This window comes from Telluria sp. GW821-FHT07G12, assembly GCF_059418525.1.
Genome location: NZ_JBWKQA010000007.1, coordinates 1 through 56,864, shown reverse-complemented (window position 1 = coordinate 56,864; position 56,864 = coordinate 1). Strand labels below are relative to the sequence as shown.

General features: G+C 66.0%; 46 protein-coding genes and 2 tRNA genes (1 of these 48 running past the window's edge). 26 read left to right on the top strand and 22 right to left on the bottom strand.

What is annotated here, in order from left to right:
• The 3 genes from AC07PE_RS22580 to AC07PE_RS22570 form a co-directional block, all read right to left on the bottom strand.
• A protein-coding gene (locus AC07PE_RS22580) for a methionine ABC transporter ATP-binding protein (protein ID WP_498768693.1) crosses the window boundary here: on the bottom strand, positions 1–587 show its 5' portion. Its footprint begins 193 nt before the window's first position; the window shows 587 of its 780 coding nt (coding positions 1–587); its start codon is at positions 585–587; its stop codon lies beyond the left edge, outside the window.
• Between the two features lie 2 nt (positions 588–589).
• The gene (locus tag AC07PE_RS22575) at positions 590–1,795 is read right to left on the bottom strand and encodes an acyl-CoA dehydrogenase family protein (protein ID WP_498768691.1); all 1,206 of its coding nucleotides are present in this window, start codon (positions 1,793–1,795) and stop codon (positions 590–592) included.
• Between the two features lie 129 nt (positions 1,796–1,924).
• Positions 1,925–2,551, bottom strand: coding sequence for a LysE family translocator (locus AC07PE_RS22570; RefSeq protein ID WP_498768689.1), 627 nt, complete (start codon positions 2,549–2,551; stop codon positions 1,925–1,927).
• A gap of 139 nt (positions 2,552–2,690) precedes the next feature.
• Between AC07PE_RS22570 and AC07PE_RS22565 the strand changes: the two genes are divergently transcribed.
• The 4 genes from AC07PE_RS22565 to cphA (AC07PE_RS22550) all read left to right on the top strand — a co-directional run bounded on the left by AC07PE_RS22565 (position 2,691) and on the right by cphA (AC07PE_RS22550) (position 9,527).
• Complete coding sequence (locus AC07PE_RS22565; RefSeq protein ID WP_498768687.1) at positions 2,691–3,536, top strand: metallophosphoesterase; 846 nt, start codon at positions 2,691–2,693, stop codon at positions 3,534–3,536.
• A 199-nt stretch (positions 3,537–3,735) separates the two neighbouring features.
• A complete protein-coding gene (gene bcaP / locus AC07PE_RS22560; protein WP_498768685.1) occupies positions 3,736–5,139 on the top strand; it encodes a branched-chain amino acid transporter BcaP in 1,404 nt (467 codons plus the stop codon).
• Between the two features lie 221 nt (positions 5,140–5,360).
• Entirely contained in the window at positions 5,361–6,806 is a 1,446-nt protein-coding gene (locus tag AC07PE_RS22555; RefSeq protein WP_498768683.1) for an iron-containing redox enzyme family protein, read from the top strand.
• Positions 6,807–6,890: 84 nt separating this feature from the next.
• Positions 6,891–9,527 (top strand): cyanophycin synthetase, encoded by a 2,637-nt coding sequence (cphA, locus tag AC07PE_RS22550; RefSeq protein WP_498768681.1) that lies wholly within the window; start codon positions 6,891–6,893, stop codon positions 9,525–9,527.
• Positions 9,528–9,596: 69 nt separating this feature from the next.
• On the opposite strand, the gene AC07PE_RS22545 is transcribed toward cphA (AC07PE_RS22550), so the two are convergent.
• The 5 genes from AC07PE_RS22545 to AC07PE_RS22525 form a co-directional block, all read right to left on the bottom strand.
• Positions 9,597–9,932, bottom strand: coding sequence for a hypothetical protein (locus AC07PE_RS22545; RefSeq protein ID WP_498768679.1), 336 nt, complete (start codon positions 9,930–9,932; stop codon positions 9,597–9,599).
• Positions 9,932–12,523: a cyanophycin synthetase gene (cphA, locus tag AC07PE_RS22540; protein WP_498768677.1), complete on the bottom strand. Its 2,592-nt coding sequence runs from the start codon at positions 12,521–12,523 to the stop codon at positions 9,932–9,934. The genes AC07PE_RS22545 and cphA (AC07PE_RS22540) overlap by 1 nt, the downstream gene beginning before the upstream one ends.
• A complete protein-coding gene (locus tag AC07PE_RS22535; protein ID WP_498768675.1) occupies positions 12,520–13,437 on the bottom strand; it encodes a cyanophycinase in 918 nt (305 codons plus the stop codon). The genes cphA (AC07PE_RS22540) and AC07PE_RS22535 overlap by 4 nt, the downstream gene beginning before the upstream one ends.
• A 6-nt stretch (positions 13,438–13,443) precedes the next feature.
• The gene (locus tag AC07PE_RS22530; RefSeq protein ID WP_498768673.1) at positions 13,444–14,355 is read right to left on the bottom strand and encodes an isoaspartyl peptidase/L-asparaginase; all 912 of its coding nucleotides are present in this window, start codon (positions 14,353–14,355) and stop codon (positions 13,444–13,446) included.
• 158 nt (positions 14,356–14,513) lie between these two features.
• Positions 14,514–14,978 (bottom strand): DUF2244 domain-containing protein, encoded by a 465-nt coding sequence (locus AC07PE_RS22525; protein ID WP_498768671.1) that lies wholly within the window; start codon positions 14,976–14,978, stop codon positions 14,514–14,516.
• A 159-nt stretch (positions 14,979–15,137) separates the two neighbouring features.
• Here AC07PE_RS22525 and AC07PE_RS22520 point away from each other — a divergent pair, with 159 nt between their 5' ends.
• The 5 genes from AC07PE_RS22520 (at position 15,138) to AC07PE_RS22500 (ending at position 21,365) form a co-directional block, all read left to right on the top strand.
• On the top strand, positions 15,138–16,388 hold the full coding sequence (locus AC07PE_RS22520) for an Hsp70 family protein (RefSeq protein WP_498768669.1): 1,251 nt from the start codon (positions 15,138–15,140) through the stop codon (positions 16,386–16,388).
• Between the two features lie 13 nt (positions 16,389–16,401).
• Positions 16,402–17,031: a 3'-5' exonuclease gene (locus AC07PE_RS22515; RefSeq protein WP_498768667.1), complete on the top strand. Its 630-nt coding sequence runs from the start codon at positions 16,402–16,404 to the stop codon at positions 17,029–17,031.
• 248 nt (positions 17,032–17,279) lie between these two features.
• Positions 17,280–18,668: a tetratricopeptide repeat protein gene (locus tag AC07PE_RS22510; RefSeq protein WP_498768665.1), complete on the top strand. Its 1,389-nt coding sequence runs from the start codon at positions 17,280–17,282 to the stop codon at positions 18,666–18,668.
• Between the two features lie 112 nt (positions 18,669–18,780).
• On the top strand, positions 18,781–20,952 hold the full coding sequence (locus AC07PE_RS22505) for a prolyl oligopeptidase family serine peptidase (protein WP_498768663.1): 2,172 nt from the start codon (positions 18,781–18,783) through the stop codon (positions 20,950–20,952).
• Between the two features lie 107 nt (positions 20,953–21,059).
• Positions 21,060–21,365: a hypothetical protein gene (locus AC07PE_RS22500; RefSeq protein WP_498768661.1), complete on the top strand. Its 306-nt coding sequence runs from the start codon at positions 21,060–21,062 to the stop codon at positions 21,363–21,365.
• Here the strand turns inward: AC07PE_RS22500 and AC07PE_RS22495 are convergent.
• Complete coding sequence (locus tag AC07PE_RS22495; RefSeq protein ID WP_498768659.1) at positions 21,353–23,632, bottom strand: putative bifunctional diguanylate cyclase/phosphodiesterase; 2,280 nt, start codon at positions 23,630–23,632, stop codon at positions 21,353–21,355. The two genes, AC07PE_RS22500 and AC07PE_RS22495, sit on opposite strands and share 13 nt — an antisense overlap.
• Positions 23,633–23,745: 113 nt before the next feature.
• Positions 23,746–24,342, bottom strand: coding sequence for a helix-turn-helix domain-containing protein (locus AC07PE_RS22490; RefSeq protein ID WP_498768657.1), 597 nt, complete (start codon positions 24,340–24,342; stop codon positions 23,746–23,748).
• 150 nt (positions 24,343–24,492) lie between these two features.
• Here AC07PE_RS22490 and kbl point away from each other — a divergent pair, with 150 nt between their 5' ends.
• The 6 genes from kbl to moaD all read left to right on the top strand — a co-directional run bounded on the left by kbl (position 24,493) and on the right by moaD (position 31,374).
• On the top strand, positions 24,493–25,695 hold the full coding sequence (gene kbl / locus AC07PE_RS22485) for a glycine C-acetyltransferase (protein ID WP_498768655.1): 1,203 nt from the start codon (positions 24,493–24,495) through the stop codon (positions 25,693–25,695).
• An 18-nt stretch (positions 25,696–25,713) separates the two neighbouring features.
• Positions 25,714–26,670: an NAD-dependent epimerase/dehydratase family protein gene (locus tag AC07PE_RS22480; protein WP_498768653.1), complete on the top strand. Its 957-nt coding sequence runs from the start codon at positions 25,714–25,716 to the stop codon at positions 26,668–26,670.
• A gap of 159 nt (positions 26,671–26,829) precedes the next feature.
• The gene (locus tag AC07PE_RS22475; RefSeq protein ID WP_498768651.1) at positions 26,830–28,224 is read left to right on the top strand and encodes an L-serine ammonia-lyase; all 1,395 of its coding nucleotides are present in this window, start codon (positions 26,830–26,832) and stop codon (positions 28,222–28,224) included.
• A 168-nt stretch (positions 28,225–28,392) separates the two neighbouring features.
• Positions 28,393–29,868, top strand: coding sequence for a threonine synthase (gene thrC, locus AC07PE_RS22470; RefSeq protein WP_498768649.1), 1,476 nt, complete (start codon positions 28,393–28,395; stop codon positions 29,866–29,868).
• Positions 29,865–31,109, top strand: coding sequence for a molybdopterin molybdotransferase MoeA (locus tag AC07PE_RS22465; protein WP_498768647.1), 1,245 nt, complete (start codon positions 29,865–29,867; stop codon positions 31,107–31,109). Before thrC ends, AC07PE_RS22465 begins: the two co-directional genes overlap by 4 nt.
• 7 nt (positions 31,110–31,116) lie before the next feature.
• Entirely contained in the window at positions 31,117–31,374 is a 258-nt protein-coding gene (moaD, locus tag AC07PE_RS22460) for a molybdopterin converting factor subunit 1 (RefSeq protein WP_498768645.1), read from the top strand.
• A 123-nt stretch (positions 31,375–31,497) separates the two neighbouring features.
• Here the strand turns inward: moaD and dctP are convergent, their stop codons facing one another.
• From dctP to AC07PE_RS22445, 3 genes are all read right to left on the bottom strand, one after another.
• Positions 31,498–32,517, bottom strand: coding sequence for a TRAP transporter substrate-binding protein DctP (gene dctP / locus AC07PE_RS22455; protein ID WP_498768643.1), 1,020 nt, complete (start codon positions 32,515–32,517; stop codon positions 31,498–31,500).
• Positions 32,518–32,804: 287 nt separating this feature from the next.
• On the bottom strand, positions 32,805–34,172 hold the full coding sequence (locus AC07PE_RS22450; protein WP_498768641.1) for a M28 family peptidase: 1,368 nt from the start codon (positions 34,170–34,172) through the stop codon (positions 32,805–32,807).
• 30 nt (positions 34,173–34,202) lie between these two features.
• On the bottom strand, positions 34,203–37,001 hold the full coding sequence (locus tag AC07PE_RS22445; protein WP_498768639.1) for a TonB-dependent receptor: 2,799 nt from the start codon (positions 36,999–37,001) through the stop codon (positions 34,203–34,205).
• A gap of 135 nt (positions 37,002–37,136) precedes the next feature.
• Between AC07PE_RS22445 and AC07PE_RS22440 the strand changes: the two genes are divergently transcribed.
• Positions 37,137–37,610, top strand: coding sequence for an Lrp/AsnC family transcriptional regulator (locus AC07PE_RS22440; protein WP_498768637.1), 474 nt, complete (start codon positions 37,137–37,139; stop codon positions 37,608–37,610).
• Positions 37,611–37,616: 6 nt separating this feature from the next.
• Here AC07PE_RS22440 and AC07PE_RS22435 read toward each other — a convergent pair whose 3' ends face one another.
• From AC07PE_RS22435 to AC07PE_RS22425, 3 genes are read right to left on the bottom strand one after another with little or no spacing between them, the layout of a single operon-like run.
• On the bottom strand, positions 37,617–38,597 hold the full coding sequence (locus AC07PE_RS22435) for an alpha/beta fold hydrolase (RefSeq protein WP_498768635.1): 981 nt from the start codon (positions 38,595–38,597) through the stop codon (positions 37,617–37,619).
• Entirely contained in the window at positions 38,594–38,797 is a 204-nt protein-coding gene (locus tag AC07PE_RS22430) for a helix-turn-helix transcriptional regulator (RefSeq protein WP_498768633.1), read from the bottom strand. The genes AC07PE_RS22435 and AC07PE_RS22430 overlap by 4 nt, the downstream gene beginning before the upstream one ends.
• Entirely contained in the window at positions 38,794–39,180 is a 387-nt protein-coding gene (locus AC07PE_RS22425; protein ID WP_498768631.1) for a hypothetical protein, read from the bottom strand. Before AC07PE_RS22425 ends, AC07PE_RS22430 begins: the two co-directional genes overlap by 4 nt.
• Before the next feature lie 132 nt (positions 39,181–39,312).
• Between AC07PE_RS22425 and AC07PE_RS22420 the strand changes: the two genes are divergently transcribed.
• Entirely contained in the window at positions 39,313–40,563 is a 1,251-nt protein-coding gene (locus AC07PE_RS22420; RefSeq protein WP_498768629.1) for a TIGR03862 family flavoprotein, read from the top strand.
• Positions 40,564–40,578: 15 nt separating this feature from the next.
• Here the strand turns inward: AC07PE_RS22420 and AC07PE_RS22415 are convergent, their stop codons facing one another.
• From AC07PE_RS22415 to hpnC, 6 genes are all read right to left on the bottom strand, one after another.
• Positions 40,579–41,388: a head GIN domain-containing protein gene (locus tag AC07PE_RS22415; RefSeq protein WP_498768627.1), complete on the bottom strand. Its 810-nt coding sequence runs from the start codon at positions 41,386–41,388 to the stop codon at positions 40,579–40,581.
• A 9-nt stretch (positions 41,389–41,397) separates the two neighbouring features.
• Positions 41,398–42,231 carry a DUF1700 domain-containing protein gene (locus tag AC07PE_RS22410; protein ID WP_498768625.1) on the bottom strand — a complete coding sequence of 278 codons (834 nt, stop codon included), beginning with the start codon at positions 42,229–42,231 and terminating at the stop codon, positions 41,398–41,400.
• 12 nt (positions 42,232–42,243) lie between these two features.
• Complete coding sequence (locus AC07PE_RS22405; RefSeq protein WP_498768623.1) at positions 42,244–42,381, bottom strand: hypothetical protein; 138 nt, start codon at positions 42,379–42,381, stop codon at positions 42,244–42,246.
• 128 nt (positions 42,382–42,509) lie between these two features.
• Positions 42,510–43,859 carry a hydroxysqualene dehydroxylase HpnE gene (gene hpnE / locus AC07PE_RS22400; RefSeq protein WP_498768621.1) on the bottom strand — a complete coding sequence of 450 codons (1,350 nt, stop codon included), beginning with the start codon at positions 43,857–43,859 and terminating at the stop codon, positions 42,510–42,512.
• Positions 43,852–44,685 (bottom strand): presqualene diphosphate synthase HpnD, encoded by an 834-nt coding sequence (gene hpnD, locus AC07PE_RS22395; protein ID WP_498768619.1) that lies wholly within the window; start codon positions 44,683–44,685, stop codon positions 43,852–43,854. The genes hpnE and hpnD overlap by 8 nt, the downstream gene beginning before the upstream one ends.
• Positions 44,686–44,724: 39 nt before the next feature.
• Positions 44,725–45,534 carry a squalene synthase HpnC gene (gene hpnC, locus AC07PE_RS22390; RefSeq protein ID WP_498768617.1) on the bottom strand — a complete coding sequence of 270 codons (810 nt, stop codon included), beginning with the start codon at positions 45,532–45,534 and terminating at the stop codon, positions 44,725–44,727.
• Positions 45,535–45,647: 113 nt separating this feature from the next.
• Between hpnC and AC07PE_RS22385 the strand changes: the two genes are divergently transcribed.
• The 9 genes from AC07PE_RS22385 to AC07PE_RS22345 all read left to right on the top strand — a co-directional run bounded on the left by AC07PE_RS22385 (position 45,648) and on the right by AC07PE_RS22345 (position 56,862).
• Positions 45,648–46,790 (top strand): efflux RND transporter periplasmic adaptor subunit, encoded by a 1,143-nt coding sequence (locus AC07PE_RS22385; protein WP_498768615.1) that lies wholly within the window; start codon positions 45,648–45,650, stop codon positions 46,788–46,790.
• On the top strand, positions 46,787–49,873 hold the full coding sequence (locus tag AC07PE_RS22380) for an efflux RND transporter permease subunit (RefSeq protein ID WP_498768613.1): 3,087 nt from the start codon (positions 46,787–46,789) through the stop codon (positions 49,871–49,873). The genes AC07PE_RS22385 and AC07PE_RS22380 overlap by 4 nt, the downstream gene beginning before the upstream one ends.
• A gap of 168 nt (positions 49,874–50,041) precedes the next feature.
• Positions 50,042–50,128: transfer RNA gene (locus AC07PE_RS22375), tRNA-Leu, on the top strand.
• A 31-nt stretch (positions 50,129–50,159) separates the two neighbouring features.
• Complete coding sequence (tig, locus tag AC07PE_RS22370; protein ID WP_498768611.1) at positions 50,160–51,500, top strand: trigger factor; 1,341 nt, start codon at positions 50,160–50,162, stop codon at positions 51,498–51,500.
• Between the two features lie 96 nt (positions 51,501–51,596).
• Positions 51,597–52,214, top strand: a complete 618-nt coding sequence (gene clpP, locus AC07PE_RS22365) for an ATP-dependent Clp endopeptidase proteolytic subunit ClpP (RefSeq protein WP_197416444.1) — start codon at positions 51,597–51,599, stop codon at positions 52,212–52,214.
• 148 nt (positions 52,215–52,362) lie between these two features.
• Positions 52,363–53,631, top strand: coding sequence for an ATP-dependent Clp protease ATP-binding subunit ClpX (gene clpX, locus AC07PE_RS22360; RefSeq protein ID WP_498768609.1), 1,269 nt, complete (start codon positions 52,363–52,365; stop codon positions 53,629–53,631).
• A gap of 260 nt (positions 53,632–53,891) precedes the next feature.
• Positions 53,892–56,300: an endopeptidase La gene (gene lon, locus AC07PE_RS22355; RefSeq protein ID WP_498768607.1), complete on the top strand. Its 2,409-nt coding sequence runs from the start codon at positions 53,892–53,894 to the stop codon at positions 56,298–56,300.
• 167 nt (positions 56,301–56,467) lie between these two features.
• Positions 56,468–56,740, top strand: coding sequence for an HU family DNA-binding protein (locus AC07PE_RS22350; RefSeq protein ID WP_498768605.1), 273 nt, complete (start codon positions 56,468–56,470; stop codon positions 56,738–56,740).
• A gap of 48 nt (positions 56,741–56,788) precedes the next feature.
• Positions 56,789–56,862, top strand: a tRNA-Asp gene (locus tag AC07PE_RS22345).
• Positions 56,863–56,864 lie beyond the last annotated feature (2 nt).

Genomic DNA, 56,864 nt, shown 5'->3' with positions numbered 1-56,864 from the left:
ACGATGGTGACGCCCAGCTCCGCGTTCACGGCGCGCAGGGTTTGCAGCAGGCCGCGCGTGGTCTCGGCGTCCAGCGCGGAGGTCGGCTCGTCGCACAGCAGGATCGCCGGCCGGTTGGCCAGCGCGCGGGCGATCGCCACCCGCTGCTTCTGTCCGCCCGAGAGTTGGGCCGGGTAGCTGCGCGCCTTGTCGGCCAGGCCCACCAGGTCGAGGCATTCTTCGACGCGGTGGCGCAGGCGCGGCGGGTTCAGGCGACCGTGCAGGCGCAGCGGAAAGGCGACGTTGTCGAACACCGTCAGGTTCTGCAGCAGGTTATAGCCCTGGAAGATCATGCCGATTTCCTGGCGGGCGGCGCGCAGCTCGCGCTCGGACAGCGCCGTCAGCTCGCGGCCGCCGACTTCCACCGTGCCGCTGTCCGGCCGTTCCAGCAGATTCATCATGCGCAGCAGGGTCGACTTGCCGGCGCCGCTGCGGCCGACAATGCCGAAGATGTCGCCGCCTTCGATGCGCAGCGACACCTCGCGCAATGCCGGCACGCCGGCCCCGAAAGCCTTGGACACGCGCTCGATACGAATGAGTGCACTCATGATCACGAATACGGCGTCGGCTCGGGATAGCGCCCGTCCAGCGCATGCCGCCCAAGATCGCGCAGCTTGTAGTCGACCGGGTCGTGCAGCGTGTGCACGCGGGCGTTGCGCCAGTAGCGGTCCAGGCCATAGCGGCTCGAGGTCGAACGAGCGCCGGTCAGTTCGAACAGCTGGCTGGCGATCTCGATGGCGGCGCGATGCGACAGCACCTTGGCCTCGGCCACCGCCAGCGCGACTTCGCCGCGTCCCGCGGCCGTGAGTTCGGCCCCGCGGCGCCAGGCGCCATCGAGCTCGCGCGCGGCGTGGTCGGCCAGCACCTGGGCCGGCCGCACCTGGAGGCGGAACTGGCCGAAGCGGTGCTGCACGAAGGGGTCGTCGGTGGCGTACTTTACTTCGGTACTGGCGGCGAACCAGGGCCGCGCATCTTCGCGCAGGTAGCGCCGCGCGGCATCCATCGCCCCTTCGGCCAGTCCCAGGTAGAGATTCGCCATGATCAGCTGCGCCACCTGCGAGCGCAGGGTGGTGCGCGGGCTGGCCGGCTGGCCCGGGGCCTGCAGCACCAGGTCGTCGGGCAGCAGCACGCCGCTGAAGTGGACGTTGCCGCTGTCGGTCTGGCGCTGGCCGAAGGCGTCCCAGTCGGCCTGCACCTCGATGCCCGGCTGGCGCGTCGGCAGCACCGCAATCAACGCGGCATTCGCCAGCGGATCCCAGGCCGAGACGGTCAGCCAGTCGGAGCCGACCGAGCCGGACGCGAAGCTTTTCACGCCGTTCAGCAGGTAGCCGCCGGCGGTGGGCGTGGCGACCAGGCGCTTGTCCAGCGGGTTCAGGGCATTGCCCCAGAAAATGCGTTCGTCGACGCTGGCGCCGAGCAGCCGGCGCTGCTGGGCCGCGCTGCCGTAGAGCTGGAGCCCGGCCAGTTGCAGGTGGTGGAAGCCGAGCAAGTGGGCGAGGGCGCTGTCGGCGCGGGCGACGATGCGCACCGTGCGCAGGGTCGTGGCCCAGTCGGCGCCGAGGCCGCCGTGGAGGCGCGGCACGGACAGGGCCAGCAGGCCGGATGCGCGGATCAGCTCGCGTTCGGGGCCGGCATGGCCGCCGGCGGCGTCGCGTTCGACGGCGGTCTCAAGCAGGCGCTGCGCGAGTTCTTCGGCAGCGGCGATGGGATCGAAGAGTTCGGCCTCGTGGGCCGGGGGAAGGCTAGCCAGATGCATGGTCGCTTGTCCTGTTCAGCAATGCTGCCCAGTATTCCAAACCATGCCCCGCGCGTGAACGAAGATATTCGGCCTAGCATATTAGCTAAACCTTAAAACGGAAAACGTCTATGCAAGTGTGCCCTGCGTTCAGCGCGCCACGATCAGGCGCAGGCCGAGCGCGATGAAGATCGTGCCGGCGATCCGGTCCAGCCACATGCCGGCGCGCGGGCGGCGCGACAGCCAGCCGCCCACCGCGCCGGAAAACCAGCCCAGCAGGCCGAACAGGACGGCCGCCTGTGCCGTGAAGGCCAGGCCGAGCAGGCCGATCTGCAGGTTGGCGTCGCCGCGCTGGGTGGCGACGAACTGCGGCAGGAAGGACAGGAAGAACAGCACCACCTTGGGATTGATGGCGTTCGCGAACACACCGCGGAAGAACAGGGTGCGGGCCGATTCGACCACGGGATCAAGACGGCTGGCCGAGGCGCCGCCGCGGCTGCGGATGGCGTTGAAGCCCATCCAGGCCAGGTAGAGGCCGCCGCACACTTTCAGGGTCGTGAAGGCCAGCGGCGAGGCCGCGATCAGCGCACTCACGCCGATCACCGCCAGCAAGGTATGGCTCAGGCAACCGAGCGCGCAGCCGAGCCCGAAGGCCAGGCCGCGCAGCCGGCCCTTGGCCATGCCGATGCCCAGCACCATCATGTTGTCGGGACCCGGCGACAGGGTTAGCAGGATGGCGGCGGCCAGGAAGGCGAGCAACTGTTCGGGTGTCAGCATGGAAGAGGGCGGCAGTTCGAAAGATGTCGATCTTACACGTCGTTGACACTGAGCACTAGTGTCGGCGTAAGCTGCGCCAGCGGAATGGCGCCTGGTATAAAGTGGCAATTTTTGCAAGCTGCTGTATAGTCTGGGCCGTATGAAACCAAGCAAGCACCACCGGCCATTCCGCCACGCCACCGAGCGGGTGCTCGACGTCCTGCTGATGAAAGGCTGGGTGGCGGGCCTCAGCTGGCGCCTGGGCGGGCACGGCAGGCTGGAAGTCGCCCGCCATGAGGTTCAGCTCGGCCCGGAGCATCGCCTGCCGCGGCCGCTCACCATCGCCTTCGCCTCGGATTTCCACGCCGGCCCGACCACCGACCCGGCCATCTTCGACGCCGTGCTGGAGCAGCTGCGCCGCGAACGCCCGGACGTGCTGCTGCTGGGCGGCGACTACATTTCCTTCGATGCCGCCAACATCGAATATCTGCGCAGCTTCCTCGAGCAGGCGAAGGCGCCGCTCGGCACCTATGCGGTGCTGGGCAACCACGACGTCTGGAACGGCCGCGAAGAAGTGGGCGCGGCGCTGGCGGCGGCGGGCGTCGAGCTGCTGGTCAACCGCAACGTCGCGCTGCCGGCGCCCTTCGGCGAAGTCAGCATCTGCGGTATCGACGACCCCTGGACCGGCGAGCCCTCGGCCGAGGCAAGCTTCGCCGGCGCCGGGCCGGTGCGCATCTACCTGATGCACTCGCCGGACGGCCTGTGGCAGCTCGGCAGCCAGCGTTTCGACCTCGGCCTGGCCGGGCACACCCACGGCGGGCAGATCGTGCGCCGCAGCGGCGCGCCGTACAAGCGTCCCAGCGGACCGTACTCGCGTCAATACTCGCATGGCCGCTTCGAGATCCCCGGCAACGGCCCGCTGTTCGTCGGCCGCGGCATCGGCTGCGCCGGCATTCCCCTACGTATGCATGCGAATCCCGAGCTCCTGATCTGCACCTTGCGCTGAATTTTCTTCGCCGTTTGACCGTTTAATAGGCAACGGCGTACTCTGATGATTGATTTTTGAGTATTTCCTTTGATTCCAGATAACAGAATGGAGATAATGACATGCCGCAAGAATCATGCTGGTCAGCCCGTGCCCCGCAGAGGAGACATGCAAACTATAAAAGGCATGGGTTCTATCTACTATCGATTGGAGAAACGCAGTGAGTCTTTTTAGAACCAAGAATCTCGACAAGATGGTCGCCCATGCCGGTACCCCCGGCGGGCTGAAGAAGGTGCTCGGGCCCTTCGACCTGATCCTCATGGGGATCGGCGCCATCGTCGGAACCGGTATCTTCGTCCTGACCGGCACCGGCGCGCTGACCGCCGGCCCGGCGCTGACGGTTTCCTTCATCGTCGCCGCCATCGCCTGCGGCTTTGCGGCCATGTGCTACGCCGAGTTCGCCTCGACCGTGCCCATCGCCGGCTCGATCTATACCTACAGCTACGCGGTGCTGGGCGAACTGGTCGCCTGGATGATCGGCTGGGACCTGCTGCTCGAGTATGGTCTTGCGACCTCGACCGTCGCAGTCGGTTGGTCCGGCTATTTCCAGTCGCTGCTGCACACTGTCGGCATCGACCTGCCAGCGGCATTGACGGCGGCGCCAGGCGCCCGCCCGGGCGTCGATACGGTGATGAACCTGCCGGCCCTGGTGATCATGCTGTTCCTGACCTGGATGCTGTCGCTGGGCGTGCGCGAGTCGGCCCGCGTCAACAACGTCATGGTGGTCATCAAGATCTCGGTGGTGGTGCTGTTCATCCTGTTCGGTTTCGGCCACATCAACACCGACAACTGGGCGCCGTATGCCCCGTTCGGCGCCTCGGGCATCATGAGCGCCGCCGCACTGGTGTTCTTCGCCTTCATCGGCTTCGACGCGGTCACCTCGGCCGCCGAGGAAGTCAAGAATCCAAAGCGCGACCTGCCGATCGGCATCATCGGTTCGCTGGCCATCTGCACCATCCTGTACGTGATCGTGTCGGCCATCATGACCGGCATCGTCCCGTTCAAGATGTTCGAAGGCGTCGACCACCCGGTCTCGCTGGCTCTGCAGCACGCCGGCGTCAACTGGCTGGCGCCCCTGACCGACCTTGGCGCCATCCTCGGCATGACCACGGTGATGCTGGTGATGGCTTACGGCCAGACCCGGATCCTGTTCGCGATGTCGCGTGACGGCCTGCTGCCGGCCAAGCTGTCGACCGTGCATCCGAAATACGGCACGCCTTACTTCGCCACCTGGCTGGTCGGCATCGTGTTCGGCGTGATCGCCGCCTTCGTGCCGCTGAACGTGCTGGCCGAGCTGGTCAATATCGGCACCCTGGCCGCGTTCTGCCTGGTGTCGGTGGCCGTCGTCGTGCTGCGCAAGAAGCGTCCGGACCTGAAGCGCGCCTTCCGCTGCCCGGGCGTGCCGATCGTGCCGGCCATCGCCGTGGTGTTCTGCCTGGCGCTGATGAGCTTCCTGAGCGCCATCACCTGGATCGCCTTCCTGATCTGGCTGGGCATCGGCCTGCTGGTCTACTTCGGCTATGCGCGCAGCCGTTCGCTGCTGCACGGCGTGACCCAGCCCTGATCCGCTAAGATCGTTCTCAAGCAGTAACAAGCGGGGCGCCCCGGCACACAGCCGGCGCGCCCCGCACGCATTTTGTGCGCGCTCGCGCCAAAACAATGCAATTTTTGTAAGCCTGGTCCGACATACAGGGGAGTTGCGAACCGATTTCGTGCGCCATGCCCAGTCTGGATAATCTCGGTAGAACATTTACCAAAAGATTGTCTATGACTACCACGTTTGCTATGGATACGCCTGAGCTGGAGATTGCGCCACAAGCGCATGCGGATCAGGCTGTCGCGAGCTCGAAAGCCCTGTACTTTTCCCTGCTCGACAACCCGCAGGCAGCCGCCGGCACGTCCCGCGATTACCTGCTGGCCCAGATCGACGCTGCGCGCCAGGAACCCTGCGACCTGCCGGAATCCGTGTGGGAGCTGCCCGGCTGGATCCAGGGCCGCGCCGAGGCGGTCGGCATCGCCTACCGCGAATACCTGAACGCACGCAAGAACGGCGCAGCGCGCCGCTATTTCGGCAGCAAATCGCATGCCCTGTATTTCCTGAAGGGCGCCGCGCCGACCAAGCTGGTCGACGGCGCCTGGCTGTACGGCACCCTCGGACGCTGGGAAAACCCGGACTTCCACCCGCTCATCAAGACCTATCTCGAAGAGCTGGGCGACGGCGTGCCGGACAAGAACCACGTGACCCTGTACCGCCGCCTGCTGGCCGCGCATGGCTGCGAGCACTGGGAAAACCTGTCGGAAGCCCACTTCGTGCAGGGCGCGATCCAGCTCGCGCTGGCATACAACGCCGACCAGTTCCTGCCCGAAGTCATCGGCTACAACCTCGGCTACGAGCAACTGCCGCTGCACCTGCTGATCACGTCCTACGAACTGAACGAACTGGGCATCGACCCGTATTACTTCACCCTGCACGTCACCGTCGACAATGCCGGCAGCGGCCACGCCCACAAGGCCGTGCAGGCGCTGCGCAACCTGATGGCGCAGTCCAGCGACCCGGCCGCCTTCTTCCAGCGCGTGCTGGACGGCTACCGCCTGAACGAGCTGGGCGCCTGCACCACCTCGATCATCGCTGCGTTCGACCTGGAAGCAGAGTTGGTCGAGATCTTCACGGCCAAGGCCGCGGTCGGCCGCAACATGCACTCGGATTACTGCCGCGTGGCGGGCCGCTCGATCAACGACTGGCTGGGTGAGCCCAAGCAGATCCCGGACTTTCTGGCGGCGATGGAAAACGCCGGCTGGATCCAGCGCGGGCAGGAGGTGGAGCATAGCCGCTTCTGGCGCCTGATCCAGGGCGAGCGCGCCGAGATGTTCGGCGTCTTCTCCAGCTATGAGCAGCAGGTGCTGCGCGACTGGATCCAGACCCCGCGCGATGCCAGCGACACCCAGCGCACGACGCGCGTGCTGAGCCACCGCGCGCGCCAGCGTACGCTCGACACCCTGAACCAGCACGCCGGCCGCAGCGGCTATCCGGAGCGCGGCCTGATCCGGCGCCATGCCGCGGGTGCGCTGGCGGGCGACAGCGAACTGCGCGAGCTGGAAGAGAAGGTGGCCGGCGCCGACGGCAAGAGCGAGGCGATGGCGATGCTGGCCAGGTTGATGTCGCCATCCGTGCACCACACGGCGATCGGTTTGATGGCGACGCGTTTGTATTCGCAACTGCTCGACGCTTGACGGTAACGGCGGCATACAAGAACAGATTTTCCGGCGCGGGCGGGTTCTTCCCCTCCGCGCTTTTCCACGACTAAGGACCTGCCCGTGCAAATTCTCGAACAACGATTCCTACGTGGCCCGAACATCCACGCGGATACCCCCTGCCTGCTGTCCGTGGTCGACCTCGGCGACCTGTACGGCGTCTCGACCCGCGAGCTCCCGCAATTCAACGAGGCCTTGCTCAACCTGCTGCCTTCGCTGGCCGACTACCTGGTGCCGACCGGCCAGCCCGGCGGTTTCGCCCAGCGCCTGCGCGAAGGCACCTACCTGGCGCGCGTGATCGAACACGTCTGCCTGGGCCTGCAATGCCTGGCCGGCGCCCCGGCCAGCTTCGGCCGCACCCGCCCCGTGGCCGGCACGCCGGGCCAGTACCGCATCGTCTGTGCCTACCAGATCGAGAAAGTGGCGCAGCCGGCCTTCGAGCTGGCGGTGGAGATCGTCGACGCGCTGGCGCATGGCGCGCCATCCTTCGACCTGGCGCCGCGCCTGGAGGAGCTGCGCGAACTGGCCGAGCACTACGCGATCGGCACCAGCACCGCGGCCGTGCTGGCGGCGGCCCACGAGCGCGGCATCCCGGTCCAGCGCATCACCGAAGACGCCAACCTGTTCCAGCTGGGCTGGGGCGTCAAGCAGAAGCGCATCCAGGCCACCATCACGGGCGAGACCAGCAATATCGCAGTGCGCATAGCCAGCGACAAGCAGCTGACCAAGCAGCTGCTGCAGGAGGCCGGCGTGCCGGTGCCGGAAGGTGAAACTGTGACGAACATCGACGACGCCCTGCGCGTGGCGAATCGCCTGAAAGTGCCGGTGACCGTGAAACCGCTCGACGCCAACCAGGGCAAGGGCGTGACGGTCGACTGCCGCACGCCCGAGGAGGTGGAGCAGGCCTATGCCTTCGCCCGCAAGCATGGCCGCAAGATCATCGTCGAGCGCTACATCCAGGGCCGCGACTACCGCGTGTTCGTGGCCGCCGGCCGGGTCGCCGCGGCCTCCTGCCGGCGTCCGGCCCACATCGTCGGCGACGGCCGGCTCAGTATCCGCGAACTGGTCGAGATCGAGAACCGCAATCCGGCGCGCGGCGCAGGCCACACCAACATCCTGACCCAGATCGCGCTCGACGCCCATGCCGAGGACATCCTGCGCAAGCAGGGCTACGCGCCGGACTCCGTGCCGGCCGAGGGCGTGACCGTCGAACTGCGCGGCAACGCCAACCTGTCCACCGGCGGCACCGCGGAAGACGTGACCGATCTGCTGCCGGAGACGACGCGCCAGATCTGCGTGCGCGCGGCGGCCAAGATCGGGCTCGACGTGGCTGGCATCGACATCGTCTGCCGCGACATCGGCCTGCCGCTGGCAGCCCAGGGCGGCGCCGTCATCGAGGTGAACGCGGCGCCGGGCATCCGCATGCACCAGTACCCGAGCAGCGGCACGCCGCGCGACGCCGGTGACGCCATCGTCGAGGGCCTGATGGGCAACTCGGACGGCCGCATCCCGATCATCGCCTGCACCGGCACTAACGGCAAGACCACGACCACGCTGCTGATGGCGCACACCGTGCGCCTGGCAGGCCGCGTGACCGGCGCCACCACCACCCACGGCGTCTACGTCGACGGCAAACAGATCACCAAGGGCGACTGCACCGGCTACTGGTCGGCGCGCACCGTGCTGTCCGCGCCCGACGTCGAGATCGCGGTGCTGGAGACGGCGCGCGGCGGCATCCTCAAGCGCGGCCTGGCCTTCGACCGCTGCGACGTCGGCATCTGCCTGAACGTCTCGCCCGACCACCTGGGCCTGGACGGCATCGAAACCATCGAAGACCTGGCCCAGGTGAAGGCGGTGGTGCCGCTGTCCGCCACCCGCGCCGCCGTGCTGAATGCGGAAGACCCGCTGTGCGTGGCGATGGCGCGCCGCGTGCGCCCGGACGTCGAGCTGGTCTACTTCGCGATGAATCCGGAAGAACCGGTGCTGCTGCGCCACCTGGAAGAGGGCGGCCGCGCCGCCTACCTGCAGGACAACGCCATCGTCCTCGCCGACGGCAGCGTGCACCAGGAGCTGCTGCGGGTGGAAAGCATGCCGATCTCGATGGGCGGCCGCGCGCGCTACAACATCGCCAACGGGCTGGCCGCGGCGGCAGCACTGATGGCGGCAGGTTTTTCGAATCTGCAGATTGCTACCGGTCTCTCCACCTTCGTCAGCGACGGCAAGACCAACCCGCTGCGCACCAATGTATTCGAGGTGCGCGGCGTGACCGTGATCGTCGACTATGCGCACAACCCGGCGGCGTATAAAGCGCTGGCCGAGATGGCGCGCTCGCTGCTGCCCGGGAATCTGGTCGGCATCGTCACCGCGCCGGGCGACCGCCGCGACGAGGACCTGCTCGAGGTCGGGCGCGTGTGCGCCGCGCGCTTCGATGAGCTGGTGGTGTACGAGTCCTCGAGCCGTGGCCGGGCGTATGGCGGGGCGGTCGACCTGATCGTGCAGGGGGCGGAGGAGGTGGTTGGGAAGACCGATACCATCCACCGCGAGCTGGAGGTTGGCGAGGCGATCCGCCTGGGGCTCAGCTTGTGCGAGCGTGGGGATGTGCTGGTGTTTGCCTGCGGGTCCTCGCTGCAGGTGTTTGTGGAGGCGATCCGGGAGATGGATCCGGAGAGTGCGGAGCGGATTGCGGCGCAGGCGGGCTAACTCGCAATAAGAATCGGCCGGGACGGCTGCCCGGCCGTTCAGCTTTCCTTCGGCGCAGAGGTCTTGTCCTTATTCCTCATGGTCGTCATCGTCATCGTCATCGGCTGTCTGACCACCTTGGTAGCGCTCGTCTTCCGGATTGAGCTGCCCCGAGCGATTATCCTGGCTCGATTTGTAGGCATCACTGGTCGGATTCAGGCTGTCGCTGCGTTCGTCGTTCGGCATTCTTCCCATGACTTTCTCCTTGGCGATAGAGCCGGCAAGTGCCGGCTCGCAAATTGTCGTCCAACTGCCCGAACAGGGACGCACGCGTGGTGAAAGGTGAATAAAAAAGCAGCGTGTTCTCCACACGCTGCCTTTGCAATAGTCTTTCACCAAGCCGTGTTTGATGAAAGTTTCTTTCATTACACCGAGGCTGCCTCGGTCTCAATCCGCTTCGCCACCTCCGGCGAGGTCGGCCGAATCGCCTCCAGCAACTCGCTGATATCCGAGCCGCAGCCGAACACCAGCAAATCCCCCGGCACGCAGCGCGCCAGCCCGGCACGGATCGCCTCGTGCACGTCCAGCTCCACGCGCAGGTGATCTTCCTCGAACTTCGCCAGGCGGATGCCCTCGACCAGTTTCGAGGAGACAGTACCAGCCGCACGCCCGCGATTCTCGGTCTCATACACCACCAGATCATCGAAGCCGGCCGCGCAGGTAGCCCCAATATCGACCAGGTCCGCATCCCGCCGGTCCCCCGGCGCCGCCACCACGCCTACCAGCCGGCCCGGCGTCATCGCGCGCGCAGTTTCGGCCAGGGCGGCGTAGGCGGCGCTGTTGTGCGCATAGTCGACGATCACGGTCACGCCGTCGACGTCGAACAGGTTCGTGCGCAGCGGGTTGTTCTTCCAGTCGGAGACGAAGCTGCGCAGGCCGTCCTCGATCTCGGCGTTGCCAAAGCCGCTGGCGACCAGCGCGGCGGCGGCGGCCAGGCTGTTGGCGATGTTGTAGCGGGCCGCGCCTTTCAGCGTCACGGGCATCTGGCGCACGTCGACGATCGCTTCGTGGCAGCTGCCGTCGGCCAGCACGATGGCGTTGTCCTCGAAGTAGACCGCGCGGCCGCCGTTCTCCAGGTGGCGCAGCAGGACCGGGTTGTCCGCGTCCAGCGAGAAGTACAGCACCTCGACGCCGTCCGCCAGCTGCGAGGCCATCGCCACGCAGTGGTCGTCCTCGGCGTTCAGCACCACGGCACGCGAGGCGCGCTGGGCCACCACCGCCTTGACCTTGGCAAGCTCCTCGACCGTGTCGACGCCGTCCAGGCCCAGGTGGTCGGCCGAGACGTTCAGCACCACCGAGACGTCGCAGCGGTCGTAGGCCAGGCCGCGCTTGAGGATGCCGCCGCGCGCCGTCTCCAGCACCGCGAAGTCGACGTCCGGCGAGGTCAGGACGCTGCGCGCGGAACGGTAGCCGGTGCAGTCGCCTTTCGCGATCTGCTGGCCGTCGACGTACACGCCTTCGGTGGTGGTGACGCCGGTGCGCAGGCCGGCCATGCGGGCGGCGTGGGCGATCAGGAGGGTGGTCGTGGTCTTGCCGTTGGTGCCGGTCACGCCGATCAGCGGGATGCGGCCGTCGTCCTCGCCGAACAGGGCGTCGACGATGGCGGCGCCGGCATCGCGCGGGGTGCCGCGGCTCGGGTACTGGTGCATGCGGATGCCGGGCGCCGCATTCACTTCGATGATGCCGCCGCGCTGCTCGCGCAGGGATTGCGAAATATCCTGGCACACGATGTCGATGCCGGCCACGTCCAGGCCGATGGTGCGGGCGGCGCGGATGCAGATCTCGCGGGTCTCTTCCGGCAGCAGGTCGGTGACGTCTTCGGCGGTGCCGCCGGTGGACAGGTTGGCGTTGCCGCGCAGGTCGACCGATTCGCCCTCGGGCGGAATCGCATCGGCCTCATAACCCTGTTTGGCCAGTACCTGCAGGGCGATGTCGTCGAGCGGAATCCTGGTCAGGATGTTGGTGTGGCCGTCGCCGCGCGCCGGGTTGCGGTTCTCGATCTCGACCAGTTCGCGGATGGTGTGCACGCCGTCGCCGGTCACGTGCGGCGGCCGGCGCCAGGAGGCGGCGGCGATCTTGCGGCCGGTGACCAGCACGCGGTAGTCGCGGCCGCGCAGGAATTCTTCGACGATGACGTGGCGGCCGTACTTGCGCGCGAATTCGAAGGCGCGCTCGACTTCTTCCGGGGTCGAACAGGCGGTGGTGACGCCCTTGCCCTGGTTGGCGTCGAGCGGCTTGACGGTCACGGTGCCGAGGCGGCGGGCAATGCGCTGCGCCGCGGCCAGGCTGGTGACGGTTTCGCCGGCCGGGACCGGGCAGCCGGCCTGGTCGAGCAGGGTCTTGGTCAGCTGCTTGTCGCTGGCGATGCCGACCGCGATGTTGTTGGTGGCGCCGGTGATGGTCGCCTGCAGGCGTTTCTGCTTGCTGCCCCAGCCCAGCTGGAACAGGTTCGCATTGTCGGTCAGGCGCAGGCTAGGGATGCCGCGCTTGTGGGCGGCGTTGATGACGGCGCCGGTGCTGGTGCCGATCGCGTAATCGTGGGCGGTGTCCTGCAGTTCCTCGATTGCGGCGCCGAGATCGAATTCCTGGTGCGCGGCGATGGCGCGGACCAGGTCCTGGGCGGTGCGCAGGGCGGCGCCGGCCACCTGTTCGAGCGTATAGCCGCAGACCATGCGCAGCAGCCCGGGCTTGCCGGCCACGGCCAAACTCTGGCTGAAGCCGCCGGCGGCGCCGGCCAGGCGCTGCAATTCCATCGTGACCGGCTCCAGGGCCTCGGCGGGCGAGCTGCAGTCGGACAGGCGCGCCGACGCTTCGGGCGGCATGCCGGGGAGTTTCTCGAGCAGGCGTGCGCCGAGGCCGGCGACGCTGATTTCCTCATTGTCGATGACGGCAGTGAGGCAGGGCGTGGCGGCATACAGGTTGGGGCCGCGCAGGAAGCGTTGTTCGGTGATTCTCATGAGATCGGGTTCCGTTTCGTTACATTTTCCAAAAATTCGAGCAGCGGCTGCGGGATGCGGCGGTCGGCGCCGGCCTCGTCGTGCGCGGGCAGGCGGTACTTGCTCCCGGATGGCAGCAGGTGCAGGCGGACGTCGATCAGTTCCGGGGTCTCGCGGTCCGAGATCTCGGCGATGTTGGTGCTCATGTTGCGGCCATCGACGATGGTGACCGCGCCTTCGCCCAGCACCTCGATGCCGACGCCGCGTTCGATCACCAGTGCGGTGTCTTCGTCGATGCCGATGCCCTGCAAATATGGGTTCTGGGCGACCACCGACAGCAGGCGCGAAAGCCGCTGGCGCTCCGAGAAGTGCTGGTCGATGACCACTTTGTGCAGGAAGCCGAGGCCGGCGCCGAGGCTGACCGAGCCCTTTTCGGGATGCAGCTCCACGCGGCCGGTGGCCAGCATGTGGCCGGACATGGCCGAAGCGCCGGCGCTGGTGCCGCCGATGCAGGCGCCGCGCAGCTTGAGGGCCGTGTGCATCTGGGCGTCGAGGGCGGTGCCGCCGATGATGGCCAGCAGGCGCTTCTGGTCGCCGCCGGTCATGAAGATGCCGGTGGCGTCGCGGATGTCCTTGATGTGTTCTTCGTCGTTGGCGTCCTGGCGGCTCTTCAGGTGCAGGTGCATGCGGTTCTGCACGCCCAGATCGCCGAAGGCCTTGTCGTACATCTCCCACATCTGGTCAGCCACCGAACTGGCGGCCGAGATCACGACGATCTTCGCGTCCGCACCGCCGGACAGTTGGACGAAGCGGGTCAGGATTTCCATGTCGTGCTTGCGGTCTTCGTGGCCGCCGATGATCACCAGGTGGCCGTGGCTTTCGCGCAGCTGGCGCGCCTTCTCCTGCTGTTCCTGCATCTCTTCTCGTGCTGTCATGTGCTTTTAGTCTCGGGTGATTTGTGCTTGCGGCATGTCGCGGTTGCTCAAGGCGCCGGTCTCGGTACGCGTGACCGCGATCAGGCCGACGGCGACGTCCTCGCCGAACAGGGCGATGCCGCGCTTGAGGGCCTGTTCGAGCGGCATGCCGTCTTCGATCCAGGTGTAGACGCGGTGCGCCAGCAGGTGGCGCACGATGTGCTCGCCGATGCCGGTGGCTGCCACCGCGCCATGTGGGCCCGCATAGAAGCCGCTGCCGATGATGGGCGTATCGCCGACCCGGCCCAGCAGCGAGGGCGCGGAGCCGCCGGTGGAGGAGGCCACGCCGAAGTGGCCGTCCGGCGCGCGCACCACGGCGCCCACGGTGTCGCAGGCGGCGCCGGCCGGCAGCTCCGGTGCGCTGCCGTAGTTCCAGAAGCGCAGGAAGGCCTTGTTGTCGACACCCGGCATGGCGGGGGCGGCGCCGGCCAGCGCTTCGCGCACCTTGCGGTGCTGTTCGCGCTGGTGCTCCGAGATCTTGTCCCACAGCGGATGGCGGATCGCGGCGGCGAAGCGGTTGGCGCCGTCGCCGGCCAGGAACCAGTGCGGGGTCTCGGCCACCGCGCGTGCCAGCAGCACCGGATTCTCGATGCCGCGCACGCAGGCGACCGCGCCCAGGCGGCCGCGCGTGTCCATGACCGAGGCGTCCATCTCGACGGTGGCGCCATCCAGCGACAGCACCGAGCCGCGGCCGGCGTTGAAGCGGCCATCGTCTTCGAGGACAGTGACGGCGGCGATCGCGGCTTCCAGTGCATCGCTGCTGATGCCGAGTTCCTCGACGGCGCGCTGCGCGGCGCGCTCGCAGCCGTCCTTGTAGTCGGGGGAACTGCCTGCGCCGCCGTGGACGACGATGGCAAAGCCGCCTTGTGTTGTTGTCATTCTTCTTCTCCAAAATGATGCATGCCGCGCAGACCTTCTGGCGCGGCATCGATGTTCCACATTATGCAAACGATATATAAATTGAAACATCGGTACCCTTGCCGTGTGTGTGTAAGACGGCGCTGACACGGCCCTACGGGCAAACTCCGGAGAAGAATTCAGCGCACCACGGATACCTGGCGCAGGGCGAAGCGCAGTTCGCGGGCCACCTGCCGGCGCTGCGCTTCGCTGACGAAGCGGCCGACCTCGATCCGCACGCCGCGCGATTCCAGCGTGATGAGGGTACGGCGCGCGCCGCCAAGGGCGGCATCGGCGGTCAGCACCCGGGTCCGGAGCGGATCGAGGCGCGACTGGCTGCGCACCTCGGCCCGCACGCATTCGACCAGCAGGCAGTCGTTCGAGAGGACGATGCGCTCGCGGTCGAGCGCGTGGCGGGCGTAGAGCAGCAGGGCCAGGCCGACGCAGGACAGTTCCAGCAGCGAAAAGGCCAGCACCATCCAGAAACCCTGCAGCAGGAAGGCGAGGGCGACCGACAGCGACAGGGTGCACAGCAGCGCATAGGCGCGCGCCACCTGGCGCGGCGTCATCGAGCAGTTGCGCTGCAATGTGCACTCGTAGAGCATCGTTGTCTCTCTGGCTAGTCCCGACAATATAAGCCTGTCGCGCCCCGCGCACGATTGCCCTCTGTGACCGGCTGGCGACAGTGTCCGGGCTGGCGGGGTAGGCCCGACTTCTGGTAACATCTCGCCCCTTTCCCTTTCTCCTCTTCTGGTCAGGCATCCATGGCGAACGCTTGCGGCGTCGATTTCGGCACCTCCAATTCCACCGTCGGCTGGGTTCGTCCCGGCCACACCAGCCTGCTCGCCCTCGAGGACGGCAAGGCCACCCTGCCTTCGGTCGTGTTCTTCAACGCCGACGACGAGCAGGTGCGCTATGGCCGCGCGGCGCTGGCGGACTACCTGGAGGGCTATGAAGGGCGGCTGATGCGCTCGCTGAAAAGCCTGCTCGGGACCAGCCTGATGGATGGCCAGACCGAGGTGGCCGGGCGCGCCTTGCCGTTCCGCCAACTGCTGTCCCACTTCATCGGCGAGCTGCGCCGCCGCGCCCAGCAGCAGGCCGGGCGCGAATTCACCAGCGCCGTGTTCGGCCGTCCGGTGTATTTCGTCGACGACGACCCGACTGCCGACCGCCTGGCCGAAGACACCCTTGCCGAGATCGCACGCGCGGCCGGTTTCAAGGAAATCGGCTTCCAATACGAGCCGATCGCCGCCGCCTTCGACTACGAATCGCGGATCGAGAAGGAAGAACTGGTGCTGATCGCCGACATTGGCGGCGGCACCTCGGACTTTTCGCTGGTCCGCCTCGGACCGGACCTCGCCGGACGCATCGAGCGGCGCGAGGACATCCTCGCCACCGGCGGCGTGCACATCGGCGGCACCGACTTCGACAAATACCTGAGCCTGGCCTCGGTGATGCCGCTGCTGGGCTACGGCAGCGCGCTGGTGTCGGGCGCGCCGGTGCCGTCCAGCTATTATTTCAACCTGGCGACCTGGCATACGATCAACCAGGCCTATACCCGCAAGAGCGTCGCCCAGCTGGAAGACCTCGCGCGCGACGCCGCCGAGCCGGCCAAGCTGTCGCGCCTTCGCAACTTGATCGACGAGCGTGCCGGCCACTGGCTGGCGATGCGTGTCGAGGAAGCGAAGATCGGCCTGTCCGGCACGCCGCTGGTCGAGCTGGACCTGGACCGCCTGTCGCCGCCCGAGCGTATTCAAGTCGAGCGCGCCGTGTTCGAGAGCGCGATCGCGGGCATGGTCGACCAGGTCGGCGCCACCGTGCAGCGCTTGCTGGGCGAAGCCGGGGTCGACGCCGACAAGGTCGATACCGTGTTCTTCACCGGTGGATCGAGCGGCGTGGCTTCCCTGCGCGAGCGGATTGCCGCCATCGTGCCCCAGGCGCGCCGCGTCGAGGGCGATCTGTTCGGCAGCATCGGCGCGGGGCTGGCCATCGACGCTTCGCGTAAATTCGGATAATTGAAAGACCGCCATGTTTGAACGCCCCATCGTCATGCTCGACTTCGAGACCACCGGCCTGTCGCCGGAGTACGGCGACCGCATCACCGAAGTCGCCGCGCTGCGCATTGCCGGCGGCGAGATCGTCGACCGCTATGTCTCGCTGGTGAATTGCGGCGTGCGCATTCCGCCTTTCATCACTTCGCTGACCGGCATCACCCAGCAGATGGTCGATACGGCGCCGCTGGCCGAGGACGTGGTGCCGGAGCTGATCGACTTCATCGGCGGCGACACCCTTGCCGCGCACAACGCCAGCTTCGACGAAAAGTTCCTGAAGGCCGAGGGCGCGCGCCTGGGCCACGCCTGCCGCCATGCCGGCCTGGTGTGTTCGGTCAAGCTATCGCGCCGGGTGCTGCCGGGCTTGCCCAGCTACAAGCTTGGCGAACTGGCGCGCTCGCTGGGCATCGCCTTCCGCGGCACCGCCCACCGCGCCGAGGCCGACGCCGAGGTCGCCGCGCACCTGCTGCTGCACATCAGCCGCCACTTGGGCAAGTCCTATGGCCTGGGGCCGGTGGCGCCGGAGTTGCTGGTCGAGATCAACCGACTGGCGGCCGCCAAGGTGCGCACTTACATCGACGGCTACGCAGCAGAACGCCGCCGCTAGCCCGTGCGCGAAGCCCACAGTTTGTGGCATCACAAAGGCGGCTACGGCTGCCACGCGTGATTTTCGCGACAGTTGCGCTGCATCTGCATTGCCGCGACTTTTCCGCGATTTTTTTCCGCGTTGAAGGTTTGCCCCTCTGTGGCAAATCAAACCCGTCGGATTCCTCCTAGTTAGACTTTTGACAATTCTTGCGGCGCCGCGATTAGGCGGTCCCGCCATCGATTTGTCCGATTTTTCCTGGAGCGATGATGAGGCACTCTGACGTGTCACCGGAAAATTCCGTACTCGCGTGGTTCGCCCGTGCGGCCGAGCGCGGTAACGCCTATGCGCAGTTCAATCTCGGCCTGATGTACAAGAACGGCGACGGCGTGGCGCGCGACGACGCTCAGGCAGTGGAATGGCTGCGCCGTGCGGCGGAGCAGGGCCTGGCCTTCGCCCAGAACCATCTCGGCTCGATGGTCTACCAGGGTCGCGGGGGGGCGCAGTCGGACGCCCAGGCGGTGGGCTGGTTCGCGCTGGCGGCGGACCAGGGCGACCCCTCGGCCCAGCAGAACCTGGGCGACATGCTGCGCGGCGGGCGCGGGGTGGCGCGCAGCCCGGAACAGGCGCTGGGCTGGTACCAGCGCGCGGCAAGCCAGAATCTGCCCAGCGCCCAGCACCTGCTCGGCGAATGCTATCTTCGCGGCGAGGGCGCGCCGGTCAACCATGCGCTGGCTGCCGCCTGGCTGCGCAAGGCAGCGCTGGCCAAGTACGCACCGGCCGAAGTCGCGCTGGGCCTGATGCTGCGGCGCGGGCAGGGCATGGCCGCCAACGATCTCGAAGCCGCCTACTGGTTCCGGCGCGCGGCCGGCCGCGGCGACCCGGCCGCGCAGCGCCTGCTGGGCCTGTGCTACCTCGAAGGCGTGGGCGTGCCGCGCGACGACAAGGCGGCGCTGCCCTGGCTGCACTGCGCCGCCGGCCAGGGCGATGCCGAAGCCCAGTTCAGCCTGGCGGTGCTGCTGGCCAGCGGCCGCGGCTGCCCGCGCGACGAGGCCGAAGCCCTTACCCTGACCACCCGCGCCGCCAAGCAGGGCCATGTGCTGGCCCAGTACAAGCTGGGGAACATGTACGCGCACGGCCATGGCGTCCCCACCGACATCCGCCAAGCCTTCTACTGGTACCGGCTGGCCGCCGCCCAGGGCGCCGCCAACGCCCAGTTCACCCTGGGCGTGATGTACGCGAACGGCCAGGGCGTGCACCGCGACGAAGCCACTGCCGTCGAGTGGTACCGGCGCGCCGCCGAGCAGGGCGACGCCAGCGCCCAGAACAACCTGGGCGTCATGTACGCCACCGGGCAGGGCGTGGACCAGGACGACGCCGAGGCGGTGCGCTGGTACGCCCTGGCCGCCGAGCAGGGCCATGCGCTGGCCCAGTACAACCTGGGCGGCATGTACAACAGCGGCCGCGGCGTGCCGCGCGACAGTGTGCGCTCCTACATGTGGATGCTGCTGGCGGCGGACGCCGGCGACCCGGCCGCCAGCGCCAACAAGGCCATCGTCGCGCGCCGCCTGTCGGCCCGCGAGATCGAGGACGCCCAGGACCTCAGCCGCCAGTGGCGCGCCCGTAGCCTGGGCCGGGAGGAGCGGCGCGCGGCCTGAGCGGCGGTGCTTGCTTGTTGCTTTAAGAATATTTGTCGGCAGAACAATTCGCGCTATCATGCCCGAAGGCCACGAGCCACTTTCTCCACCGACAACGAGAACGACAACCAGCATGCACATGAGACACGCCACCCTTGCCGCCGCCGTTGCGGCCGCCTTCCTCGGCTTCGGCAGCACTGCCATCGCACAGACCTGCGCCGGCACGCCGCTGAGCTACCCGGTCGCGAAAAAAGTCGACCAGACCGACGACTACCACGGCACCAAGGTGCCCGATCCCTATCGCTGGCTGGAAGATGCGAACAGCCAGGAAACTAAGGCCTGGGTCGACGCCGAGAACAAGGTGACGCAATCCTACCTGGCGCAGATCCCGCAGCGCGAAGCGATCCGCCAGCGCCTGACCCAGCTCTGGAACTACGAGCGCTACAGCGTGCCTTTCAAGGAAGGCGGCCGCTATTTCTTCAGCCGCAACGACGGCCTGCAGAACCAGTCCGCGCTGTACACGATGAAATCGCTGTCCGACACGCCGCGCCTGTTGCTGGACCCGAACACCCTGGCCGCGGACGGCACCGTCGCGCTGGCCGGCCTGGCGGTGAGCCCGGACGGCAAGCTGCTGGCCTATTCGACCGCCGCCTCGGGTTCGGACTGGAACGAGATCCGCGTGCGCGACGTCGACACCGGCAAGGATCTCGAAGACCACATCCAGTGGGTGAAGTTCTCCAGCACCGCCTGGACCCGCGACGGCAAGGGCTTCTTCTACAGCCGCTACGACGAGCCCAAGGAAGCGACCAAGCTGGCCGACGTCAACTACTTCCAGAAGCTGTACTTCCACAAGCTCGGCACCCCGCAAAGCGCCGACGTGCTGGTCTACGACCGCCCGGACCAGAAGGAATGGGGCTTCGGCGGCAACACCACCGACGACGGCCGCTACCTGCTGATCACCGCCACCAAGGGCACGGCGCACAAGTACCGCGTCTTCTACAAGGACCTGTCCAAGCCGGCTAGCAAGGTCATGCCGCTGATCGACAACTTCGACGCGGCCTACGACTTCATCGACAACGTCGGCAGCGTGTTCTACTTCGCCACCGACCGCAATGCGCCGCGCAAGCGCATCGTCGCCATCGACGTCAACAAGCCGCAGGAAGCCAACTGGAAGACCGTGGTGCCGGAAGGCCAGCAGACCCTGGTGTCCAGCCACATGGTGAACAAGCAGCTGATCAACGAGTACCTGGCCGATGCGCGCAGCGTGGTCAAGGTCACCGACCTCAAAGGCAAGCTGCTGCGCGAGATCGCGCTGCCGGGGATCGGTTCCGTTTCCGGCTTCGGCGGCAAGCAGGGCGACAGCGAGACCTTCTTCTCCTTCACCGGCTTCACCACCCCGACCACGATCTACCGTGTCGACATGAAGAGCGGCGCCACCTCGGTATTCCGCCAGCCGAAAGTCGCCTTCAATCCGGCCGACTACGAGACCCGCCAGCAGTTCTATACCAGCCGCGACGGGACCAAAGTGCCGATGTTCATCGTCTCGAAGAAGGGCCTGAAGCTGGACGGCTCGAACCCGACCTATTTGTACGGCTACGGCGGCTTCAACATCTCGATGACCCCGGGCTTCTCGCCGGCCAACCTGGCCTGGATGGAGATGGGCGGCGTCTACGTGGTCGCCAATCTGCGCGGCGGCGGCGAGTACGGCGAAGCCTGGCACGAAGCCGGCACCAAGCTGAAAAAGCAGAACGTGTTCGACGACTTCATCGGCGCCGCCGAGTGGCTGGTGAATAACAAGGTGACCTCGCCCTCGAAGCTGGCGATCGGCGGCGGCAGCAACGGCGGCCTGTTGGTGGGCGCGGCCATGACCCAGCGTCCGGAACTGTTCGCCGCGGCGATCCCGCAGGTGGGCGTGATGGACATGCTGCGCTTCCACAAGTTCACCATCGGCTGGGCCTGGACCTCGGACTACGGCTCCTCGGAGAACCCGGACGAGTTCAAGGCCCTGGTCAAGTACTCGCCGCTGCACAACCTGAAGCCGGGCACCTGCTATCCGGCGACCATGATCACCACCGCCGACCATGACGACCGCGTGGTGCCCGCGCACAGCTTCAAGTTTGCCGCCACCGCCCAGGCGGCGCAGGCGGGCGGCAACCCGGTGATCATCCGCATCGATACCAAGGCCGGCCACGGCGCGGGCAAGCCGACTTCCAAGCAGATCGAGGAAGTGGCGGACCGTTGGGGCTTCCTGAGCCGCGCGCTGAAGATGAACGAGGCGCCGACTGTGGCCGGGGCGTCGGAGTAAGGATGCAAAGAGTGTTCGCCAGCCTCTCCATGCTTGTATTGGCAGGCTGCGCGGCACCTGTCCCGCCGCCACGGGCAAACGCGGCAGCGCCCCCGGCGCCGGTCTGGATGACTGTCACACGGCTGGTGCCGGTCAAGCCGCCGGCTTCCACGCCGCCATGGGCTCCCGTGAGGCCGCTGGTGCTGGTGAAGCCGGCCGTGCGCGACAGCTCGAGGTTGCCGCTGCCGGGCGATGTCGACTTCGCGTGGGATAAGCTCGATCATCGCGGGCAGGTGCGCTGGGAATGCCGGGCCACGCCGAGCGGTCAGTTCGTCAAGCAGTCGTTCTGTGCACACCGGCTGCAGATGGAAGGACCCCGTCCCGCATCCTTCGCCGATCTCGAAGGCTGGACTGGCGTGATCTACAACGACTGAACGGCGCTACCGTGCAGCCGCGCGATCAGCTGATCGAGCGGCATCGGCCGGTGGAACAGATAGCCCTGCATCGCCGCGCCGCCATGCGAGGCCAGGAAGCGCGCCTGGTCGTCGGACTCGATCCCTTCGGCCACCACGCGCAGGCCGAGGTGGCCGGCCATCGCCAGGATCGACTGCACGATCGCGGTGCCGTTGGCGTCGTGCGGGGTGTCGCGCATGAAGCTCTTGTCGATCTTGATCTCGTACAGCGGCATCTTCTTCAGGTAGGCCAGGTTCGAATAGCCGGTGCCGAAATCGTCGATCGAGAAGCGGATGCCCAGCGCCGCCAGTTCGCGCATGCGGGCGATGGTCTTGCCGATGTCCTCGATCAGCAGGCCTTCGGTGACTTCGAAGATCAGTTGCTGCGGCGGGGCGCCGGTCTCTTCCAGCACGGCGCGCACCTGGGCCACGAAGTCGGGCTGGCGGAACTGCAGCGGGCTGACGTTGATCGACAGCGGCAGCGGGTGGCCGGCGGCATCCAGCGCCAGCCAGGCATGGCAGGCCTCGCGCAGTACCCAGCGGCCCAGCGGGACGATCAGGCCGCTGGATTCGGCCACGGGGATGAACACGTCCGGCGGCACGAAGCTGCCGTCGGCACGGCGCCAGCGCATCAGCAGTTCGGCGCCCGCGGGCAGCCCGTCGTGGCCGACCTGCAGCTGCAGGTGCATGGCCAGTTCGCCGTTCTCCAGCGCCAGCGCGAGGTCGCGTTCCAGCGACAGGCGGCGCTGGGCGTCCGCCAGCATGTCCGTTTCGAACAGGGCGACGCCGTTGCGGCCCTCGGCCTTGGCGTGGTACATGGCGGTGTCGGCTTCGCGCAGCAGGTCGTGCGCGCTTTCGCCGGGGCGCAGCGGCAGGGCGACGCCGATGCTGGCCGAGGTGTGATGGGCCTGGCCGTCGATCTCGATCGGCTCCGCCAGCGAGGCGCGGATCTTGTCGGCCACCGCCAGGGCGGCGCGGGTGGCCAGCGCCGGGTCGGGCTCCAAACCGTCCAGCAGGACCACGAACTCGTCGCCGCCAAGGCGCGCCACCGTGTCGCGCTGGCGCACCGCGCGGCTGAGGCGCTCGCTGGCCTGCACCAGCAGCGTGTCGCCGGTGGCGTGGCCGCGGGCGTCGTTGATGTTCTTGAAGTTGTCGAGGTCGACGTAGAGCAGGGCGCCCATGCCGCGTCCCTCGCGCGAGCGCCCGACCAGGGCCTCCAGACGTTCCATCAGCAGGCGCCGGTTCGGCAGGCCGGTCAGGACGTCGTAGAAGGCCAGGCGGTGGATCGCGTCGGCGGCGTCGCGGCGCTCGGTGATGTCGCGCCCGACCACCACCCAGTGCGTGGCCTGTTCGCCGCCACGGGCGAAGGGCATCATCTCCATCTCGACCCAATAGGGTACGCGGTCCCTGGTGTAGTTCACCAGCTCGGCGCGCACCGGCTGGCCGCGCGCGACCGCGCCGAGAATGCGGCCCATCGTGGCCTTGTCGGTTTCGGGGCCTTCCAGCACGCGCATGCTCTGGCCGATGATCTCGCCGCGGGTGTAGCCGGTGCGGCGCAGGAAGGCATCGTTGGCGAAGATGACCGGCTGCGCGCTGTCCGGGCCCTCGACCGCGCGCGCGATCAGGACCATGTCGTTGAGGCGCGATACCGCCGCCGAGGTCAGTTGCAGTTCATCGTTCAGGGTCCGCACCCGCTCTTCGTCGCCGCGCACCTTGGCGAGCGTGTGCGAGAGGCCTTTCAGCAGGGTGCCGCTGGTCAGGACGATCATCGCGCCGACGCAGGTGAAGTTCAGGGTCACGGCCAGCGCCGCACTGAGGCCGTTGCCTTCCATGCCGGGCACCGCCAGGTTGACGTGGCCGCTGCCGCCGAGCGCGATGATGCTGGCGGCGCTGAGGGCCAGCGCGCCCATCGCCGGCCGCAGGCCCAGCAGGATCACCGCCATCACCGGCGGACCGAGCAGGTAGTTGAGGCTGGCGGGGCCGATGGCCAGCATCAGCGCCAGCGCCACCGCGTACAGGACCGCCAGGAAGTTCATCACGCGCAGGCGGTAGGGCAGGCGCTCCATGCGCCAGATCGCGAAGATCCAGGACAGGGCGACGGTATCCAGCAGCGCCACCGGCCACAGGCCCTGGTGGATCAGCAGCGGGATGCTGGGGGCGGCCGCAATCGTGCCGAGGGCGAGCACGACAGAAAGGAGTGAGGAGAAGATGCGGATACGCCATGCGGCGATATCGTTGACGCTGACCATGTGTACATGCAGTGATTGCAGCACTGCATTTTAAATTGCCGCACGTCAACTGTCATCTTCCGTGGCGCCGGGCGTCTATATTAAGCGACAGCCGTGCGCCCTCACCGCTGCGTTCAGCGGTGCACCACCACCATCAGCGCCTTGGATTCGAGCTTGCCGATATTCCGGATGATGTGGGCCTGGTCGGCCGGATAGCGCGCCGTGGCGCCGTGCTTGACGCGCTTCTTCTCGGCGCCGACTTCCAGCTCGACCGCGCCGGTCAGCACGGTAAGATGCTCGCTGGTGCCCGGATCGTGGCCCTGGGAGGCCAGCTCGCCGCCCGGCGCCAGGGTCAGCTCGTACCATTCGTACTTGCCGGCCAGGTCCATCGGGCCGAGGATGCGCAGCGAATAGCCGGCGTGGGCGCCGGGCAGGGTGGGGATCTCGTGGGCGTCGACCACGCGAATCAGATCGCTGCTGCGAACTTCGGAGGACAGCAGCTCGCCGATCTGCACGCCGAGGGCGTTCGCCAGGCGCCAGGTGATGGCGATGGTCGGGTTGGCCTTTTCGCGCTCGATCTGCGACAGCATCGACTTCGATACGCCGGCGATGCGCGACAGGTCTTCGAGCGTGAGGCCGCGCGCCAGGCGCAGGCGCTGCAGGGTGGCGCCGACTTCGGGCGGTGCGCCGGCGGGTGCGGCGGGGGCGAGGGCTGTTACCACTTTATTCATCTAAGCTTATTCGAGGATGCTTGCCAAGTTCAATGGCCGGGGGTAATATTCAATATATTGAATTTCTGTTCGAGATAAAGAACTCAGTTCACTACATCGAACGGATCAACGGTACAACATCCGCCACCAAATGACAAGGACGAGGAAGACATGAGCGACCAGGCATTCTATAGCGCCCTCCAGACCAAGCTTGACACGCTGCAGACCGAGGGCCTGTTCAAGCCCGAGCGCGTGCTCGCATCGCGCCAGGGCGCCGAAGTGGTCGCCGCGGATGGCCGCACGCTGATCAATATGTGCGCCAACAACTACCTCGGCCTGTCCGGCGACGCGGAAACCCAGAAAGCGGCCGAAGCCGCGCTGCAGAAGTACGGCTACGGCCTGTCCTCGGTGCGCTTCATCTGCGGCACCCAGACCGTGCACAAGGAACTGGAGCAGAAGCTGTCCGACTTCCTCGGCACCGAAGACACCATCCTGTACGCTGCCGCCTTCGACGCCAACGGCGGCGTGTTCGAGCCGCTGTTCGACGAGAACGACGCCATCATCTCGGACGCCCTGAACCACGCTTCCATCATCGACGGCATCCGCCTGTGCAAGGCCGCGCGCTACCGCTATGCCAACAACGACATGGCCGACCTCGAGAGGCAGCTGATTGCCGCTACCGAAGCGGGCAAGCGCCACAAGATCATCGTCACCGACGGCGCCTTCTCGATGGACGGCACCATCGCCCAGCTGGACAAGATCGTCGCGCTGGCCGAGAAGTACGGCGCCCTGACCATGATCGACGAGTCGCACGCCTCCGGCTTCATGGGCAAGACCGGCCGCGGCACCCACGAGCATTTCAACGTGATGGGCAAAATCGACATCATCACCGGCACCCTGGGCAAGGCCCTGGGCGGCGCGATGGGCGGCTTCACCTCCGGCCGCAAGGAAGTCATCGAGACCCTGCGCCAGAAGTCGCGTCCCTACCTGTTCTCGAACACCCTGGCGCCGATGATCGCCGGTGCCTCGATCGCCGTGCTGGACCGCATCAGCAAGTCGACCGAACTGCGCGACCGCCTGCATGAAAACACCGCCTACTTCCGCAAGGAGATCGAGCGCATCGGCTTCACCATCAAGCCGGGCACCCACCCGGTGGTGCCGGTGATGCTGTTCGACGCGCCGGTGGCGCAGAAATTCGCAGCCCGCATGTTCGAACTGGGCGTGCTGCTGTCGGGCTTCTTCTACCCGGTGGTGCCGATGGGCCAGGCGCGCGTGCGCGTCCAGCTGTCGGCGGCGCATACCCGCGAGCAGCTCGACACCGTGCTGAAGGCATTCGAACAAGCCGGCCGCGAGCTGGGCATTATTAAGAACTAAAAGATAGGCAGGTAAAGCATGGAACGCATCCTCATCATCGGCGCCAACGGCCAGATCGGCAGTGAACTCGTGACCGCGCTTGCGGAAAAGCACGGCGCGAACAATGTCATCGCTTCGGATATCGGCGAAACCAACGTCTACGGCGCGGCGCGCTACACCCGCCTCGACGTGATGGACCGCGAGGCCGTGGCCCGCCTGATTCTAGAGGAGGGCGTCACCCAGGTCTACCAGCTGGCGGCGCTGCTGTCGGCCACCGGCGAAAAAGCGCCGCTGAAGGCCTGGACCCTGAACATGGATGGCCTGCTGAACATCCTGGAAATCGCCAAGGAACGCGGTGAGGCCGGCAAGCCGCTGAAGGTGTTCTGGCCTTCGTCGATCGCCGCCTTCGGCCCGAACACCCCGGCCGAGAACACCCCGCAGTACACGGTGATGGACCCGACTTCGATCTACGGCATCAGCAAGCTGGCCGGCGAGCGCCTGTGCGAGTACTACCACGCCAAGTACGGCGTCGACGTGCGCAGCATCCGCTACCCGGGCATCATCAGCTTCAAGTCGCCTCCGGGCGGCGGTACCACCGACTACGCGATCGCGATCTTCCACTCGGCGCTGAAGGGCGAGACCTACGAGTGCTTCCTCGGCCCTGAAACCACGCTGCCGATGATCTACATGCCGGACGCGATCCGCGCCACCATCGAGCTGATGGAAGCCCCGGCCGAGAAGGTCGCGATCCGTTCCTCGTACAACGTGGCCGGCGTGTCCTTCAACCCGCGCGAACTGGCCGCGGCGATTCAAGCGAAGCTGCCGGCTTTCCAGATCGCCTACAAGCCGGACAGCCGTCAGCAGATCGCGGATTCCTGGCCGAAGAGCCTCGACGATGCGCGCGCTAGCGCCGATTGGGGCTGGAAGGCGCAGATCGGTATCGAGGAGATGGTCGATTCGATGCTGGAAAACGTGGACGTTGGCCAGACTGCCTGAACATAGTTACGTCATTCCCGCGCAGGCGGGAATCCATACTGAGCGTGCATAGCCAATTCAGCATGGGTTCCCGCTTTCGCGGGAAGTCATTTCCGGCAGTGCCGGGAATGACGCATTTGTATATACAATATAAGAAGAAGATTTTTCAGGAGACAGCTCATGGACATGAGCGTATTTGACTTATTCAAGATCGGCATCGGCCCTTCGAGCTCCCACACCGTCGGCCCGATGGTCGCGGCGCGCCGCTTCCTGCTCGAGTGCGGCGACCTGACAGAAGCCGTCGGCGTGGAAGCCCATCTGTATGGTTCGCTGGCGCTGACCGGCGTCGGCCACGCCACCGACAAGGCGGTGATCCTGGGCCTGATGGGCGAGACCCCGCAGGGCGTGGACCCCGACAGCGTCGAGGACAAGCTGGCCGAGGCCGAGCTGGACGGCGTGCTGAAGCTGCTCGGCACGAAAGAGGTCCCGTTCCAGTACCGCACCGGCCTGGTATGGCACAAGCAATCCTCGCTGCCCGAGCACCCGAACGGCATGAAGTTCCTGCTCAAGCTTGCGGACGGCAGCGTCATCGAGCGCATCTACTATTCGGTGGGCGGCGGCTTCATCACCGCGGCCGGCGAGAGCCAGGCCCGCGCGGCCGACGCCGAGGGCGCCGCCTCGTCGGTGCCTTTCCCGTTCAGCACGATGAGCGACCTGCTGGCGCAGGGCCGCGACCACGGACTGTCGATCCCGCACATGCTGCGTGCGAACGAGCTGTCGCGCATGAGCGAGGCCGAGCTGGACGCCGGCCTGGACCGCATCTGGCAGGTGATGCGCGACTGTATCGCCCACGGCCTGGTGACCGAAGGCGAGCTGCCGGGCGGACTGAATGTCAAGCGCCGCGCCGCCAAGCTGTGGAAGCAGGCGCACTGCGACGCCGGCAACCGACGCAACGAACTGCCGCACGACGCCACGCACCACGTGACCCTGTACGCGATGGCGGTCAACGAAGAGAACGCGGCCGGCGGCCGGGTCGTGACCGCGCCGACCAACGGCGCGGCCGGCATCATCCCGGCGGTGCTGCGCTACTATGCGGAGGACTGCCGCCCGAGCGATCCGGTGAAGGGTATCCGCGACTTCCTCCTGACCTCGGCGGCAATCGGCATGCTCTGCAAGAAGAACGCTTCGATCTCGGGCGCCGAGATCGGCTGCCAGGGCGAGGTCGGCGTCGCCTGCGCGATGGCGGCGGCGGGCCTGGTGGCGGCGCTGGGCGCTTCCAACGAACGGATCGAGAACGCGGCGGAGATCGGCATCGAACACCACCTCGGCATGACCTGCGACCCGATCGGCGGCCTGGTGCAGATTCCCTGCATCGAACGCAACGGCATGGGCGCGATCAAGGCGATCACCGCCGCGTCGCTGGCGATGAAGGGCGACGGCACCCACTTCGTCAGTCTCGACAACGTGATCGAAACCATGCGCCAGACCGGTTACGACATGCAGGCGAAGTACAAGGAAACCTCGTTGGGCGGGCTGGCGATTCACGTCGTCACGGTCAACCACGCAGCGTGTTAAGAGGGTTTCGTGGGCACGGGGTGCCCACCCTACGTGTGCCTACGCCGTAGGGTGGGCTCCCCGAGCCCACGCATGCAAACCTGAACAAAATTCGGTAAAAAGACAAGTTTGCTGCGGGCGCACTATAATAAATAGCTAACGCCCGCCAACTTCCATCCTGCTTACCGTATGCACTATGTCTCCACCCGCGCGACCAGCGCGTCCGCAGCACGCAATCCCCAAGGTTTTTCCGACATCCTGCTGGGCGGCCTGGCGCCGGACGGCGGCTTGTATCTTCCTGCCGACTACCCGCAAGTGACGGGCGCCGAGCTCGATGCCTGGCGCTCGCTCTCGTATGCCGACCTGGCTTACGAAATCCTGCGCAAGTTCGCGGCCGATATCCCCGAGGCCGACCTCAAGGCGCTGACCAGCAAGACCTACATGCCCGAGGTCTACCGCAACGCGCGCGCCGACGAGTCGAGCAGCGAGATCACGCCGCTGCGCGTGCTGGAAGACGGCGCGAACGGCAAACTGATCCTGCAGGGCCTGTCGAACGGCCCGACCCTGGCCTTCAAGGACATGGCCATGCAGCTGCTCGGTAACCTGTTCGAATACGCGCTGGCGCGTAACGACGACGAGCTGAACGTCTTCGGCGCCACTTCCGGCGACACCGGCAGCGCCGCCGAATATGCGATGCGCGGCAAGCGCGGCATCCGCGTCTTCATGCTGTCCCCACACGCGAAAATGAGCGCCTTCCAGACCGCGCAGATGTTCAGCCTGCAGGACCCGAACATCTTCAACATCGCCGTGGAAGGTGTGTTCGACGATTGCCAGGACATGGTCAAGGCGGTCTCGAACGACCTCGAATTCAAGGCCCGCCACAAGATCGGCACCGTCAACTCGATCAATTGGGCGCGCGTGTTGGCGCAGGTGGTCTATTACTTCCGCGGCTACCTGAAGGCGACCACCTCGAACGATCAGAAGGTCTCGTTCACGGTCCCGTCGGGGAACTTCGGCAATATCTGCGCCGGCCACATCGCCCGCATGATGGGCCTGCCGATCGCCAAGCTGGTGGTGGCGACCAACGAGAACAATGTGCTGGACGAGTTCTTCCGCACCGGCGTCTACCGCGTGCGCAAGCCGTCCGAAACCTTCCACACGAGCAGCCCGTCGATGGACATCTCGAAGGCCTCGAACTTCGAGCGCTTCGTCTACGACCTGGTCGGCCGCGACGCCGAACGTACCCACGCGCTGTTCCGCAAAGTCGAGACCCATGGCGGCTTCGATCTGTCCGGCGCGCCGGGCAGCGACGGCGACGAATTCAAGCGCGTGGGCGAATACGGTTTCGTCTCCGGCTGCTCGACCCACGAAGACCGCCTGAACACGATTCGCGAAGTCTTCGACGACTACGGCATCACCATCGACACCCATACCGCCGACGGCATCAAGGTCGCGCGCGCGCACGTCGAGCCGGGCGTGCCGATGATCGTGCTGGAGACCGCGCTGGCGGCCAAGTTCAACGAGACTATCCTCGAAGCGCTGGGAACGGATGCCGAGCGTCCGGCCGGCTTCGAGAACATCGAGGCGCTGCCGCAGCGCTTCGTCGTCATGAAGGCGGACGTGGCGCAGATGAAGGCGTATATCGCGGAGAGGACCGGCCGATGAACGCCGGCGCAGCACCGGCGCGCAAGCCGCTGATGCCGGTCAGCGAGGCGCTCGACTTCCTGCTCGCGGCCGCGCGCCCGGTCGACGGCATCGAGACCGTGCCCACGCTGGAGGCCAACGGCCGCGTTCTGGCCGCGGACCAGGCCTCGAAGCTGGACGTGCCGAGTGCCGACAACACCCAGATGGACGGCTACGCGGTGCGCGCAGCCGATTGCGCCGGCGGCAGTGCAGCGCTGAAGGTGGCCCAGCGCATCCCGGCCGGCCAGGTCGGCAGCTACCTGGAGGCCGGCACCGCGGCGCGTATCTTCACCGGCGCCCTGATCCCGGAAGGGGCGGACGCGGTGGTGATGCAGGAGCAGTGCGAACTGGATGGCGAGGTCGTCACCGTCAAGCATGCGCCGCAGTCCGGCGAATGGATACGCCGGCGCGGGGAAGACGTGCAGGCGGGCGCCGTGATCCTGCCCGCCGGTACCCGCCTGCGCAGCCAGGAGTTGGGCCTCGCCGCATCGGTCGGACTGGCGCAGTTGCCGGTGCGCCGCCGCGTGCGCGTTGCCGTGTTCTTCACCGGCGACGAACTGGCGATGCCGGGCGAGCCGCTGAAGCCGGGCGCGATCTACAACTCGAACCGCTTCACCCTGCGCGGCCTGCTGGAGAACTTCGACTGCGAATTCACCGACTACGGCATCGTGCCGGATTCGCTGCAGGCGACCCGCGAAACGCTGCGCGAAGCGGCGCGCGAGCACGACCTGATCATCACCTCGGGCGGCGTTTCGGTGGGCGAGGAAGACCACATCAAGCCGGCCGTCGAAGCGGAAGGGCGCCTGAACATGTGGCAGATCGCCGTCAAGCCGGGCAAGCCCCTGGCCTTCGGCGAAGTGGGCCGGGCGGATGGCAGCGCGTCCTTCTTCCTCGGCCTGCCGGGCAATCCGGTGTCGAGCTTCGTGACTTTCCTGCTGTTCGTGCGGCCCTTCCTGCTGCGGCTGCAGGGCGTTAGCGGGGATGTGAGCCCCAAGGCCGTCATGATGCGCGCCGACTTCGATTGGCAGAAGCCCGACCGCCGCAACGAATTCCTGCGCGCCCGCATCAACGAAGGGGGCGGCCTGGAGCTGTTCCCGAACCAGGGCTCGGGCGTGCTGACCTCGACGGTGTGGGGCGACGGCCTGATCGACTGCCCGCCGGGCCAGGCGATCGCGCGCGGCGATATGGTGCGCTTCATCCCCTTCGCTTTTTTACAGCACTGAGTTTTACATGAAGATCAATCTGCGATTTTTTGCGAGCGTGCGCGAGGCGGTGGGCACGGCCAACGAGGCGGTCAGCCTGCCCGAGGGGGTGACGACGGTGGGCGCGGTGCGCGAGTTCCTGATCGGGCGCGGCGGCGTATGGGCCGAGGCGCTGGGGCAGGAGCGTGCCCTGCGCATGGCCTTCAACCACGTGATGTGCGAGCCGGAGATGCAGCTTGCAGAGGGCGGGGAAGTGGCTTTCTTCCCGCCGGTGACGGGCGGTTGAATTTCCGTCATTCCCGCGCAGGCGGGAATCCATGCTGAAGATCCGGTTTAGGCACCAGTGGAAATGACGTAGCCAACTTTGGTGACTCAGTATGGATTCCCGCTTTCGCTGGAATGACAGTCTTTAGGCCAGCGTCTTCTCGGCCAACGCCAGCAGCTTCGCGCAATTTTCGTTACGCGACCCGTAATCCTTCCACGCCGTCGTCCGCGCGAGCTCCTGCCACTTGCGCAGCGTCTCGCCGTTCAGGTCGACGGTCTTTCCACCTTTACCCTGGAACAGCGCCGCCACTGCCGCATCGTCGGTCTGCGCCGATTTGCGCGCGAAGGCTTCGAGTTCCGCGCCCACCGACATCAGGATGGCCTGCTGGTCCTTGGACAGGCGCTCGAAGGCGGCCTTGGAGATCAGCAGCGGCTCCAGCATGAACCAGTAGGCGCCGCCGCGTGCGGTGGTCACGTACTTCGACACCTCGTCCAGGCGGAAGGAGATCAGCGAGGACGAGGAGGTCATGGCCGCATCGAGCTGGCCCTTTTCCATCGCGGCGCGGATCTCGTTCGAGGGCATGCTGACCACGCTGGCGCCGGCTTCCTTGAGCAGCAAGTCCATCTCGTGCGAGCCGCCGCGCACCTTCATGCCGGCCGCGTCCTCCGGGTTGACGATGGGCTTGCCGCGCGAGGCGACGCCGCCGGCCTGCCAGATCCAGCTGAGAATGACGATGCCGCGGTCGGCCAGCATGCGGCTGAACTCCTTGCCGATTTCGGCGTCCTTCCAGGCGTAGCCCTGCTCGTAGGAGGTCACCAGGCCAGGCATCAGGCCGATGTTCACTTCCGGGAGGTCGGCGCCGGCATAGGTCAGCGGCACCAGCGACATGTCCAGCTGGCCCTTGGCGATGGCGGGAATCTGGTCTTCGCTCTTCATGAGCGAGGAGTGCGGGTAGATCGAAAACTTGAGCTTTCCCTTGCTGCGGCGTTCGACCCCGGCCGCGAACATGCGGCACAGACGGTCGCGGAAATCGCCTTCGGCGACGCTGCCGCCGGGGAACTGGTGGGAGATCTTGAGATTCGTGGGCTGGGCCCATGCTGCCTGAAGCCAGAGCGGGCTGGTCGCGATCGCGCCCAGCAATGTCCTACGTGTCATTGCCGACATTTACATCCTCCAAGAATGTGATACGGACTACGAGACTACGTGCTTCTATATATTGTTGTAGGCATAAGAATATGCTCAGCAGCATACAAGTCAAGATAATTGTTGTGCTTCTGCTCATCAATAAATGCTGCACTGCATAGTGAAAAAGCACGATGCGGCGTGAGTATTACCCATGTGTTTCGTGGATTCCTTGCGCTGGCGCTGGGGAGCGCGCGAAAAGCGGCGCCACAAAAGAAAACGCCGCGGCATGCTGCGCCGCGGCGTAAGTTGTCGCAGGTTTGAAGCGTTCAGCGCACCGGCAGCGGGTAGGTGGCCGGGCTGACGTTGCCGTCCTTGTCCACGGCCTGCACGCCATACAGCACGTTATCCTTCGACATGTCGATGCGCGCGGTGCTGACGTTGCCGACGAAGCGCGAACCCTGCCACAGCGGCGAGGTGGTTTCGCGCCAGACCACGCGGTAGCCGGCCAGGTCGGGTTCCGTATTTGCCTTCCATACCAGGTCGGTGCCGTTGTCGAGGGCCGCGGTCTTGACCTTCACTTCCTGCGGCGCGGCCGGCGCCAGCGCCAGCGAGGCCAGCGAGGCCGCGTTCACGCGCGCCACCTGGGCCACGTACTCGGGGTCGACGAACTCCGGCAGGTCGCCGATCTTGACGCCGTTCTCGGTACGCAGGTCCTGGTGCTGGTGCTTGAAGTCCTCGTTCGGCTCCGTGAAGCGCACCGCCGCATAGCCGGCGTCCAGGAAGGGGCTGTGGTCGCCGCCGCGCAGGTAGCGGTCGCGCCGGTAGATGATGTCGACCTTGAAGCCGGGGACGTAGCGCTCGCCGGTTTCCTTGACGTGGCGGGCCAGCTGGCGCGTGATCGAATCGTTCTCGCCGCCGGTGACCAGCAGGGTGCGCAGTTCGGGCGAGGGCGCTTCCTTCAGCGGCGGCACGCCTTCGGCGAACAGGCGCACGTGGGCGTTATCCAGCTTGCCTTTTTCGTCGTGCGAACTGCCGATGATGTCGTTGTTCAGCATGCCGGCGATATTCAGCTTGTTCGCCTTGGCCTTCTTCGCGAAGTCGCCGGCGCCGTACAGGCCTTGCTCCTCGGCCGCCACCGTCATGAAGACCAGGGTGGCGTCGAACTTGTGGCGCGCCATCACGCAGGCCATCTCGATCACGGCCGCAGTGCCGGAGGCGTCGTCGTTGGCGCCCGGCGCGTCGGCCGTGGCGTTCATCACGTCGGTGACGCGCGAGTCGTAGTGGCCGCTGACCACGTAGAGGCGGTCCTTCGATGCCGCCTGCGTGCCCGGCAGGGTCGCGACCACGTTGACGATCTCGGTCGGCTTGTCGATGCGGTTGTCGACCGGGTGCAGGTGGCCGTCGAAGCGCACCTCCAGGCGGCCGGCGCCGCAGCGCTCCATCTCCGACTTGATCCATCGCCGCGCCGCGCCGATGCCGCGCGTCTCGGACGTGGTGTCCGACATCGTGTGGCGGGTGCCGAAGCCGACCAGTTTATTCACATAGGCCTGGATGCGCAGCGGCGAGATCTCCTTGACGATGGCGTCGATCTCGGCCTGGCGGGCCGGCAGCGGGCGTTCGGCCGGTTCGGCGGCGTGGGCGGAAGCGGCGCCGGCAAGCAGCAGGGCCACCGAAAGCTTGGTGAGACGAAGCATAAGACTCCTAGGTAAAGACAAAAGCATATATCACTTCCAGACGTAGGTCGCGCTCGCGTACGCGTAGCGGCCGCGCGGATCGCCGTAGCTCACGTCGTAGCCGCCCAGGAAGTTCGAGGTCAGGTTGGTGTAGGGCGGGTCGCGGTCGGTCAGGTTCTTGATGCCGAAGGCCAGGCGGGTCGACTTGATGCCGTTGTAGCCGAGCTGCAGGTCGAAGGTCTGGTAGGCCTCGACCTTGCGCACCGGTGTGCCGGCCGGCGCGCGGTTGGCGGCGACGTCGGTGTAGCCCTTCTGGTAGTTCTGCGACAGGCTGAGCTCGAGGGGGCCGTTCTGCCAGGTGGCGCTGGCATTGTGCTTCCAGCGCAGCACCACGCCGCCGGAGGCGTTCAGGGCCTGGTCGAGCGAGGAGGTGTAGGTGCCGTCCGGACCCTGCACGTCGTACTTGCCGAGGTAGGTGCCCGACACGCGGAAGTTCACGCGGTTGGCGCCGTCCAGACGCAGTGCGTAGCGGCCGTCGACGTCGACCCCGGCCACCTTGGTGCGGAACAGGTTGGCGTTGGTCTGGACGATGCCGGTGATCGGTCCCACGCCGCTGGCGTTGCCGTCCGGCGCCCCGCGCAAGATGAAGGCAGCGTACTGCCTGGCGCGGTCGGCATTCGCCAGGAAGTAGGTCGACGAGAGTCCGCCGACCACGATCGCATCCTTCAGTTGCAGGCTGAAGGCATCGAGGCTGAGCGAGAGGTCGCGGGTTGGCTCGAACATCACGCCGAAGGTGTAGGACACCGATTTTTCCGGCTTCAGGTTCGGGTTGCCGCCAGTGATGGTGGTGAACTGGAAGTTGCAGTCGCCCGGCGTGCCGGTGGCGATGTTCGGGCAGCGGATCGGGTCGCGGGTACCGTTGGCGGTCACGCTGGTGGCCTGCGGCGTGTACAGGTCGGTCAGCGAGGGTGCGCGGAAGCCGGTGCCGGCGGCGGTGCGCACCAGCCAGGAGGCGCTCGGCTGCCAGCGCAGCGAGGCTTTCGGATTCACGGTCGAGCCCACGCCCTGGTAACGGTCGTAGCGCACGGCGACGTCGCCGTCCAGCGTCTTGACGATCGGGATGCTGGCTTCTGCGTACGCCGAGCTGACGTTGCGCTGGCCGACCACCGGGAAGGCGTTGCCGCCCAGGCCCGCGATGTCGCCGGTCTGGATCGCCACCGAGGGGTTGTACTCGAACTTCTCGCGGCGTAGTTCGGCGCCGACGGCCACCGCCAGCATCCCCGTAGGCAGCTGGAACAGCTCGCGCGACGCCTTGGCATCGACCGAGGTGGTCGAGGTTCTGGTGTCGTAGCTGGTGCCGCGGAATTCGGCGCCGCGCACCGCGGCCAGCGCGGCCGCATCCAGGGTGTCGCCGAACGGGTTGATCACCCCGCTGTTCAGGATGGGCAGCACCTTCGAATACTGGGCATAGCCGCCCAGCAGGTCTTCCTTGACCTTGCTCTGGCTGAACAGGAAGGCGGAATCGAGGTCCCAGCCTGCCAGGCTGCCGCGGGCGCCGGCCAGCAAGCGCGAGTTCTCCGAGGTGTCCTTGGTACTGCGCACGCCGTTGGCGACGTCGCGGTAGTTCAGCAGCAGCGGCAGGCCGGTCAGGCCGTTGGCGGCGGCGAAGTCCTTCGGATAGTAGGGGCTGGACGGGACCAGCACGAAGCCGCCGATGCCGACGTTGTACTTGGCCGTGCCCGGATACTGGGCCATCAGCGCCTTGTAGGCCGGGACGTAGGGATTGGTGGCGGTGGTGATGGCGTTGTAAGCCATCGGCACGGCCTGGGTCTGCGAGGTGATCTCGTTGCGAGTGTAGCCGCCCTCGAAATACAGCTCGGCGTCGCCGTCGAGCTTCTTGCGGCCGTTGAGCATCAGGTTGGCGCGCCGCATGTCCGGCTGCAGCGAGACCGAGGGGCTGTTGTCGAAGCTGCAGCGGGTCGGCGCGAACGGCGACACGGTCGACACCGGCCCGCAGTTCGGCAGCACCGGATTCTTCAACACGCCGGTGCCGTACATCGAGACGTTGGCCGGGAAGGCGATCGAGGACAGGTAGTCGTTGTTCTGTGCGACGTTCAGGCGGCTGGCGAAGGCACGCTCGTAGCCGTAGATGGCGTCCGTGGTCTGCAAATTCAGGCCGGCGGTGAGGTTGTAGCCGTCGACCGCATAATCGCCGATGCCGCCGAACAGGGTCGCCTTGCTGTCCTTGCCCGAGCTGCCTTTGTACGGCTGGCCGTAGCTGCCGGAGACCTCGACGCCTTTATAGTCGCGGCGCAGGATGAAGTTGACGGCGCCGGCGATGGCGTCGCTGCCGTAGACCGCCGAGGCGCCGTCCTTCAGCACCTCGACCCGTTCGATGGCCGACAGCGGGATGCTGTTCACGTCCACCGAGGAGCCGGCCGAACCGGCCGAGCCGCCGCCATACACGGACACGCGCCGGCCATTGACCAGCACCAGTGTGCGGCCGCCGCCCAAGCCGCGCAGCGACACGGTGGCGATGTTGCCGCCGCCGTAGCCGGAGGCATTCGCCACCGTGGTCGAGCTGCCGGCGCTGCTGAGCGAGCTCAGTTGCTTGACCAGTTCCTCGGTCGAGGTGGCGCCGATGCGCTCGATGTCGGCGCGCTTGAGCACTTGCACCGGCAGCGCGGTTTCGCCTTCGATGCGCTTGATCGAGGAGCCGGTGATGACCACGCGGTTCCTGGTGGCGTCGGCGTCCTGCTCCTGGGCGTGGATGGGCGCCCAGAAGGCTGGCGCGAGGGCGGCGCCGATCAGCAGGACGGAGGGTTTGAGACGGAGGGGGGAACGGATCATGCTCTTGGGCTCCTGTTGTATTTATGTGAAGGACCCAAAAAATATAGAGCTTACAATTCGGCAAGATTTGCTATAGTTGACCGGTTCCGCCGCCATTCGGCGCAATGAACGTTTCGCCTGGAGAGCCATATCGCAATGAACATGCCTCAACTCGACCGCGTCGACCGCCGTATCCTGGAAGAGCTGCAGGGGAATGCGCGGCTCTCGAGCGCCGACCTGGCGGAGCGCGTATCGCTGTCGACCTCGCCATGCTGGCGGCGCGTCAAGCGGCTTGAAGAGGAAGGGGTCATCCGCGCCTACCAGGCTAGGGTCGACCCGGCCAAGCTGGGCTACCAGGTGACGGCCTTTGTCCACATCTCGCTGGACAAGAAGGACACCCGCCACCTGCAGGCTTTCGAGCGCGCGGCCCAGGCGATCCCGCAGGTGCTGTCCTGCCACCGCATCTCGGGGCGCTACGATTACCAGCTCATGGTGGTGGCGGAGGACCTGCAGGCCTATGGCGTGTTCGCCGAGACCCGCATCAACGGGCTGCCGAGCGTGAAGGAGGTGTACACCTCGTTCGTGATGCGGGAGGTGAAGGCCCCCGGCATCGTCCCGATGCCGGGATAATGGTTTTTACAGCCCCGCGAGATACTTGCGGATCGCGTCGTTGACCGCCTGCGGCTGGTCGATCATCGCGAAGTGGCGCGCCGGGGCGATGGCGATCACCTCGAGTTTCGGCGTGCCCGCCATCAGGCTTCGGTAGTAATCGAGCTTGATGTCCCGGGTGATGGTCTGGCCCTGCACGCTGTTGTCGAGATCGAACCAGGGCGCGATCAGCAGCACCGGCGCCTGGATGTTCTTCAGGCCGGGGCGCAGGTCGAGCAGGAGGTCGTCCGCCATGTATTGGGCGGTCGATGCCGGGTCGCTGCGGCCGGTGAGCTTCGCCAGGTCGTCGGCCTTGCTCATGTCGACCACGCCGATTGCCCGCATATAGCCCTGCTGCTGGGCCGCGAAGGTTTGCGCGTCGGCGCTCGCCATGCGCGCCTTCATGCCGTCCGCCATGGCCTTGCGCCGGGCCGCTTCCATGTTTTCGGTTCCCGGAAAGACCGGCAAGCCGTCGATCGCGACCACGCCGCCGATGGAGGCCGGCGCTTCCTCTGCCAGCGCGACCGCCATGGTCGCCCCCAGGCTGTGGCCGACGATCACGGGTTTGTTCAGCCGGCGCTGGGCGATCAGCTTGTTCACCGCCGCCTGGGCCGTCGCGAAAGGCGTGGCGCCGGCAGCCGGGCGGCCGTCGAAGCCGGGCAGGGTCAGCACGTAGACCGGATGATCGGCGCTGAAGGCGCGCACAGTCTCGTTCCATACCCAGCCGCCGCTGGCCAGGCCCGGGATCAGGATCAGCGGGCGTCCCTTGCTGCCCGCTTTGCCATGCTGTTCGACCAGCACGCCGTCGATCTCGAAGCGCTCGGCGGGAGCGATGGAGGCGGCGAAGCGGTTGGCGGGCGGCGCGCTGGTCTCGGCCGCATGGCCCTGGCTGGAGGACAGCATGGCCACGAGGACGCCGACGACGACTGGGAAGAGTGCGAACGGTTTCTTGCAGGTGAAGAGTTTCATGCTGGCTCCTGGTCTGGGAAGAAGATTGCTTCGATCGGTTGTGCAAAGAGTTTCGAAATCGTGAATGCCAAGGGCAGGCTGGGGTCGTAGCGCCCGGTCTCGATGGCGATCACGGTCTGGCGCGAGACGCTCAGCAGGTCGGCCAGGTGGGCCTGGCTCCAGCCTTGCGCGGCGCGCAGTTCGCGGATGAGGTTTTTCATCGGTCGGCCACTTTCCGGTAGAGGTTCACGGCGGCCAGGCTCAGGCCCAGGACGATCCATACGTAGAACATGGACAGCTTGGGAAAGCCGGCGGTCTCCATGAAGCCGTAGGTGAAGGTGACGGCGCCGGTCATGGCGGTGGCGATGGAGAGGTTTTCCAGCATGCGTATGCGCTGGTATTCGTCGATCCGCGCGACGTGGCGGACCACGGTGCGAATCATCATGGCGAAGCCGATCATCGGGCTGACCAGGATGGCGGTGCGCAGGACGCCTTCCTGCATCGGGCGGCCGTAGCGGATTGCCGCGGCCAGCAGGATCGTGTAGACCACGACCGAGGTCATCAGCTCGATGAAATAAGCTCGGGCGATACGTTTCTCGTGCATTTGGATATCTCCACTGATGTAAAGTTCACTTAACATGTAAAGCATGCTTGACATCCTAGTTCGCCTTTTTTCGTATGTCAAGCTCCCTTTACATATATTTTTGAACACCCACATCGACTACAATGCCGGCCCATGAGCTCCATCCCTGAATCGCGACTTTCTGATCGCCGCGCCATCGTCATCGGCGGCGGGCCCGCCGGCCTGATGGCGGCCGAAGTGCTGTCCGCCGGCGGCGTGCAGGTCGACCTGTACGACGCCATGCCCTCCGTCGGACGCAAGTTTCTGTTGGCCGGCAAGGGCGGCATGAACATCACGCACTCGGAGGAGATCGACGCCTTCGCCGGCCGCTTTGGCAAGCGTCGCGAGCAGGTCCAGCCCTGGCTGGACGGCTTCACGCCCCAGCAGGTGCGCGAATGGATCCATGGCCTCGGCATCGATACCTTCATCGGCAGCTCGGGCCGCGTGTTCCCGACCGATATGAAGGCGGCGCCCTTGCTGCGCGCCTGGCTGCACCGTTTGCGCGAACGCGGCGTGCGCTTCCACATGCGCCACCGCTGGTTGGGCTGGCGCGACGGCCGGCTGCTGTTTTCGACGCCGGACGGCGAGCGCCTGGAATCGGCCGACGCCGTGGTGCTGGCGCTGGGCGGCGCGAGCTGGGCGCGCCTGGGTTCCGACGGCGCCTGGGTTCCGCTGCTGGCCGAGCGCGGAGTGGACGTGGCGCCGCTGGTCCCGATGAACTGCGGCTTCGACGCCGCCTGGAGCGAGCATTTCAGCAGCCGCCACGCCGGCGCGCCGCTGACCACGGTCGGGCTGGCGGTCGAAGATCTGGACGGCCAGCGCATCTGGCGCAAGGGCCAGTTCGTGGTCACCGCCACCGGTATCGAGGGCAGCCTGGTGTACGCGCTGTCCGCGCCGATCCGCGACCGCATCCTGCATGACGGGCGGGCGACTGTCTGGATCGACCTGCTGCCCGACCATGACGCCCAGCGGGTGCTGGAAGAGGTGATGCGCCCGCGCGGCGCGCGCTCGATGTCCAGCCACCTGCAAAGCCGGCTCGGGATCAAGGGCGTGAAATCGGGCCTGCTGCACGAAGCCCTGAGCAAAGAGGAGTACGCGGACCCGGCCAGGCTGGCGCATGCCATCAAGGCGCTGCCGGTGACCCTGCTGCGCCCGCGCCCGATCATTGAGGCGATCAGCAGCGGCGGCGGGGTGAAGTTCGCGTCCGTGGAGGGCGGCGCCGGCATGCTGCGCGCATTGCCCGGCGTGTTCGTGGCGGGCGAGATGGTGGATTGGGAAGCGCCGACCGGCGGCTATCTGCTCACTGCCTGCTTCGGCAGCGGGCGCGCCGCCGGGCAGGGCGCGCTGGAGTGGCTATCCCGCTAGAGCGCCAGGGCGCTCTCAGTCCTGGAAGCTGACGCTGCCGCTTCCGTTTCGGCTGACGGCGCGGTTATCCGGGTTACCGTAGATGGTGACATTACCGCTGCCGGTCATCTCGACCTGCACGCGCTTGCTGGCGTAGACCGCGCTGGTGCCCGAGCCCTGGTGGGTCAGCTCGACCTGCTCGGCGCGCAGATGGCGGGCATCGAGTTCGCCCGAGCCGGCGATTTCGGCATGCAGTTCGCGCGCGCCGCCGACCAGGGTCATGTGGCCGGAACCCTGGACCTCGGCGCTCACGCGCTCGGCATTGCCGCCGGTGAGTTCGACCTCGCCGGTGCCGTGCAGCGCGGCGTCGATGTCGCGGTAGCGGCCATGGAAGCGCAGGCCGGCGGAGCCGTCCACCTTGACATCGATGCTGTCGCCGGAGAAGCCGCTGACGCTGTGCTGGCCGCTGCCGCCGATGTGCAGGCGTTCCAGGGTCGGCAGGACCAGCGTGACTTCGATTGGCTGGCGGTGGCGCAGCAGGATGCCGCGCGGGCCGATGTGCAGGGTGTCGCCCTCCACCGTGGTGTCGACGTTGGCCAGCAGGCGCTGCTCGCCGCGCACTTCCAGCGAGGCGGCGCTGCCCTGGCGCAGGGTCAGGTTGATGGGGCCGCTCAGTTCGACCTCGCTGACGCTGGCGCCGAGGGTGCGCTTTTCGCTGGCGACCAGGCGGCTGCCGGGGCTGGCGGCGCCGCTGGTACCCTGGGCCCGCAGCATGCTGTAGGAGGCGCCGATCAGCAGCAGCGCCAGTACCAGCAGGCTGAATCCGACTTTGAACAATGCGCGCATGTTTCCCTCTCAGTGTCCCTTGAGCAGGGAAAAATTCATCTGGACGTAGCGCTTGATGCCGAGCGCCGTGTAGCGCGTCACCACCAGCGACAGCAGGAACATCGCGATCCCGCCCAGCACCATGCCGAAGCCGAAAAGGGTCTGGGTGGTGCGTGAATCGGCGTCCATGTCGGTCGTGATGTGCAGCGTGTTGCCGGCCACGAGTTCGGCGCTGCGGCGCAGGCGGGAGGCCGGGCGCGGTTCGTCGCCGGCATTCGGCTCGTCGCCTTCCTCGTGCACGTGGATGCCGGTATCGTCGATCTGCACCCGGATCTGGCGGGCAGCGGGATCGTCGGCGTCGATCTGCACGTAGCGGGTCGGGAGGTCGAGCAGCAGCTCGCTGTTGCCGGCCAGGCCGCTGGCGGTGATGGCGATGCCGCTCAGGTAGAAGGCCAGCGCCGCCGCATAGAGCCCGAACAGCAGGGCGGAAAACACCATTGCCGGCACGATCATGAAGAGGTTGAAGATGGCCAGGCCGGCGCCCGAGACCAGCACCCGCAGTACTTGCGCCGGATTGCGCTTTTCGGAGACGTTGAACTGGGGCGCCGCCGCCTGCGGTCCGCCCGCGGTGGCGGGCTGCGCGCCGAAGGCGCCGCCCAGCTGCGCACTGTAGCTGTTGGCGCGCAGGGTCATCGCGATCTTTTTCGGGTCGTCGAGTTCCTGCGCCACGTCTTGCTCGCTGCGCCCGGCGTTGACGCCGTCGACGAAGCGCTGCTCATAGTAGCCCAGCGTCTTGGCCTGCACGTCGGGCGGCAGGCCCAGCATGGCGCGCTTGAGCTGCTCGAGGTAGTCCAGCTTTCCCATCGGCTGCCCCACTCAGTTCCGCGCAAACATCAGCATGGCGTTGGCGGCCGGATCGCCGGCGGCGTCGAGGCCGTGATGCATCAGCACTGCCGTCGCGGCGACCACGAAGGCGAGCAGGAGCAGGGTACGCAGGGCCAGGAGGCTGTTCATTTGCAAATCCGATAACACTTGTTTCGATGATGCTACTGTACGCGTCCCGCCCGTATGACGCCACGCACGTGCGACAAACTGCGGATTTCGCGGGGCAGGCTGCGCCAGGGGCCGATGGCCGAGGGTCCTCATCCTGCGCGCACGGCCAGGCGGGCGGCCGCGACCCCGCTGCGCACCGCCATTTCCAGAGTCGCCGGATAGTCGCCGGCCGTGTAGTCGCCGGCCAGGAACAGACCCGCCAGCGCGGTGGCATTCGCGGGGCGCACCAGGCCCGGGGTGCAGGCGAAGGTGGCGCGCTTTTCCGTCAATACGCGGCTCCAGCGCGGCTGGGCAAGGCCCGGCTGCCGGAACGCGGCCGCCAGCTGGGCGGCCACAAGCCGGGCCAGCTCGTCCTGCCCGAGGCTGGCGGCGTCGATGGCGGCGCTGATGACCACCGCCAGCAAGCCGTCCTGGGCGGAGTCGAGCTGACTGCGGTCGAACACGAACTGGCCCCAGGCGCCATGGACCGGGTCGTCGAGCAGGGCGCAGAAGGGCAGCGGGAGGCGCATGCCGGCTTCATACTGCAGGTAGACCGTGGAAATCGGCTCGTAGGCAAAGGCATCCAGCTGCGCCGTCAGCGCCTCGGTCCCGTCCAGCGGCCGCAGCAACGAGGCGCTCTGCCAGGCCGGCGTCGCCAGCACTACCGCGTCGAAGTCGCCGGCGTCGGCGCCGGTGGCGACCCGCCAGCCGGCGTCCTGTTGCACGATGCCGTCGACGCGCGCGCCGCAACGCACCTGGCCGCCGCGCTCTTCGACGAAGCGGCGTGCCGCTTCCGGGAACAGGGCGTCCAGCAGCACGCGCGGCAGCAGCATGTCGGAGGCTTTTCGTTTCGCGCCCAGGCTGTCGCGTAGCACCGCCAGGAAGACATTTGCGGAGGCGCGTTCGGGCGGCGTGTTCAGCGCCGCCAGGCAGAGCGGGCGCCACATCAGGCGGGTCAGGCGCGGCGTCTGGTCGAAGCGCGCCAGCAGTTCGGCCACGCTGCAATCGGTATCGAGACCCCACTTCATCCAGCGCGCGGAGGTGGAAAAGCGCGCCAGCGCCAGTTTGTCTTCGCGTTCGAGCCCCTGGGCGCGCAGCAGGGCGACCAGCATGTGCAGCGGCGCCGGCAGCGGCGGGGCGACGAAGTCCATCAAGGGCGTACCGTCAAGCGCGCTGCCAGGCGGATAGCGCATCTGCAGCGGCAGGCGCAAAAGGGCGTCGGCTTCACTCACGCCGACGCGCCGCAGCAGCGCCAGCGTCTCGGCATAGGCGCCCAGCATGATGTGCTGGCCATTGTCGAGCAGGGCTTCCTTCGCCTGCACGGCGCGCGCGCGGCCGCCCAGCGTGCGGGCCGCTTCGAACAGTGTCACCCGCACGCCCTTGGCCGCCAGTTCGACGGCCGTGGCGCAACCCGCCCAGCCGCCGCCGACCACCGCGATATTGCGGGGCTGCTTAGCCACGGATATACGTCTTCCACGCCAGCCATAGCTTGCGCAGCGGCGTGAGGGAGATGCGCTGGTTCAGGACCTTGAAGTCGTCGCGCTCGATTTCCTCGAGCACGGTGCGGTAGATCGCCGCCATCATCAGGCCGGGACGCTGGGCGCGCCGGTCTTCCTTCGGCAGCAGGGCGAAGGCCTCGTCGTAGACGGCGCGGGCGCGGTCGGCCTGGAACTTCATCAGCGCCTCGAACTTGTCGCTGTGGCGGAAATTCAGGATGTCGGCCGCGGTCACGTTGAACTGCTGGAGCTCGTTGACCGGCAGGTAGATGCGGCCCTTGCGCGCATCGTCGCCGACGTCGCGGATGATGTTCGTCAGCTGGAATGCGAGGCCCAGCTTTTCGGCGTACTCCAGGGTCTGCGGATTGCTGGCGCCGAAGATGCTGGCCGACAGGATGCCGACCACACCCGCCACGTGCCAGCAGTATTTGCGCAGGCCGGGGTAATCCAGGTAGCGCGACTGGTCCAGGTCCATCTCCATGCCGTCGACGATCGCCTGCAGGTGCTGTTCCTGCAGATTGTAGGCGGCAAGGTGAGGCTGCAGGGCCTGGGTCACCGGGTGGGTCGGCGCACCCTTGTACATCGCGGCGAGCTCGGTGCGCCACCAGGCCAGTTTGATGCGCGCCACCGATTGATCGCTGGTCTCGTCGACGGTGTCGTCGACCTCGCGGCAGAAGGCATACAGCGCCGTGATCGCCCGGCGCCGCTCCGGCGGCAGGAACAGGAAGCTGTAATAGAAGCTGGAGCCGCTCTGGACGGTCTTTTGTTGGCAGTAGTCGTCGGGAGACATAAATAAAAAGGTCTTGGTGCGTGATGCAAGTCAGCTATTTTACATCCTGGCTGCGCGCCACAGCAGGACTGGCCAGTCCAGGCGCTTGAGCTGGGGGCGGCGCCGGAACACGTCGTAGTCCGCGCGCTCGATGGCTTCGAGGATCCGCAGGCCGCCCTGCACGACCAGTCGCAGCTCCCAGCCGATGCGTCCCGGCAGGCGGACGGCCAGCGGCGCGCCTTCCAGCATCAGGCTGCGCGCACGTTCCACCTCGAAGCGCATCAGCGCGCGCCAGGCAGGTCCGCTGCGGGCCTGAGCGATGTCGTCCTCGCTCACGCCGAAGCGCGCCAGGTCTTCCTGCGGCAGATAGATGCGGCCCTTGCCGATGTCGACGCCGACGTCCTGCCAGAAGTTGATCAGCTGGAGTGCCGAGCAGACGGCGTCGGATTCGCGCAGGCTGGTGTCGTCGGCGGTGCCGTAGAGGCCCAGCATCAGGCGTCCGACCGGATTGGCGGAGCGGCGGCAGTAATCCAGCAGGCTCGCATAGTCGGGGTAACGGGTGGTGACCACGTCCTGGCGGAAGGCGCTCAGCAGGTCGCGCAGCGGCTGCACGGGCAGGGCGTGGCGGCGCAGGGCGCCGGCGAGGCGTGCGAACATCGGCTCCGGTAGGGTCTGGCCGGCCTCGATCGCGTCCAATGCGGCGTCGTAGGCTTGCAAGGCTTCGAAGCGCTCGGCGGGCAGGGCGTCGCCCTCGTCGGCGATATCGTCGGCGCTGCGCGCGAAGGCGTAGATCGCCTCGACCGCCGGCACCAGGCGGCGCGGCAGCAGGATCGAGGCGACGGGGAAGTTCTCGTAGTGATCGACGGGCATTGGAAAACTGACTCTAACGTCATTTACTGGCTGTGTTTGCATGATTATAATTGCTGGGCTTTCTTAAAAGAACATTACTGCCGTCACTGCAGCACCTCCGAGAGGACATCACCGTGCAAGTACCCCGCATCCCGTTCCCGCGCAAGCTCCTTGCCGCGGCCCTGACGCTATCCCTGCTCGCTGCCTGCTCGAAGGACGCACCGCCGCCCGAGGACGTACGCCCGGTGCGGGCCCTGACCCTCGCTGCCGGTGGCGCCGCCGCCCGCACCGAATTCTCCGGCGACGTCCGTCCGCGCTACGAATCGCGCCTCGGTTTCCGGGTGGGCGGCAAGATCAGTGCGCGCAAGGTCGACGTCGGCAGCAGCGTGTCGAAAGGGACTTTGCTGATGCAGCTCGATCCCCAGGACTTGCGCCTCGGCCAGGCCCAGGCCCAGGCCAGCCTGCGTGCGGCCCAGACCAATGCCGACCTGGCGCGCGCCGAGTTGAAGCGCTACCAGGACCTGCGCTCGCAGAACTTCGTCAGCCAGGCAGTGCTCGACCAGAAGGTGGCGGCGGCCCGTTCCAGCCAGTCGAGCGTCGAGGCGGCGCGCGCCCAGCTCAACGAGCAGGCCAACCAGACCGGCTATGCCAGCCTGGTGTCCGACACCGACGGCGTGGTGACCGGCATCGACGCCGAAGTCGGCCAGGTGGTGCAGGCCGGCACGCCGGTGGTGCGGGTCGCCCGCACCGACGAGAAGGAGGTGGTGATCGGGGTGCCCGAAGACCAGGTCGACGAGCTCCGCCATGCGGCCGAAGTAAAGGTGCGCCTGTGGGCCGATCCGAACCGCGGCATCGTCGGCAAGATCCGCGAGGTCTCGCCGGTGGCCGATCCCGCCACCCGCACCTATACCGTGAAGGTCTCGATCCCGGCCAGCGAAGACGTGCGCCTGGGGATGACCGCGGTGGTCGACATCGTTCACAAGAGCTTTGACGCGGCCGGCGCCCAGCTGCGCGCGCCGCTGTCCGCACTGGTGCAGAACAAGGGCGGCAGCAGCGTGTGGGTGATCGAGAATAACGCCGTCAAGCTGCAGCCGGTGCAGGTGGGCGGCGTGGCCGGCAACGACGTGCTGCTGACCGGCGGCGTGCGTCCCGGCCAGACCATCGTGACGGCCGGCGTCAACCTGCTGAAGAACGGCCAGAAGGTGAAGATCCTGACCGCCGACGTGGCGCGCCGCGGCGACGCCGAAACCGAAGCAGTCGGTGGAGTCGGTAAATGAAGGGTTTCAACCTGTCGCGCTGGGCGCTGGAAAACATCCCGCTGACTCGCTACCTGATCGCCGTCCTCCTGCTTGCCGGTATCTTCAGCTACCAGCAGCTGGGCCAGGACGAAGATCCGCCGTTTACCTTCCGCGCCATGGTCCTGGTCGCGAAGTGGCCGGGCGCCACCGCCGTGCAGATGGCCCAGCAGGTCACCGACCCGCTCGAGCGCAAGCTGCAGGAAACGCCGTACATCGACAAGATCCGCAGCTTTTCCAAGCCGGGCGAGACCACCATCATCCTCCAGCTGAGGGAATCGACGCCGCCCAAGGACGTGCCGCCGACCTGGTACCAGGTGCGCAAGAAGATCGGCGACATCGCCGGCACCTTACCGCAGGGCGTCATCGGGCCCTTCTTCAACGACGAATTCGGCGACACCTACGGCTCGATCTTCGCGCTGTCCGGCGACGGCTTCACCTATGCCGAGATGCGCGACTACGCCGACTTCGTGCGCCAGCAGCTGCTGAACGTGCCGCTGGTGGCCAAGGTCGAGCAGTTCGGCGTGCAGCAGGAAAAGATCAACATCCTGTTCTCGCAGCAGAAGTTCGCGCAGCTGGGCGTGCCTTTCGAGGCCATCGTCAACCAGATCGCGACCCAGAACGGGGTGGAGTCGGCCGGCGTGCTGGTGACGCCGAACGAGAACCTGCAGGTGCGGGTGAGCGGCGCCCTGAAGACGATCCAGCAGCTGGAAAACCTCAGCCTGCGTGCGGGCAGCACGACCTTCCGCCTCGGCGACTTCGCCACCGTGCAGCGCGCCTATGAAGACCCGCCGTCCGAGAAGATGCGCTTCAACGGCAAGGAGGTGATCGGCCTGGGCGTGTCGATGGAGAAGGGCGGGAACATCATCCAGCTCGGCAAGGGCCTGGAGCAGACCGTGGCGCGCATCCGCGCCCAGCTCCCGGTCGGCATCGAGCTGGAAAGGGTATCGAACCAGCCGGCGGCCGTCACGGCGTCCGTCAGCGAGTTCATTCACACCCTGGCCGAAGCGGTGGTGATCGTGCTGGTCGTGTCCTTCCTGGCGCTGGGCCTGCACAGCAAGCCGCGCTGGCGCATCGACGTGCGCCCGGGCCTGGTGGTGGCGCTGACCATTCCGCTGGTGCTGGCGATCACCTTCCTCTTCATGCACATTTTCGACATCTCGCTGCACAAGATATCGCTGGGCGCGCTGATCATCGCCCTCGGCCTGCTGGTGGACGACGCCATCATCGCCGTCGAAATGATGGTGCGGAAGATGGAGGAGGGCATGTCGCGCTTCGAGGCGGCGACCTTTGCCTATACCTCGACCGCCTTCCCGATGCTGACCGGTACATTGATTACCGCGGCGGGCTTCCTGCCGATCGGCCTGGCGAAATCGGCGGCCGGCGAATACACCTTCACGATGTTTTCGGTGAATGCGATCGCGCTGGTGGTGTCCTGGGTGGTGGCGGTCAGCTTCACGCCGTATATCGGCTTCGTCCTGCTGAAGGTGCAGCCGCATCCGGTGGGCGAACATGGCGGCCATGACGTCTTCGATACGCCGGGCTATACGCGCTTCCGCCGCGTCGTCAACTGGTGCGTGACCTACCGCATGACGACCATCGCGCTGTCGCTGGCGGTGTTCGGCCTGGGCGTATTCGGCTTCAAGTTCATCGAAAAGCAGTTCTTCCCGGATTCCAGCCGTCCCGAGCTGATGGTCGAGATGTGGCTGCCGGAAGGGACCAGCTTCAGCGCCAACGAGGCGCTGGTCAAGAAGTTCGAGACCTGGGTCCGCCGCCAGCCGGAGCTGGAGAGCGTGACCAGCTATGTCGGCACCGGCAGCCCGCGTTTCTACCTGCCGCTGGACCAGATCTTCCCGCAGTCGAACGTCTCGCAGATGGTAGTGCTGCCCAAGGATACGCACGTGCGCGAAGCGCTGATGCGCAAGATCGAGGCGGTGTTGAAGAACGAGTATCCGGAAGTGCGCGGGCGCGTGAAGCTGCTGCCGAACGGGCCGCCGGTGCCTTACCCGGTACAGTTCCAGGTGTCGGGCCCGGACATCGCCGTGGTGCGCGGCGTGGCCGACCAGGTCAAGGACGTGCTGCGCGCGAATCCGAATGCGGTCGGCGTCAACGACAACTGGAACGAGTCCGTCAAAGTGCTGCGCCTGGACCTCGACCAGGACAAGCTGCGCGCGCTGGGCGTGACCAGCCAGGCTGTCAGGCGCACCATCGCCACCGTGCTGTCGGGGACCACCATCGGCCAGTTCCGCGAAAGTAACCGCCTGATCGACATCGCCGTGCGCCAGCCGCTCGAGGAGCGCTCGACCATGTCGGTGCTGGCGAACACCAACATCGCGACGCCGTCCGGCAAGCCGGTCCCGCTGTCGCAGCTGGCGCGCATCGGCTTCGTGTGGGAGCCGGGCGTGGTCTGGCGCGAAGGGCGCGAGTGGGCCATCATGGTCCAGTCGGACGTGGTCGAGGGCATCCAAGGGCCGACCGTGTCCGCCCAGGTGGGCGAGAAGCTCGACGCGCTGCGCGCGAAGCTGCCGGCCGGCTACCGCATCAAGCTGGAAGGCGCCGCCGCCGACAGTTCGCAGGCGGAAGCCTCGATCTCGGCCAACGTGCCGCTGGTGCTGTTCATCGTGTTCACCCTGCTGATGCTGCAGCTGCACAGCTTCTCGCGCGCGCTGCTGGTGTTCCTGACCGGGCCGCTGGGCGTGGCCGGCGCCGCGATGGCGCTGCTGCTGCTCGGCCGTCCCTTCGGCTTCGTCGCCAATCTGGGCGTGATCGCGCTGTTCGGCATGATCATCCGTAATTCCGTGATCCTGGTCGACCAGATCGAGAAGGAGATCGCGGAAGGTCGCCCGGCCTGGGATGCGATCGTCGAAAGCGCGGTGCGGCGTTGCCGTCCGATCCTGCTGACGGCGGCGGCGGCGGCGCTGGCGATGATTCCCTTGTCGCGCTCGGTATTCTGGGGCCCGATGGCGGTGGCGATCATGGGCGGCCTGATGGTGGCGACGGCGCTGACGCTGCTGTTCCTGCCGGCATTGTATGCGGCCTGGTTCAGGGTCAAAAAGCCGCTATGAAATGCGGGCAATTAACTCATCCATTGCGCACGTTTCAAAAAACCCCAATGGTGTCAGAAAATCCAGTAAAATAACTGGTTGAAGTTGTAGCCCCTAAACAGTGGAGTGCAGGGCGGCCGGTTTCTCTCACGGGCGCCCTTTGTTTTTGCGGCAAGAATGCAATCCTGCGCGAGGATGGCGAAATTGGTAGACGCACCAGGTTTAGGTCCTGACGCCAGCAATGGTGTGGGGGTTCGAGTCCCCCTCCTCGCACCACGAATAATTATTTTTTTGGACGATTTTTACAATGGCAACTGCAGTCGAAAACCTGGGTAAACTCGAGCGTCGCTTGACTCTTACTTTTCCGCTGAGCGACGTACGTACGGAAGTTGAAAAGCGCCTCAAGGTGCAGGCCAAGACCGCGCGTGCTCCGGGCTTCCGTCCGGGCAAAGTTCCCCTGAAAATGGTTGCGGCACAGTACGGCTATCAGATCGAATCTGATGTGCTGAACGACAAGGTTGGCCAGGCTTTCGGCCAGGCTGCCGAAGAAAACCAGCTGCGCGTTGCCGGCATGCCGAAAATCGAGCCGAAGGAAGATGCCCCGGAAGGCATGCTGGCCTTCGACGCCACTTTCGAAGTCTACCCGGAAGTGAGCCTGCCTGACCTGGCCGGCATCGAAGTCGAAACCGTCAAGGCCGACGTCTCGGACGCCGAAATCGACAAGACCATCGACATCCTGCGCAAGCAGCGCGTGCACTTCCACACCAAGGGTGAGGCAGGCGAGCACGGCGACGGCGGCGAAGCCGTGGCCGCCAACGGCGACCGCGTGACCGTCGACTTCGTCGGCGTCATCGACGGCGTCGAATTCGCCGGCGGCAAGGCCGACGACTACGCTTTCGTGCTGGGCGAAGGCCGCATGCTGCCGGAATTCGAAGCCGCCACCATCGGCCTGAAAGTCGGCGAGAGCAAGACCTTCCCGCTGGCCTTCCCGGAGGATTACCACGGCAAGGACGTCGCCGGTAAAACCGCCGAGTTCACCATCACCCTGAAGAAGCTGGAATGGGCGCACATGCCGGAAGTCGACGGCGAATTCGCCAAGTCGCTGGGCATCGAAGACGGCAGCGTCGAGAAAATGCGCGAAGACATCAAGGTCAACCTGGAGCGTGAAGTCAACGCCCGCATCAAGGCCCGCAACAAGGAAGCCGTGATGGAAGCCCTGGTGAAGAACACCGAGATGGACGTGCCGAAGGTCATGATCGAGCAGGATTCGCAGCGCCTGGCCGAGCAGACCCGCCAGGACATGGCCCAGCGCGGCATGGACGTGAAGAGCCTGCCGTTCCCGGCCGACCTGTTCGCCACCAAGGCCGAGCGCCGCGTGCGCCTGGGCCTGATCCTGTCGCAGCTGGTCGAAGACAACAAGCTGCAGGCTACCCAGGAACAGGTGAAAGCGCAGATCGAAGACTTCGCGCAAAGCTACGAAGACCCGAAAGAAGTCCTGAAGTACTACTATAGCGATCGTCGTCGCCTGGGCGAGATCGAAGCTCTTGTATTGGAAGAAAACGTCGTTAACTATGTGCTTGGCAAGGCAAAGGTGACGGCCAAGGACATCGCCTTTGACGAACTGATGGGCAGCGCGCCGCAGGCCTGAGCTTCGGTGTAAGCTTGAGGCGTTGAGCCTAGTCAACCGGCGCCATCGTGCGCCGGTTGGCGTCTCTGAACATCTTCTTTAAGGAAAGTGACAGGTATGAATCGTAATCCTGCGTTGGATACCCAAGCCCTCGGCCTGGTGCCGATGGTGATCGAGCAGAGCGGCCGCGGCGAGCGCGCCTACGACATCTACTCGCGCCTGCTCAAAGAGCGCGTGATCTTCCTGGTCGGTCCTGTCAACGACCAGATGGCCAACCTCATCGTGGCCCAGCTGCTGTTCCTGGAAAGCGAAAATCCCGACAAGGATATTTCGCTCTACATCAACTCGCCGGGTGGTTCGGTATCGGCCGGTCTGGCGATCTTCGACACGATGAACTTCATCAAACCGGACGTGTCGACCCTGTGCACGGGTCTGGCGGCCTCGATGGGCGCCTTCCTGCTGGCGGCAGGCGCCAAGGGCAAGCGTTTCTCGCTGCCGAACTCGCGCGTCATGATTCACCAGCCGTCCGGCGGTTCGCAGGGCATGGCTTCGGACATCGAAATCCAGGCCAAGGAGATCCTGTACCTGCGCGAGCGCCTGGCGCGCATCATGGCCGACAACACCGGCCAGACGATCGAGCAGATCCACAAGGACACCGACCGCGACCGCTTCATGTCGAGCGAAGAAGCCGTGGAATACGGACTCATTGACCGGGTCTTGACCAATCGCGCATAAGCACCCATATAAGGTGTTGCTGAAAGACGCCCGAGCGCAACAGCGGATCGGGCGTTCTTTTTTTATTTCGGGTAGCATGGAGACGTGCGCACTTGTTGCGCCCCCGTATTAGCGTTATATTCATAGCAATTCAACAGAAACTTGCCCCATGTCTGACAAAAAATCCTCCAGCGGTGAAAAACTCCTGTACTGCTCCTTCTGCGGCAAGAGCCAGCACGAGGTGAAGAAGCTCATCGCGGGACCGTCGGTCTTCATCTGCGACGAGTGCATCGATCTGTGCAACGACATCATCCGCGACGAGACCTCCAATGTGGAATCGGTGGCCGGCGCCAAGTCCGACCTGCCGACCCCGCACGAGATCGCCGAACTGCTCGACCAGTATGTGATCGGCCAGCAGACTGCCAAGCGCATCCTGTCCGTGGCGGTGTACAACCACTACAAGCGCCTCAAGCACCTGGGCAAGAAGGACGACATCGAGCTGTCCAAGAGCAATATCCTGCTGGTGGGCCCGACCGGTTCCGGCAAGACCCTGCTGGCCCAGACCCTGGCGCGCACCCTGAACGTACCCTTCGTCATCGCCGACGCCACCACGCTGACCGAAGCCGGCTACGTGGGCGAGGACGTCGAGAACATCATCCAGAAGCTGCTGCAGAGCTGCAATTACGAAGTCGAGAAGGCCCAGCGCGGCATCGTCTACATTGACGAGATCGACAAGATTTCGCGCAAGTCCGACAACCCCTCGATCACCCGCGACGTCTCGGGCGAGGGCGTGCAGCAGGCGCTGCTGAAGCTGATCGAAGGCACCATGGCTTCCGTGCCGCCGCAGGGCGGGCGCAAGCATCCGAACCAGGATTTCGTCCAGATCGACACGACCAACATCCTGTTCATCTGCGGCGGCGCCTTCGACGGCCTCGACAAGATCATCCAGAACCGCTCGGAAAAGTCGGGCATCGGCTTCGGCGCCACCGTCAAGAGCCAGACTTCGCGCTCGGTTTCCGACGTGCTGATGGAAGCGGAACCGGAAGACCTGGTCAAGTTCGGCCTGATCCCGGAACTGGTGGGCCGCCTGCCGGTCGTCGCCACCCTGAGCGAACTGACCGAGGAAGCGCTGATCCAGATCCTGGTCGAGCCGAAGAACGCGCTGATCAAGCAGTACTCGAAACTGCTGGACATGGAAGGCGCGGAACTCGAAATCCGCCCGGCGGCATTGCACGCGATTGCCAAGAAGGCACTGGCGCGCAAGACCGGCGCCCGCGGCCTGCGTTCGATCCTGGAACACGCGCTGCTGGACGTGATGTATGAATTGCCAAGCCAGCAAAACGTCGTAAAAGTCGTAATTGATGAAAATACGATCACGAATGGTGCGAAACCTTTACTGATTTACAGCGAATCGCCGAAAGCAGCAGGGGAAAATTAAAAATTTCCTCGCGCACACACAACAAAAGGTCTTGAAACGCTGATTCTTGGCGGTACAATTTATCTCAACAAAAGACCACGGCTTCAAACGGAAAGCCACTCGTGACAAATGTCGCGCAGTGGCTTTTTTATTTTAATAAGGCGCTTTTGTCAGAACGGCTGTGTTTAATAACTGTTGCGATAGAAAATTATTTTTCGGCCGCTCTTGTGAATTGACGGTGGACTCCCAACATCGTCAACACGCTTTTTATAAGGTATGCCATGACGACTACTAAATTTACTGAACAGATGACCTTGCCGCTGCTGCCTCTGCGCGACGTGGTCGTGTTTCCGCATATGGTGATACCTCTGTTCGTCGGCCGCCCGAAATCGATCAAGGCGCTCGAAGCCGCGATGGAACAGGGTAAGAGCATCATGCTCGCTGCCCAAAAGGCGGCTGCCAAGGACGAACCGTCCGCCGCAGACATCTACGAGATCGGCTGCGTGGCCAATATTCTGCAAATGCTGAAGCTGCCCGACGGTACCGTGAAGGTGCTGGTCGAAGGCGCGCAGCGTGCCCGTATCGATCACATCACCGACGCGCCCAGCCATTTCGTCGCTGATTTGACCCCGATCAATTCGGAAACCGGCGACGATTCGGAAGTCGAGGCCATGCGCCGCGCGATCGTCCAGCAGTTCGACCAGTACGTCAAACTGAACAAGAAAATCCCGCCCGAGATCCTGGCTTCGCTGGCCGGCATCGACGACGCCGGCCGCCTGGCCGACACCGTTGCCGCCCACCTGCCGCTCAAGCTCGAGCAGAAGCAGGTCATCCTCGAGATCTTCAACGTCTCCAAGCGCCTGGAGCATCTGCTCGGCCAGCTGGAAGGCGAACTCGACATCCTGCAGGTGGAAAAGCGCATCCGCGGCCGCGTCAAGCGCCAGATGGAAAAGTCGCAGCGCGAGTACTACCTGAACGAGCAGGTCAAGGCCATCCAGAAGGAACTGGGCGAAGGCGAAGACGGCGCCGACATCGAAGAGCTCGAGAAGAAGGTGATCGCCGCCAAGATGCCGAAGGAGGCCATGGAAAAGGCCCAGGCCGAGATCAAGAAGCTGAAGATGATGTCGCCGATGTCGGCCGAAGCCACCGTCGTGCGCAATTACATCGACACCCTGGTCGGCCTGCCGTGGAAGAAGAAATCCAAGGTCACGATCGACCTGGAAAAGGCCCAGCAGGTGCTGGAGTCCGACCACTACGGCCTCGACAAGATCAAGGAACGCATCCTCGAGTACCTCGCAGTCCAGCAACGCGTCGACAAGCTGAAGGCGCCGATCCTGTGCTTCGTCGGTCCTCCGGGCGTGGGTAAGACCTCGCTGGGCGAGTCGATCGCCCGTGCGACCGGCCGCAAGTACGTGCGCATGGCGCTCGGCGGCGTGCGCGACGAAGCCGAGATCCGCGGTCACCGCCGTACCTACATCGGCTCGATGCCGGGCAAGGTGCTGCAGTCGCTGTCGAAAGTCGGCGTGCGCAATCCGCTGTTCCTGCTCGACGAGATCGACAAGATGGGCGCGGACTTCCGCGGCGACCCGTCCTCGGCCCTGCTCGAGGTGCTGGACCCGGCGCAGAACCATACCTTCAGCGACCACTACGTCGAAGTCGACTTCGACCTGTCGGACGTGATGTTCGTGGCGACCTCGAACTCCTTCAACATCCCGCCGGCGCTGCTGGACCGGATGGAAGTGATCCGCCTGTCGGGTTACACCGAGGACGAGAAGACCAGCATCGCGCAGCGTTACCTGATGCCGAAGCAGGTCAAGAACAACGGCCTGAAGGAAGAAGAGATCAAGGTCGAGGAATCGGCGATCCGCGACATCATCCGCTACTACACCCGTGAAGCGGGCGTGCGTTCGCTCGAGCGCGAAATCTCGAAGATCTGCCGCAAGGTCGTCAAGATGCTGCTGCTGAAGAAGGATGGCAAGCGCGTGATCGTGAACGGCAAGAACCTGGACAAGTTCCTGGGTGTGCGCCGCTTCGACTTCGGCGTGGCCGAGAAGGAAAACCAGGTGGGCCAGGTGGCCGGTCTGGCATGGACCGAGGTGGGCGGCGATCTGCTGACCATCGAAGCCGTCCAGGTGCCGGGCAAGGGCGCCGTGATCCGCACCGGTACGCTGGGCGATGTGATGAAGGAATCGATCGAAGCGGCCCGCACCGTGGTGCGTTCGCGTGCAAATCGCCTCGGCATCAAGAACGAGGTGTTCGAGAAATCCGACATCCACATCCACTTGCCGGAAGGTGCGACGCCGAAGGACGGTCCGTCCGCCGGTATCGGCCTGACCACCGCGCTGGTGTCGGTGTTCACCGGTATCCCGGTTCGCGCCGACGTGGCGATGACCGGCGAGATCACGCTGCGTGGCGAAGTCCTGCCGATCGGCGGCCTGAAAGAGAAACTGCTGGCGGCGCAGCGCGGCGGCATCAAGACCGTGCTGATCCCCGAGCAGAACGTGAAGGACCTGGCCGAGATCCCGGACAACGTCAAGAACAAGCTCGAGATCGTGCCGGTGCGCTGGATCGAGAAGGTGCTGGAAGTGGCGCTGGAACGCCAGCCCGAAGCGATCGTCGACGTGCCGGCGGTAGCGGCATCGCCGGTGGCGACGACGGGCGAAGGGCAGGGCGGCGTGGTCAAGCACTGATCGCGTTACACTGCTGACGAAACGGACGCTCCGCGGGGCGTCCGTTTTTTTATGCGCGCCGCGTGTTAATGTTGCCGCTCGGAAGCAACGTTGCTTGACACAAAGCATAGCGCCCCTGTTTAATACGCGCTTGCGGTTTTTTGCCGAATGTCTAACGAGGGAAAGAAGTGAACAAAACTGAACTGATCGAAGAAATTGCGAAGTCTGCGGACCTGACCAAAGCCTCTGCGGCGCGCGCCCTCGACGCCATGATCGAAGCCGTCACCACCACCCTGAAGAACAACGACAGCGTGACCCTGGTCGGCTTCGGCACCTTCACCGTCGGCGAACGCGCTGCCCGCACCGGCCGCGATCCGCGCACCAAGGAAGCCATCAAGATCAAGGCAGCCAAGGTCCCGAAATTTAAGGCTGGTAAAGCCCTGAAAGATGCAGTAAACTAATGCCTTCGCTGCGCTGAGGCGCGGTGAAGCAGTGTCGCCTTATTGCGTGGAGCGGTAGTTCAGTTGGTTAGAATACCGGCCTGTCACGCCGGGGGTCGCGGGTTCGAGCCCCGTCCGCTCCGCC

What these genes read in the sequence shown, in the direction of transcription:
- AC07PE_RS22530 (WP_498768673.1), bottom strand. Translation starts at nt 14,355, where the DNA reads ATGACAACAACACAAGGCGGCTTTGCCATCGTCGTCCACGGCGGCGCA.
- AC07PE_RS22545 (WP_498768679.1), bottom strand. Translation starts at nt 9,932, where the DNA reads ATGAAAGAAACTTTCATCAAACACGGCTTGGTGAAAGACTATTGCAAA.
- AC07PE_RS22500 (WP_498768661.1), top strand. Translation starts at nt 21,060, where the DNA reads ATGACTGTCACACGGCTGGTGCCGGTCAAGCCGCCGGCTTCCACGCCG.
- AC07PE_RS22565 (WP_498768687.1), top strand. Translation starts at nt 2,691, where the DNA reads ATGAAACCAAGCAAGCACCACCGGCCATTCCGCCACGCCACCGAGCGG.
- AC07PE_RS22515 (WP_498768667.1), top strand. Translation starts at nt 16,402, where the DNA reads ATGTTTGAACGCCCCATCGTCATGCTCGACTTCGAGACCACCGGCCTG.
- thrC (WP_498768649.1), top strand. Translation starts at nt 28,393, where the DNA reads ATGCACTATGTCTCCACCCGCGCGACCAGCGCGTCCGCAGCACGCAAT.
- AC07PE_RS22415 (WP_498768627.1), bottom strand. Translation starts at nt 41,388, where the DNA reads ATGCGCGCATTGTTCAAAGTCGGATTCAGCCTGCTGGTACTGGCGCTG.
- clpX (WP_498768609.1), top strand. Translation starts at nt 52,363, where the DNA reads ATGTCTGACAAAAAATCCTCCAGCGGTGAAAAACTCCTGTACTGCTCC.
- AC07PE_RS22430 (WP_498768633.1), bottom strand. Translation starts at nt 38,797, where the DNA reads ATGAAAAACCTCATCCGCGAACTGCGCGCCGCGCAAGGCTGGAGCCAG.
- AC07PE_RS22525 (WP_498768671.1), bottom strand. Translation starts at nt 14,978, where the DNA reads ATGCTCTACGAGTGCACATTGCAGCGCAACTGCTCGATGACGCCGCGC.
- AC07PE_RS22535 (WP_498768675.1), bottom strand. Translation starts at nt 13,437, where the DNA reads ATGACAGCACGAGAAGAGATGCAGGAACAGCAGGAGAAGGCGCGCCAG.
- AC07PE_RS22495 (WP_498768659.1), bottom strand. Translation starts at nt 23,632, where the DNA reads ATGGTCAGCGTCAACGATATCGCCGCATGGCGTATCCGCATCTTCTCC.
- AC07PE_RS22405 (WP_498768623.1), bottom strand. Translation starts at nt 42,381, where the DNA reads ATGAACAGCCTCCTGGCCCTGCGTACCCTGCTCCTGCTCGCCTTCGTG.
- AC07PE_RS22425 (WP_498768631.1), bottom strand. Translation starts at nt 39,180, where the DNA reads ATGCACGAGAAACGTATCGCCCGAGCTTATTTCATCGAGCTGATGACC.
- AC07PE_RS22465 (WP_498768647.1), top strand. Translation starts at nt 29,865, where the DNA reads ATGAACGCCGGCGCAGCACCGGCGCGCAAGCCGCTGATGCCGGTCAGC.
- AC07PE_RS22575 (WP_498768691.1), bottom strand. Translation starts at nt 1,795, where the DNA reads ATGCATCTGGCTAGCCTTCCCCCGGCCCACGAGGCCGAACTCTTCGAT.
- clpP (WP_197416444.1), top strand. Translation starts at nt 51,597, where the DNA reads ATGAATCGTAATCCTGCGTTGGATACCCAAGCCCTCGGCCTGGTGCCG.
- AC07PE_RS22380 (WP_498768613.1), top strand. Translation starts at nt 46,787, where the DNA reads ATGAAGGGTTTCAACCTGTCGCGCTGGGCGCTGGAAAACATCCCGCTG.
- cphA (WP_498768677.1), bottom strand. Translation starts at nt 12,523, where the DNA reads ATGAGAATCACCGAACAACGCTTCCTGCGCGGCCCCAACCTGTATGCC.
- AC07PE_RS22510 (WP_498768665.1), top strand. Translation starts at nt 17,280, where the DNA reads ATGAGGCACTCTGACGTGTCACCGGAAAATTCCGTACTCGCGTGGTTC.
- AC07PE_RS22555 (WP_498768683.1), top strand. Translation starts at nt 5,361, where the DNA reads ATGGATACGCCTGAGCTGGAGATTGCGCCACAAGCGCATGCGGATCAG.
- AC07PE_RS22435 (WP_498768635.1), bottom strand. Translation starts at nt 38,597, where the DNA reads ATGAAACTCTTCACCTGCAAGAAACCGTTCGCACTCTTCCCAGTCGTC.
- AC07PE_RS22440 (WP_498768637.1), top strand. Translation starts at nt 37,137, where the DNA reads ATGAACATGCCTCAACTCGACCGCGTCGACCGCCGTATCCTGGAAGAG.
- kbl (WP_498768655.1), top strand. Translation starts at nt 24,493, where the DNA reads ATGAGCGACCAGGCATTCTATAGCGCCCTCCAGACCAAGCTTGACACG.
- AC07PE_RS22490 (WP_498768657.1), bottom strand. Translation starts at nt 24,342, where the DNA reads ATGAATAAAGTGGTAACAGCCCTCGCCCCCGCCGCACCCGCCGGCGCA.
- tig (WP_498768611.1), top strand. Translation starts at nt 50,160, where the DNA reads ATGGCAACTGCAGTCGAAAACCTGGGTAAACTCGAGCGTCGCTTGACT.
- hpnD (WP_498768619.1), bottom strand. Translation starts at nt 44,685, where the DNA reads ATGTCTCCCGACGACTACTGCCAACAAAAGACCGTCCAGAGCGGCTCC.
- lon (WP_498768607.1), top strand. Translation starts at nt 53,892, where the DNA reads ATGACGACTACTAAATTTACTGAACAGATGACCTTGCCGCTGCTGCCT.
- dctP (WP_498768643.1), bottom strand. Translation starts at nt 32,517, where the DNA reads ATGTCGGCAATGACACGTAGGACATTGCTGGGCGCGATCGCGACCAGC.
- AC07PE_RS22410 (WP_498768625.1), bottom strand. Translation starts at nt 42,231, where the DNA reads ATGGGAAAGCTGGACTACCTCGAGCAGCTCAAGCGCGCCATGCTGGGC.
- hpnC (WP_498768617.1), bottom strand. Translation starts at nt 45,534, where the DNA reads ATGCCCGTCGATCACTACGAGAACTTCCCCGTCGCCTCGATCCTGCTG.
- AC07PE_RS22475 (WP_498768651.1), top strand. Translation starts at nt 26,830, where the DNA reads ATGGACATGAGCGTATTTGACTTATTCAAGATCGGCATCGGCCCTTCG.
- AC07PE_RS22450 (WP_498768641.1), bottom strand. Translation starts at nt 34,172, where the DNA reads ATGCTTCGTCTCACCAAGCTTTCGGTGGCCCTGCTGCTTGCCGGCGCC.
- AC07PE_RS22505 (WP_498768663.1), top strand. Translation starts at nt 18,781, where the DNA reads ATGCACATGAGACACGCCACCCTTGCCGCCGCCGTTGCGGCCGCCTTC.
- AC07PE_RS22570 (WP_498768689.1), bottom strand. Translation starts at nt 2,551, where the DNA reads ATGCTGACACCCGAACAGTTGCTCGCCTTCCTGGCCGCCGCCATCCTG.
- AC07PE_RS22445 (WP_498768639.1), bottom strand. Translation starts at nt 37,001, where the DNA reads ATGATCCGTTCCCCCCTCCGTCTCAAACCCTCCGTCCTGCTGATCGGC.
- moaD (WP_498768645.1), top strand. Translation starts at nt 31,117, where the DNA reads ATGAAGATCAATCTGCGATTTTTTGCGAGCGTGCGCGAGGCGGTGGGC.
- AC07PE_RS22520 (WP_498768669.1), top strand. Translation starts at nt 15,138, where the DNA reads ATGGCGAACGCTTGCGGCGTCGATTTCGGCACCTCCAATTCCACCGTC.
- AC07PE_RS22420 (WP_498768629.1), top strand. Translation starts at nt 39,313, where the DNA reads ATGAGCTCCATCCCTGAATCGCGACTTTCTGATCGCCGCGCCATCGTC.
- AC07PE_RS22480 (WP_498768653.1), top strand. Translation starts at nt 25,714, where the DNA reads ATGGAACGCATCCTCATCATCGGCGCCAACGGCCAGATCGGCAGTGAA.